We start from the raw sequence: 57,671 nt of genomic DNA, 5'->3' as shown, positions 1-57,671 counted from the left end.
GATGTCGCGCGGCGAGGTGCTGCGCTTCCTGTCCCGGGTCGCGGCCGTCGCCGACCCGGTGCCGCTGGTGCTCTACAACCCGCCGCACGCCAAGACCCAGGTGCCGGCCGAGCTGTACCCGGTGATCCGCCGCGAGGTACACACACTCATCGGGATCAAGGTCGCCGGCGGCGACGCCGAATGGTACGCCCGGATGCGGCGGCACGCGGCCGGGATCGCGATCTTCGTCGCCGGCCACGACCTGGCGACCGGACGCCGGCACGGCGCCGCCGGCTCGTACTCGAACATCGCCGCGCTCAGCCCGGTCGGGGCGATGGCGTGGCAGCGGACGATGGCCGAGCGACCGGACGCCGCGCTCGACGTGGAGCGCCGGATCCACGCGTTCTTCACCGAACACGTCCAGCCGCTCCAGCGCGGGGGGTACGCCAACTCCGCGCTCGACAAGTTCCTCGCCCACGTCGGCGACTGGGCCGACATCGGCACCCGGGTCCGCTGGCCGTACGCCTCGGTCGACCCCGCGCTCGCCGAGCGGCTGCGACCGCTGGCCCGGGAGCGGCTGCCCGAACTCTTCCCGGAGGCGTAGCCCGGCCCACCGTCGATGGCGGGCCGGCCTTTCCGCCACCGCGTCGGCCCGACCCGCCACCGAGGTCCAGAAGACCGCCCCTTCAGGACCGGAGTACCGCCACGCCGCGCGGCGCGACGGTCACCGTGTCGACCGTCCGGTCACGTTCGCCGAGCAGGTCTACCGCCGGGCGGGGCAGGGGTACCGTCACCGGCTCGGCGCCGTGGTTGAGCAGCAGCAGGTACGACCGGTCGTCGCCGTGCCGGACCACCGGCAACCCCTCCGGCAGGTCGGGCAATCCATGACCGAGGGATGTTAACTGGAGAGCGCTGCCTCCTGCGCCTCCCCCTCGACCAGCCGCGGCCCACCCGGCCGCCGTCAGACAGCCGTCGCGCCCGCCGAGGGGACACCGGCGAACTGGGGGGTTGACCTTGCCCCGGGGGCAGGGTTCGAGGATCGATGACATGAACGAGATCGCGTACATCAGCAAGCGGGCCGCCGATTTGTGCGAGGCGACCCAGGTCCCCGGATTCCTTGCCGGCATCTATCACGCCGGAGAGCAGGCCGTCGTCGCCCACGGTGTGGCGAACGTTGCCACCGGAGCGCCGATGAGCGAGAACACCAGTTTTCTGTTCGGGTCCATCACCAAGATCATGACAACCACGCTGGTGCTCCAGCAGGTCGAGCGGGACGCTCTCGACCTCGACGCGCCGGTCGTCGACTACTTGCCGGAGTTCCGGCTGGCTACGCCCGGGGCGGCCGAGAAGATCCGGGTCCGCCACCTCGTCACCCACACCAGCGGCATCGACGCCGACCTGTTCTTTCCGGAGGCGGTGGGCCGCGACGCCCTCAAGGTCTACCTGGAGCGGCTCGGCCGCGAGTGCGACGTTCTCTTCGAGCCGGGCGAGTACGTCAGCTACTCCAACGGCGGCATGATCGTCGCCGGCCGGCTGCTGGAGGTGGTGACCGGCCGGCCGTACCACGAACTACTCGAGCGTGACGTCTTCGCGGCGGCGGGGATGACCGGCGCCTGCACGCACGCGGGTGCTGTCGGCGAGGTCGGTCGCGCGTATGCGATCGGTCACGCACGACCTGGGTACGCCGAACACGTCGCCCGTCGGCCTCGGCTGGCTGGTGCGCTCACTCGGCGGCACGACGGTGCTGAGCATGTCCAGGGCCTCGCCTGGCGGAGTGGCGGTGCTGGTCGTCGTGCCGGAGCACGACCTGGTGTTCGCCGCCTACGGCAACGATTCGCGGGTGCTTGCCCTGCAGGACGAGCTGCTGCTCTGGCTCGCCGGGCTGTTCGGCACGGTGCCGACGCCTGCCTACGCACCGGAGACGATCGATCTCCAGCCGTACGCGGGGACGTACCGTGGCCGGCATGGCAGCCGGCGTTTCCTCTCCGGCCTGGGCCCGGATCGCCGAACTGGCGAGGGAAGCCCCTTGAATCCGGCGCAGTGATCTTCACCGCAACCTGATTCGGTGCGCCGGTGGCTACGGCAGGACCGAACAGCGGTGCGTGCCCGTGCTCCCCCATCGCCCGACTGTCCCGTCGGGTCGATCAGGTTCTCGCGGTTGGCCTGGAACCGACCACCGGGGTCGGTGGCCCGGCGGACACGCCGCAACGCTGCCCAGGTTTTCGAGGGCCGGGCGAACCCGGTGACCGGAGCCACCTGAACTGCGGGTGCAACGACCGAAGCCGTCCCGTCCGCGACGGAGGTTCCGACAGCAGTACCCCTGAATGCATGATCATGCGGGGCTGTGCATATACTATTGATCGTGTCCAAGGTACTCACCTCCCTGCCTGTCGGTGAACGTGTCGGGATCGCCTTCTCCGGAGGCCTCGACACCTCGGTAGCGGTCGCGTGGATGCGCGACCGGGGCGCCGTGCCCTGCACATACACCGCCGACGTCGGCCAGTACGACGAGCCCGACATCGAATCGGTGCCGGGGCGCGCGATGGCGTACGGCGCGGAGGTCGCCCGGCTGGTCGACTGCCGGGCGGCGCTGGTCGAGGAGGGGCTGGCCGCCCTGGCCTGCGGCGCCTTCCACATCCGGTCGGGTGGCCGTACCTACTTCAACACCACGCCCCTCGGCCGCGCCGTCACCGGTACCCTGCTGGTGCGCGCGATGCTCGAGGACGGCGTACAGATCTGGGGGGACGGCTCCACCTTCAAGGGCAACGACATCGAGCGGTTCTACCGGTACGGCCTGCTCGCCAACCCCTCGCTTCGGATCTACAAGCCGTGGCTGGACGCCGACTTCGTCGGTGAACTCGGCGGCCGCAAGGAGATGTCGGAGTGGCTGCTCACCCACGGCCTGCCCTACCGCGACAGCGTGGAGCGGGCGTACTCGACCGACGCCAACCTCTGGGGCGCGACGCACGAGGCCAAGACCCTGGAGCACCTCGACGCCGGCATCGAGATCGTCGATCCGATCATGGGCGTGCGGTTCTGGGACCCGGCGGTGGAGATCGTCCCCGAGGACGTCACCATCGGGTTCGCACAGGGTAGGCCGGTGACGATCAACGGCAAGGAGTTCGCCTCCGCCATCGACCTGGTGCTGGAGGCCAACGCCATCGGCGGCCGGCACGGGCTGGGCATGTCCGACCAGATCGAGAACCGGGTCATCGAGGCCAAGAGCCGGGGCATCTACGAGGCGCCGGGCATGGCGTTGCTGCACGCGACGTACGAACGGCTGGTCAACGCGATCCACAACGAGGACACCCTGGCCAGCTACCACACCGAGGGACGGAAGCTCGGCCGGCTGCTGTACGAGGGTCGCTGGCTCGACCCGCAGGCGTTGATGCTGCGCGAGTCGCTACAACGCTGGGTCGGTACGGCGGTCACCGGCGAGGTGACCCTGCGACTGCGACGCGGCGAGGACTACTCGGTCCTGGGCACCTCCGGCCCGGCGTTCAGCTACCACCCCGACAAACTGTCGATGGAGCGGACGGAGGACTCCGCCTTCGGCCCGGTCGACCGGATCGGCCAGCTCACCATGCGCAACCTCGATATCGCCGACTCGCGCGCCAAGCTTGAGCAGTACGCCCAGCTCGGCATGGTCGGGGGCAGTCCGCACCCGGCGCTGCTCGGTACGGCCCAGCCGATCTCGACCGGGCTGATCGGCGCGATGCCCGAGGGCGGCGCCGAGGCGATCGCCTCCCGTGGCGAGGTCTCCGACGTCGACAAGCTGCTCGACCACGCCGCGATGGAGGCCGGCACCGACTGACTGCCGGTCGGTTCCGAGGTACGGCAGGCGCGCGATCGGGCGTCGCCGTACCAGCGCATGCTCCGGGCGTCGTACGTAATTCCGAGTAGAAGACTGTTCCACCAGGAACGGACGCACCGGCCGAGGTTCCCCACCACACTCCCTGCATGAATCTGATCGCGCGGAACCGTCTCTTCTGGGTGGCGGCCCCGGCCATCCTGACAGCCATGGCGCTCCCGCCAGCGTCGAGCGCCGAGCCTTCGCGAACGCGCCAGCCGGACCGAGCCGTCCTCGCCAGGATCGCAGAGCCAGAGGCCAACATCACAGAGCCAGAGGTGCGGGTCGAGGCGGGCACACTGCGCGGCGAGGCCGGCACCGGAGCCGTCCGCTTCTCCGGGATTCCGTACGCCACTGCGCCGGTCGGCAACCGGCGCTGGACCGCAGCTAGGCCGGCACGACCGTGGCTCGGGGTGCGAGATGCGACAAGCCCCGGCCCCATCTGCCCGCAAGCCGGCCGTGACGAGCAGAACCAGCCGATCGTCCTGGGCGAGGAAGACTGCCTTTACCTCGATGTGGTTTCGCCGACGAGACCGACTCGGCCGGGTCGGCTGCCCGTGATCGTGTGGCTGCACGGGGGCAACTTCAACTCCGGTGCGGGCTCGCAGTTCGACGGCGCCCGCATCGCCACCGGCGGCGACGTCGTCGTGGTCACCGTCAACTATCGACTCGGCGCGCTCGGTTTCCTGTCCTCGGCTTCGCTCGACGCCGAAGGCACCATCTCGGGAAGCTACGGCCTGCTCGACCAGGCCGAGGCGCTGCGCTGGGTCCGCCGCAACATCACGGCGTTCGGTGGTGACCCGACCCGGGTGACCCTTGCGGGCCAGTCGGCTGGCGCACGCGCGATCTGTGCTCACCTCTCCTCGCCAACGTCGCGCGGACTGTTCCAGCGGGCGATCCTGCAGAGCGGCGCGTGCGCCAACCCGGTCATGACGAGGACCGACGCCGACCGCAAGGGCGTCGAGGCGATCCGCCAGGCTGGTTGTGACGACGCCACGGACATCGCCGGGTGTCTGCGGTCGGTCCCGGTTGGGGACCTGGTCCACGTCCTGGCCGATCCCAACCGGCCCGTGACCGGACAGCGCCGAGACGATCCCTGGGGACCGATCGCCGGCACACCCTTCCTGCCACGACAGCCGATCGACGCTATCCGGCACGGCGCGGCAGCCCGTGTTCCCTTGCTGATCGGCAGTACCCACGACGAGATGCGCGGATTCGTGCTCACCCTGCACCGTGACCTGACCGCCGAGGGCTATGCCGAGGTGATCCGTTCCGCCTTCGGCAATCGTGCCGAGGACGTGTTGCGGGAGTACCTGGCTGATGACTTCGCCAGTCCGGCGCTGGCGCTGGCGACCGTGCTGACCGACTGGGGCGGCGGCATCGGCGCCTGCCCGGTACTCGACACGGTCCGGACCGCAAGCCGGTACGCGCCCGTGTACGCCTACGAGTTTCTCGACGGCGCTCCGCCGTTCGGCGCGTACCACGGCTGGGACCTGCCGTTCCTCTGGGACACCTCCATCCCCCGGAGCCAGTATCCGGACTACGCGGAGATGACCCCCGAGCAACGGCGGCTGAGCCAGGCGATGATCGACTACTGGACGACATTCGCGCACCGCGGCGACCCGAACACCGCTGGCCGGACGCCATGGGCACGCGCCCACCGCGGAACAACCGCCGTACTCGGCCTCGCCGCGGAGACGATCGCATCGACTCCCTTCGCCACCGACCACAGGTGCCGATTCTGGGACGGCAGTTGATCCACCCTCGCCGTCGACGCCAACGGCTTGGCCAGAAACGCCGCTCGCTGGGCGGGAGCGCGGCGAGGTCTGCCTACTCCCTGTCCCGGGTGGTGGCAGCACCGTACCGCTCGTCGGCACGGCTGCGGTGGGAGTCGCGGGCGGCGGCACGGAGGAAGGCGTTGTAGCGGGCGAGGTCGTCCTCCTCTCCGGTGGCGTCGGCGCGGTCGGCGGCCCGGTCGAGCCGGGCCTGGGCACGCTGGTCGGCGCTGATCCACTGCCGGAGCAGGATGATCATGACGATGGCGGCCGGGAGTTCGCCGGAGGCCCAGGCGATACCGGCGCCGAGACGCTGGTCGGCCAGCAGGGAGGATGCCCAGTCGGGATGGACGGCGGCGTACCAGTCCGGGGCGATGACGGTGCTCGACTGCATCAGGACCAGGCCGAAGAAGCCGTGTGCCATCATGGCCGCGAAGTGGATGATCACCAGCAGGGGTGGGGCGAGTCGTGGCCGTCCCGGGTCGACGCCGATGAGTACCCAGAAGAGCAGGTATCCGGCGACGACGAAGTGGGTGAGCATGGCCAGGTGGCCGAGGTGGTAGCGCATCAGGGTGCCGAGCAGGTCGCTGAAGTACAGGCCGAAGAGGCTGGCCGAATAGATGCCGAGCGCGATCAGCGGATGGGTCAGCAGCCGGAGCGGTCGACTGTGGATCAGCAGTAGCAGCCATTCCCGGGCGCCCCGCATCTGCCGGTCGGTGGGCCGGCGCAGCGCCCGTAACGCCAGGGTGATCGGCGCGCCGCAGACGAGCAGGATCGGTACCGCCATCGACAGCACCATGTGCTGGACCATGTGCGCGCTGAACAGTACGTAGGCGTAGCGGGCGATGCCGAGGTTGGTGACGGCGGCGAGCAGCAGTATTCCGGCCAGCCAGCTCGCGGTGCGCGATGGCGGCCAGCGGTGTCCGGCTCGGTGCAACCGCCACACTCCGGCGAGGTATCCCGCGACCGCGAGTGCGCAGACGCTGAGGAAGAACATGTCCGGCAGCGGGTCGCTGAGCAGCCGGCCCGGGGTGGGCGGGGCGGGTGGGGTGAAGCCGAGCAGCTCGACGAGCGGGTCCGCGTCGACCGGGTCGGTCGGGATCGGGGTAGGGCTGCGCGACAGCGCCACCGCCAGGCCGAAGGTCGCGGCGAAGAGCACCAGTTCCCCGGCTGCGAGCCTGACGAACGCGGCGGGTTCTCCGGCGCGCAGCGCGGCGAGCGTACGGCAGCGGTGTGCCGCGCCGAGCCCGCCGAGCGCCAGCAGGGCGGCGAGTTTGCCGAGGATCAGCCAGCCGTAGCGGGACTGCCAGAGCTGGTCCCAGGCGCCGAGGCGTACCCAGGCGTTGGCCAGGCCGCTGACCGCGACGGCGACGCTGCAGGCCAGGGCCAGCCGGCTGTACCGGGCGGCGGCGTCGGCGAGCGGCCGGTGACGGCGCACCACCAGCAGCGCGGCCAGCCCTCCGACCCAGACGGTGGCGGCGAGGATGTGCAGGGCCAGGCTGGTCACCGCGACTTGGTGGTTGCCGGCGCCGGCGGCGTGCCCGGTGAACGCGGGCGGCAGTACCGCCACCAGGGCGAGTCCGGCGGTGATCGCGGCGGTCGCCCGGGACACGCCGGTCCAGGCCAGTACCGCGACCAGCCCGGCCAGCCCGGCTTGGAGCAGCAGGGCCTGTCCCTGGGAGATCGAGGTGGCGAAGCTGACCACGGTCGCGGCACCGAGTTGCGGTGGCGGGGCTCCGAGCAGGTCCGAGACGGTCAGCACGATCAGGACGAGGGCGGTCGCCGCCCAGCCGGCGGCCAGCGCGGTGACCCGGCGCAGCAGCAGGTATCCGGGGGCGGAGACGCTGGGGCCGTCGCCGGGCAGCAGGAACGCGGCGGTTACCGCCAGCCCGACGGTGAGGGTGGCCAGCGCGTCGCCCAGCAGCCGGACCATCGGCAGGGCGTAGCTGGTGACCGGGCCCGGGTCGGGCAGGCCGGTGATCGTGGCGGCGTTGAGACCGTCTCCGGCGGCGAGCGCGAGTAAGAGCACGCCGAGCCCGGCCAGCCCGGCACCGGCGGGCAGCCAGTAGGGTCTGCGGGCCGGGCGGGAGACCGGCGCAGCGGGAGTGGTCGTGCCCTGCCGCGATCCGGTACTCACCGCGCCGGGATCCGGCGCCGTCGGCGTACCAGGACGAACCCGGCGCCGACCAGCGCGACGCCGAGTCCGGCCGCACCGGCCCCCCACAGCCCGGCTCCGGCCCCGGTATCCGCAGTCGGCACTCCGGCGGCCGGCGACACGGACGGGCCGTCGGCGGTTGCCGGCGGGGTGGCCGGGGCGCCGGTCGGCTCCAGTGCCGGGGCCAGCGCGACAGTGAACCGGAACTGTCCCTGGATCGGGTGCCCGTCGGCGGAGACCACCCGGTACGCGACCCGGTAACTTCCGGACCGTACCGGCTCGACGGGCAGGTGTACCCGCTTGTCGGCCGCCCGTGGCTGGCCGGCGCCGTGCCGGCCCCCGTCCGGACCGGTCACCACCACGGTGCTGAAGTTGCCCCGGACCAGCTCGTTGAAGGTGAGCGTGATCTCGTCGAGTTGTGTGGTCACGATCGAGTCGGCCCGGGGGTCGCTGCCCAGCAGTTGGGCGTGCGCAGCCGCCGGGCGGGCTCCCAGCAGCCCGCCCGCGACGGCCCCGGTGACCGCGAGTACGGCCAGCGCCACCAGCCTTCGTCCGACGCCTCGCATCGGCCGTCCTTCCTCGTCGTTGCTCGGCATCTCGCCGGTCACCCCAGCACCTGTTCGCCGATCCAGCCCCCGGGCTCACAGCCAGGGGGGATCGCGAAGACCGCGGAGCCGATCGGGGTGATCCAGTCGTTGAGCAGGTCCCGCTCGGCGAGCCGGCGCTGGATCGGCAGGTACTGCCGCTCGATGTCGGCCTGGTAGGCGGCGAAGATCAGGCCGCTGTCCGCCCGTCCGGCGGCGTCCGGCACCCCGTCGTAGTTGTACGGCCGGCGCAGGATCTTGAGTCGGTCGTCCATCACCCGGGCCCGGGTCACGTGCGCGAAGTCCGGCATGACCGGCAGCCCTGCCTCGTTCAGGGCGGAGAAGTCGGGCTCGTCCTGCTCATGCCGGCCGCTCAGCGGCGCCCCGGTGTCCAGGCGCCGGCCGGCCGCGAGTTCCTTGTCGGGCCGGCCGAGCTTGTCCCAGGTCTCCAACTCGGCCCGGATCCGTCGCAGCACCAGGGTGCTGCCGTCACGCAGCCAGTCCGGGCCGTCGCCGACCCAGACCGACTGCTCGAACGCGGTGCTGCCGGGACGGGGATTGGCGGTCCCGTCGAGCTGACCCATGACGTTGCGCTGGGTGTGCCCGTCCGCCTGCGCACCGCGACTGCGCCGGAAGCCGCGCTGCACCCAGCGGACGGCGGTGAACGGCCGGGCGTCCTTGACCAGCATCCGCTGCGCGTGCGTGACCGTCAGCGGGTCGTCGGAGCAGATCTGCAGCAGCAGGTCACCACCGGACCAGGCCGGTTGCAGCCGGTCAATCTCGAAGACGGGCAGTTCGGCGACGGACGGCGGCCGACGGTCTTCCCGGCCGGCCGCCGCGTACAGGCCGGGGCCGAACCCGAAGGTGATGGTGAGCCGGGCCGGCAGTACGGCGAGTTCCGGTTCGGTGTCGGCCAGCGGCGCCCGGCCCTGGGTCAGCCGGGCGGCGTCGTCGCTGAGCAGCCGCATCAGCCGGCCCAGCGCCGCCCGGTCGACTCCCCGGTGCAGGCTGAAGGCGACGAAGGACGCGTGCGCCTGCGGGTCGGTGGCGATACCGGCCTGCCGGGCGCCGTGGAACGGCTCGACATCCGTACCGACGGCGGTGGCGGCGCCCGGGTCGAGCGGTACCGGTGCCGGTGGCTGCCGGCCGGCGGCGGTCGCGGCGACGCCCGCCGCCGCCCCGGCGACCGCGCCACCGACTCCCAGGGCACCGCCGGTGAGCAGGCGCCGCCGGCTCACCGTGCGGGGCTGCGCGGGCTCGGTCACGGCGTCGGGCTCATCGTCATCTGCTGGCCGGGGGTTATCGGCATGCCCGAACTCGGGTCGTAGCTCTCCTCGGCGCCGGTGAACGGCTTCGCCACCGCGGTGAACCCGGTGGTCTGCCCGTCGGCGAAGGTGAGCGTGAAGGTCAGCTCGTCACCGGCCCGGACCGGCTTGCTCAGGTCCATCAGCATCAGATGGTCGCCGCCGGGCTCCAGCACGTGACTGCCGCCGGCCTTGATCGTGATCCCGCCGGTCTTCGGCTGCATCACCATCTTGCCGTCTTTCATCGTCATCTCGTGCAGTTCCATCGGGGAGACACCGGTGCTCACACCGGTGATGGTGACACCGCTGGGGGTGTTGTTGACCAGGGTCCCGAAGGCCGCCGTCATACCGTTGTCGGCCGCCTTGACCCACGGGTCCCGCACCATGAACACGGCGCTGTCGGTGGTCGCCGACGGGGCCGGGCTGGGCGCGGCCGCTGGTGTGTCGGCGGTTCCGCCGCAGCCCGTCGCGGCGAGCACCGCCACCACGGTGACAGCGAACCTGACCGCCCCGCGGCGTACGCCGGGTGATACCGACCTGCGCATCTGCATTTCCTCCGGTTCTCGCTTCTCGTTCTACTACTGGTCGTCGTGGATCGGTGGTTGGTTCCAGCCCGTTGATCCGCTTCGGCGGCCCGGTCAGGGCCCGGGTCGAGAAACCCGGCGGGGGTCGGCGGTGCGGACCCTGCCGTCCGTCTCCCGGGTGGCGGGTAGGGCGACCGGCGCGAGAGCGGTGAGAGGGAAACCGGACCGCCACCGGTGGTGGCGGGCCACCTTCGACCCCAAGCCACCACCGGTGCCACGCCTGCGGCTGATCTCCGGCCACACCGGCCGACGGGAACCGCACATGCCCGGGCCGACGGATGCCGGGCCGCCGCACCTCAGCTGGAACGAAGCCTGCGGGCCGGCTCGGCCATCGCGGCGATCAGATCCTCCCGCGCCCGGGCGACCCGGGACCGGATCGTGCCCACCGGGCAGTCACACACCCGCGCGGCCTCCTCGTACGAGAGCCCGAGAACCTGGGTGGCCACGAATGCCTCCCGCCGCTCCACCGACAGACCATCCAGCAGGTGGCGCAACACCACGCCTTCCTCGAACCGCCCAGCCCCACCAGCCCGGCCGGTATCGGCGGCCTTCTGCCAGTCCCCGCCCGCGACCAGCCGGGGCCGGGCCGCCGCGGCGCGGACCTGGTCGACCACGACCCGGCGGGCGATCGTGAACAGCCAGGTGGCGGCCGACGAGCGGCCGGCGAACGTCGGCAGGCTGCGCAGCGCCCGCAGGTAGGTCTCCTGGGTCAGGTCGTCAGCCTCGACGGGGCTGGCCAGGTGGGCCAGGAACCGCCACACATCCCGTTGGGTCGCGGCCACGAACGCCGCAGCCGCCTCCCGGTCGCCTCGCCCCGCGGCCAGCGCCAACTCCGTGACGGTCGCATCGCCGTTCATGCCGGTCATCGTGCCGCGACCCTCACATCCCGCGCATGCACACCGGCGCCGCCGCACCCAATGGATCGAAACTGCCACCTGTTCCCCACTCCCGCGGCCACGACACCCGGTCTGCGTCGTCGTCCTGCGCCGGTGGAACGCCGCGTAGGGCCCGGGCACCGGGACCCTCTGGAACTCCGCATCGGCCGCCCTGCTGTAGGGGCGGTACCGCGACAGATCCGGCCAGTACCTCGGGTGACGAGTCGGGCCGGCACCAGGTGATCGACCAGATCCAGCCAGCCCGCCTCGATCCGCTCCGCCGGGACGCCGGCAGATCGATGCCGGCCGGCCGGCCATCAGCTCCGGACGGGTGCGGGCGATGTCGGTATCACCCGCCGTGCCCGCCGGCGTTGGACCACGCCGAGCACCAGGTCGATGACGAGGAACGCGCCGAGGGTGACACCGAGCGCCGGCAACGCCCAGCCGACCGCGACCGCGATCAGAAGCACGACGATCATCACCAGCGGATGCGTCTGCCGCCACGCGCCACGACCGGGCGGGGCGCCCAGGGGCGCACGCCGGTCGGCACGGGTGGGGCGGCGCTGCCACCACATCCGGTATCCCCACACGGTCACGCACAGCAGCCCGACGGCAAGCGCGGCGAGCAGGATCTGGTTGACGATCCCGAACAGGAAACCCATGTGGAACGCGACGCCCAGCTTGGACAACTGCGCCAGCAGCGGCCAGTCGGCAAAATCGGAGCGCGCCACGACGCTGCCGGCGGCCGGGTCGACGGCAACGCGGTCCCAGCCGTACGGCCAGGAAGGGTCGTCCTGCGCCACCACCCACGCCGTACCCGGCCCGGCGGGCGGCGAGATGATCACCTTCCCGTCCACGCCGGCCTCGCGGGCGATCAACGCGGCCCTGTCGACATCGGTCGGGTCGAAACCCCCGGTCGTCGTGCCGCCTCCGTGGTGCCCGCCGCTGTCGACGCCATGGGCCGGGGCGGCGCCGGGCAGAGCGGTCTCCAGGGTGGGGCTGTGCGCGTCGAGCCCGTTCTGGACGATGTCGAAATTCCCGCCGGCATAGCGTGACCAGGTCAACCCGGTCGCGGACAGCGCAAGCAGCCCGATCGCGAGCCATACCCCGGTGGCCGCGTGCCAGCTTCGGGTACGGCGCACGCCCACGTTCGCGGCGAGGTCGGGCAGGACGGTGCGGCGCAGCCCGCGTCGGCCGGTCCCCTGGCGGCGCAGCCACAGGAAGAGACCGCCGAGCACGACGACCCACAGCCAGCTCGCCGCCAGCTCGGAGTAGTGCCGGCCGACGACGCCCAGGTGCAGGTTGCGGTGCAGGTCGTCCAGCCAGGTCATCAGCGGTGTCTCCCCGAACCAGGTGGTCAGGGTGCCGCGCACTTCGTTCGTGTACGGGTCCACGTACACCGTGTGCTGCTTCTCCCGGAGGTGTGGCAGGTTGAAGACCACCTTCGTGGTGTCGGTCGCCGCCACCGGCGGGAGCACCGACGCCAGGTCACCGTCTGGATGGGCGGCGCGGGCGGCGACTACCTGCTCGGCCAGCGGACGAGCGGGTGCGCCGCCGGCGTCGACGCGCAGCTCGTGGGCGTAGACCAGGCTGTCCAGCTGCGGTGTGAACACGAACGCCAGGCCGGTCAGCGCGGCCACGACCAGGAACGGCGCGATCAGGACTCCGGCATAGAAGTGCAGCCGCAGCACCAGCGGTCCGATCGACCGCCGCCGCGCGGCCGGTGCACCCGGCGGCGCGGCGGCGGCGGGCGGTGCGATCGGGGTTTCCGGCTCCGATGACGGTGCCGCGGTAGTCGACACGAGGGCCTCCAAGGGGGTTGGCGGTCAGGGGGTCCAGACGGTGCCGCGGGCTTCGTACTCCAGTACGCCTTCGGCGCGGGTGGCCACGTCGGCGCTCACCTCTCGCCGCACGAGGTGCAGGGCAAGCTCCAGGCCGGACGTGATGCCCGCGGCCGTGACCAGGTCGCCGTCGTCGACAACCCGAGCGTTCTTCACCAGCCCGCCGCGCGCGGCCAGCTCGGCCTTCGCGCCGCCGTGGGTCGTGCACGGCCGACCGGCGGTGAGGCCCGCGGCGGCCAGGATGATCGCGCCGGTGCACAGCGACGCGATCGTCAGCCCCGGACGGCGGGCCGCGGCCAGCCTGCGCGGCAGGTCACCCTTGTTGATCTCGGGCCAGATACCCGGTTCCTCCGGCCGGCCGAAACCACCGCCGGGCACCACGATCAGGTCAGCCGCCCCGGGGGACCAGCCCCGCTCCACCGCCACCCTCGTGCCGAACGCCGCCGTCACGGTGCGCGGCCGCCCGCCGGTCACGTAGCAGACCCGGATCCCGCCACCGGACAGGCGACCGGCCAGCGAGAAGACCTCGTACGGTCCGGCGAAGTCCTGCTCCTCCACGCCGTCGAACATCACGATCTGCACCCGCAACGGCCCCGACGCCCGGGCCACCCCTGGGCCGGCGGCCATCCCCGCGCCAGCCGCCACCGCGCCGACCCCGACCATGAAACGTCTGCGTTCCACCTGCCCACCCTCTCCAGCCGTCACGATGCGCCAGGGAGATAGTCGGCGGAAACACCAGTCTGGTTCCCCACGTCCCATTGAAGATTGTCAACGTGAAGCGAGGTGGCCATCTGGACGTCGGTCGTGCGGACGGCGGGCGCGTCCGGAGCGTCCCGGGCCCGTGACTCAGGCTCCGTCCCGATGAGCGGGTGGGGTCCCGCATTCCGGTAGCCGACACGACGAGCAGGAAGGCCGGCGGTCGCCGTAGGAACACGTCCGTCCTGGTACCGCTTCGGGCCGTCCGCTCCCGATCGACACGTCCTACCGGAAGCCTCGGCTCAGGTCCACGCCGCCCTCCCGCCTCGGGCCAACACTGCTGTCACGAGACCGACGCATACCCGCAGACGGATCGCCACATCGGAAACATAGTTTGGCCGGTACGACGAGGCCGGCCGATCCCCCACCCGCACTGCCACCGCGGTCCCCCGCCCACTACTGTGGCGCGTCGAGCGGAAACCTACCCGGCGTGATCCCCATCGGGGCGTACGGACTCCCGATCTGTACGGAGGAACGATGACGCTCATCATCGCAACCCAGCGCCTGCCCAATGCCGCGATCGCCATCCGGCCCGACGGCGCCATCACCTCGGAAAACGCGTTCAAACTGCAGGACCGGGTCACCGCAGTGCTGGCCGCCACGAAGCCCGACAGGATCTTCGTCGACCTCCGTGCCGTGCCGGCGATCGACGACGCGGGGGTGGACGCCTTGATGTCAGGCGGCAGCACCGCCGCCGCGTGCAACTGCAGACTCCTGGTGGTCGACCCCCAACCCGGTGTCTACGAACAGCTTCACACCCGCGGCCTCACCGATATGTTGGCCCGGCCGACACAGCAGCAGGCCAACGGCGGCGTCTGACTCGGTCCCCTGGGCACACGGCGCGATTCGTCGGCCCCGGCCACGTTCGCCCACCGGCACGGTTCTGACGGGCCGTGCGTCCCTGCGGTTTCTGCCGCTGCCCGGCGGCGGTCCGAACAGTGCACCGCTGCCGGCGCCGGGCCGCCGGTCGTCCGGCCACTCAGTCGGAAATCACTCGTAGGACCGGCACGCCCCGGTCCGGGTCCGAGCCGATCCGCTCGTCCGCCGCGTCAGACCCGTCGACACACTGGCCGATCGTCCGCATCAGCAGTGCCGCGCCGCGCGGATGCCGGCGGGCGTAGTCGCGCAGGTACCGACCGGACTCGTTCGCGGGTAGGGGGCACACTCGCCCGGTTTGCCGTCGCCACCCCACCTACCGGCTGTCGCGGGTACGACCTTCATGTTCGCCCCGCGCACCCGTCCGCTCCGATCCGTCGCGCCCGGCAGCGCCCTGGTCGGGGCCGGGACGCTCCGCATCCTCGGCATGGGGCCCGGGTTCCAGATCCCCGTGCGTGGCGGAGCCGGTTCGAACCGATACCGGCCCCGCCACGCGTCCCCGGGGGGAAGGGGATGGGAAAAGGTCTGGTGCAGCCGGCACAGCGGTGGTGCTCCGCTCGCCTGCCGGGGCGGCCGACCCCTCGACCGGCTCCGGGGGTTCCATTCGGAGGACGTTGTGCAGCCGGGCGATCCGCAGGATGCGCCGCACCCGCGTGCTGGGTTGGCGGAGCGTCACCTGCCCGCCGGAGCGCATCAGGCGGCGGTGCGCGTCCAGCAGCAGCGAGATCCCGGCGGCGTCGACATGCCGGCAGGCGGCGAGGTCGATCACCACGTGGGCCGGGCGCTGGTCGATGACCGCGTCGAGGACGGCACCGAGCCGGGGCACCCTGGCGATGTCCAGTTCCCCGTCGACGAACACCTCGACCGGCTCGGACGGGCCGCCGGACGCTCCTGGCACCTGTGCCGTCGCTCGGACCAGTTGCCCCATGTCACGCCTCCGGCTCGTTCCGTCGGTATGCGGCACAGCCTGCCTATCGGGCATGGCGGATTGTCCCCAGGTTCATGACGATCACATGACAAAGCCGGTGCCACCCGCCAGTGCCGCCGGGGGGGTGATGACGTTCACTGATGCCCTGACGGCCCGACAGCGGCCCGGACATCGCGCTCGACCTGGCGCACTCGCGATGGCGCTGCGTGACAGGTTGCTGGGTCTCGCCGTCGACGGTGTCGACTCGGTGCGCCACGGTGACGTACCGGCCGGTGCGAAGCCTGTGGACGCGTTCGCCATGGGCTCGCTGCTGGTCGTCCTGGCTCCGACGGCACTACCTGCCATCATCGGGCTGACGCAGGAGTGGCTTTCCAACCGACCGGTGCCCTCCGTCCGGATGGTGATTGACGATGATGTGCTGGAGGTGGGCAGGGCGTCACGCAACCAGCAACGCCGAACGGACGCGTTCCTACGGCGGCTGAGGGGGCGCAGCGCAGCTAACGCGACGTCCGCTCGTCGGTAGGACGAGACAGCAGAAGATGATCTCCCGCTGTGACGGTGCGTGGCGCTCGGCTGGCGGCATGTTGCGTGGTCTGGCCTTGGGACCGAAGGTCGGTATCGAACGGTCAACTGTCGTTCGCATAACATCTGGCGAACACGCACCCGGCCAGGAGGAACCCTTCGTGATGCACTCGGCGACGTACCTGCTCGAGTGCCTCTTCCGGGCCGGGATGCGCGATGTCGTCACAGTGGAGCCGGCGACGGGTGGGGTCGCGGCGCTCGCGGGCGTAGCCACCCGCCGGGAAGCGCCCTCGGTGTTCGTCAAGGCCTTCGCCGACGCGCCTGCCGACGACGTCTTCGTCGCGGAGGCCGAAGGGCTGGCCGCCCTACGCGAGCTCGGCGGCGTGGCGACCCCCGAGGTGATCCTGGCGGACCGAGAGCTGCTTGTGTTGTCGGTACTGCGGCCGAGGCCGCGCAGTGAGACCTTCTGGGAGCAGTTCGCGCACACGCTCGCCCGCCTGCACCTGAGCACGACCCATCCTCGCTTCGGATGGCACCGCGACAACTGGCTGGGCCGCTACCGGCAGATCAACACTTGGGATGAGGACGGCTTCGCATTCTTCGCACAGCATCGGCTGCTTCGGTGGCTCGGGCAGCCCCGCGTCGAGGCGGCACTCGACCCCGGAGACCGGACGGCACTGGAACGGCTGTGTCACCGGCTGCCCGACCTGCTGCCGGACCGGCCGGCATGCCTGACGCACGGCGATCTGTGGACGCAGAACCTGCTGGCCACCCCGGACGGCCGGCCCGCGCTGATCGACCCGGCCGTGTCCTACATGTGGGCCGAGGTCGACCTCGCCCATCTGTGGTCCACCTCGCCCCCGCCCGAGGCGCAACGGTTCTTCGAGGTCTATGCCGAGCTGACCTCCCTTGACGGCGACTGGCGGGCCCGCATGCCGATTGTCCAGCTACGCCAGCACCTCGCCGTGCTGGCCCAGTTCGACGACGACTGGGGCGCGGGCGATCAGATCCGTGCCACCCTCGGCCCGTTCCGGCCGCGAACCTGACCAGCGGTCCGACGTCGGTCGCGGCCGCGGCCTTCAGCCGAGCTGTTCGGCCAGTCCGACGATGATGCCCTCGGGGCCGCGGACGTAGCAGAGCCGATAGCTGTCCTCGTACTGTGCCAGCTCGCCGACGAGTTCGGCGCCGTGGGTGCGCAGGCGGGCAACCACGCCCTCGACGTCATCGACGGCGAACATGATACGGCGAATGCCCAGCGTGTTCGCCGGTGCATCCTTCGGCTCGGCGGTGATCGCCTTCGGCGTGTGGAACATCGCCAGCTCGATTCGGCCGTCACCGTCCGGGGTCCGCAGCATCGCGACGTCCTGTCGGACGTCGTCGATCCCGATGACACGCTCCACCCACCGTCCCTCGACCGGCCCCTTGCCCTCCAACTCCATGCCAAGTTCGACGAAGAACGAGACAACGGCGTCAAGGTCGTCGACAACGATGAGAACGTTGTCCATCCGCTGAATCGTCATGCCGGGTCTCCTCGGGGTTGTGCGGCCACGGTGACCGCATCCGCGCCTGAGACGGAGCTGCCAGGCCGTTCTCGACATTCCTCCAACACCTTCTTCGGGAACCGCTGACGAGGGACTCCGGTCACGATCCTGCGCGCCCGGCTGCGTCCGCTGCCCACGATCGCCGTCCGACGGCGCGTCAGGGAATGAATTGCACCTCCGGGAAGGCCGGGTTGGGGCCTTCGAGCAGTCGCTGCCGCCGGTGGCGTAGGTGCCGACACCAGTGCCGCCCAGCCGCGGGCAGCGCCGGGCGGCACGGCGACCCCGGTGGCGAGCGCGGCGGTGAGCAGGTGTCGGCGGGTCAGTACGGTATTCATCGGTCCTCCGGAGGGTCTGTGGTCTCGACACGGGCGACGAGCAGCTTGAGCCGCGCGATCTCGTCGGCGAGCGCCGTGTCGCCGGCGGCGGTGAGGGTGATCCAGGTGCGGCCACGCTTGCCGGCGTACCCCTTCTCGACTTCGATCAGCCCGGCCGCCTCCAGCACGCCCAGGTGCTTGGAGAGGTTCCCGGCGGTCAGGCCCAACTGGGTACGCAGGTAACCGAACTCCGCCCGGCGCGCCTCGTGCACGATGGTGGATGCCGAGGCGGACCCGCTGGCGCACCACCTCGTCCAGCCCGGTGACCGGGTGGGCGGGCCGAGGCGGGTCCGGGGCGGGTGGGTCGGGAGGTACAGGCGCGCCGCCACCCACGCGGCGGTGAACAGGAGGGTCAGCGCGCCACCGGTGAGCGCGTACGGCAGCACCCGCGCGCCCAGCCCTCGTGCCCGGGCGACCCGCAGGTAGCAGACGGCGATCGCCATGTACGCCAGCAGCAGCGCCGGCGGCCAGTAGATCAGCACCTGCGACGCCAGAACTGGCACACGCCGTCGCTGACGCAGTGGGAGACGAGGAAGTACCGGTCGAACGGGATCCCCACGAACGTCGCCCCGGCCGGCACCAGCAGCGCGAACCAGGTCACCCGCTGGTCGACCCGCACCGGTGGGCGGTGCGCACGTCGGACAGTAGCCGGCGGGGATCCCCGCCGGCTATGCCGGATCACTGGTCATGCCAATAGGTTTCCATCAGAGACCAGTTCCGCTAGTAGGAGTTTTGCTGGCTGCCGCCCACCGGAGCATGTCGTCCTACGGCGACGGCCCGACACGATCTTCAAAAGCCCAGACCACGACCATCAAACGAGTTGTGGCACGGCACCCGGGACCATAGATAGACCAGCTTCTATGGATGGAGTCGCGTCAGTTGCCGGATGTCCGCCGTCGTGCGGCCGGGGACGCTGCGGATATGGCGATGGACGTCAACCGCAACGCCCCGGTGGTCGTCGAACTCGACGATGTCCCCACCCACGCCGCGCTCGGCACGGTGCGGAACCTGCAGACCAATGTCGACCGCTGGTCGGACTGGAACCCGTACATCGAACGGGCGGACCTGCGCGGAGCGACCTTCGACCGGCTCGCCGCGGGCTTGGAGGTCACGTCCGCGATCGGTGAGCCCGTGCCGCCGTGGCGCATCGCCCGGGGCAGCCGGACACGCGGTATCGACGGCCTGCACCAAGGAGGATCCGCATGACCTCCTCGGGTCGGCACAGGCCGGCGTCCGCCCTTCTGCTGTTCTCGGGCTTCGGGGCGTCCGTACCCGGCCTGGTCCGGCAACTGCAGCACCTCTATCGGCGCCCCGGCGACCGGCAGCTCCTCGAGGTCGCCGCAGAGGCCGTCGACCGGGCGGTCTACCGCTTCGGCCCGGACCGCGCCCGGCACCTGCCGCCGGACGGAATCCCGCTACGCGGTTGGCTTCGTGGTCAGGTGCCGATCACCCCGGCGGCACTGCGGTCCTCGGTGGTCGAAGGGCTGCTCACCCACCTCATGCACCTGTGCCTGCTCCGGCCGGATGCCCGGGCAGCCTGGTCCGGCCCGGTGATCGGCCTCGGCCACAGCCTCGGCCTGATCTCCGCGGTGATCGCGTCGCTGAAGCCGGACGGCGGCCAGCAGCAGTTCCTCCGGGACGCTCACGAGTCGATGGCCATGACGACGCTGACCCTGCTGCGCTGCCAGCAGACGGCCGGTAACCCGCACGGCGAACCGGGACTCGTGCGCCGATATGCCCAGCTCAGCGGCGCCAAGGGGCGTCCCGGGCCGATGGTCGCCGTGTCCGGGCTAAAGGTGGACCGGCTCCGCGACCTGCTGGCCGAGCACCTGGCGGAAGGCGGGCGCCCAGTCGAACTGGGCCTGGTGAACGGCCCCTGCGACGCCGTCCTCTGCGGCAGCACCAACGGGCTGCTCGAGCTGTGGTTGCGGCATCGGGCGGCATTCGCCGGGGCGGGCGCCGGCTACGCCTTCCTGCGCAGCACGGTGCCGTTCCACAACAGCCGGTTGGCACCGGTGCTCGACCACCTCGGCGCGGACCGGGCCTGGGCCGGCACGTCGATCACCAGCGCCCGGCTCGCCGCGCCGGTGTACGCCACCGATTTTCCGCGGGACCTGCAGCGGGCCGGAGACCTTTACGCCGACTGCCTGTCACAGGTTATCTGCCGGCCACTGGACTGGTCGGCCACGGTGCGATCGGTGATGGCCGAGCACCGCCCGTCGCGGGCGTTCGACTTCGGCCCGGGAGTCGCGGTGCGGATGTTCACCCGCAAATGCCTGGAACCCCAGGGCGACGTCCTGGAGTACATCCCGGTGCGGCCGGCCTCGGCGGCCTGAACCGGGCCGCCGGTGACCGACCCGGAAGAGAACCTCGAGAAGGGCACACGTATGTATGGACTGGTATTCCCCGGACAGGGCACCCAGCGCCCGCGAATGGGCGCCGAACTGTTCCGGCGCTATCCCGAGATCGTCGCCGCCGCCGAGGACGTCCTCGGCTGGTCGCCGCGCGAGATGTCCGAGCGGGGCGACGTCGCACAGCTGACCGACACCCGGTACGCCCAGCCGACCATCTTCCTGGTGAACGCGCTTCGGGCGCTGGCCCACGCCGAGGACGACGACCCCCGCGAGTACGCCGTCTTCGCCGGTCACAGCCTGGGCGAATTCAACGCGCTGGTGGCCGCCGGAATCCTGGATCTGATGAGCGGGCTGCGCCTGGTGCGGGAACGCGCGCTGGCGATGGCGGAGGTCCGCGACGGCGGAATGGTGGCGGTGCTCGGACTGCCGGCCGACGAGGTCGAGCGGGTGATTCGCCGCAGCAACCTGAACCAGGTGTTCCTGGCCAACCGGAACAGCGACCGTCACGTGACCCTCGGCGGGCAGTCCGCCCAACTCGGGCTGGTGTCGCGGCTGCTGCGGTCCGCCGGGGCGAGCAACGTGCTACCGCTGCGGGTCAGCGGGCCTTTCCACACCCCGCTGATGGCTCCGGCCCGGGTCCGCTTCGCCCGGGCCCTGCGCGAGGCGTCGTTCGGCCCCGGGCACACCCTGGTCGTCTCGAGCGTCACCGGTGCGGACTTCGACCCCACGTTCGCGGCCGAGCTGCTGACCCGCCAGCTGGTCAGTCCGGTGGAGTGGGTGGCGGTGGTGCACCGGCTGCGCCGGCTCGGGGTGACCCAGGTGGACGAGTTGGAGGGCAGCACCCTCACCGCCATGATCGGAGCGGTCCGTTGAGCGCGGCGGCAGGCGCGGCGGTGTCCGTCACGACCGAGGTGGTGACGACCCCGGTCGGCCCGGTCCGCCAACTGACTGCCACCGGGCGCCTGGTCAACGCCGACCCCACCATGTACCTGGAGTGCCGGCAACGGCAGGCCCTGTCCTACCTGCGGGCAGTGACGCCAATGGCTGACCTGCTCACCTACGGCGCGCTCGGCAGGACCACCGACTACTACCGGCACTGTGCGATCCAGCAGCAGCCACGCTGGACGATGCGGCAGGACCTGTGCGACATCGAGGACATCGCGGCCCTGGGGTACGAGGTGCAGTGGATGGGGCACGCCGACCTCGACCTGCTGCCGCGGCTACCCCGCCTCGTGGCGGCCGGTCAGCCGGTGACCTTCTACGCCCCGGCCGCGGACGTCGGCTACTGGGCCGACCTGATGCGCCGCCGTGGGCGCCCCGACGGCGGCGGGCGCGGCGGGCACGGCGTGATGGTGTGCGGGGTGTCCGAGGACGGCAAGTGGCTGGTGACCCCGGACACCACCGACGAGGGACCCGAGTTCCGCCCCGAGTACCTCGCCGTTGCCGAGGTGACGGCCGCCGCCAGCGCCGACCCGGAGCACTGGTTCGTGGACTGCCTGAGCCTGCGCAGGACCGGGGCACCGCAACCGGAGATGTTCGCCGAGCGTTACCGGCAGACCATCACCGGGTTGCAGGACGGATTCGAGGCGTACGAGAGCCTGCCCCAGCTGCTGCTCACCGACCGGGCCCGCCGCCCCGACCTGGACCAGCAGGTGGCCAGCGCCGACCTGCTGCGGATGCTCGCCGGTTCCCGGAACCTTTTCCACCGGTTCCTCCGGTACACCTCGCACAGCCCGAAGGTGGTGACCACGTACCGCCGGCTGGCGGCGCTGCTGTCCCAGTCGCTGGGCCGGGCCATGGGGTACCTGTCCGGCCAGGGCCCGGACGACCCCGGCCCGTGGCGCCGTGAGCTGCAAACCCTCCGGACGGCCGAGGTGACCTGCCTACGCCAGCTCAAGGCCGAGCTGGCCGCCGGAGCCGTAACGATCACCCTTCCCGGTTGAGCGGCACCGGCCGCCCCACCACGACTGAAGTCGAAGGTGCCGAACATGGACATCGCAATCATCGGCCAGGCCGTCGAGATCCCGGGGGCCTCCGATCCGCAAGGCTTGTGGGAGCTGGTGGCGGCCGGTCGCAGTCTCACCCGTCCGTTTCCGGCCCGGCGCCGGCGCGACGTCGAGGAGTTCGTCCGCCACCAGGACCGGACCGCCCTCGGTCAGCGGCCGGATCTGGCCGGTCCCGAGTACCACCGGGCCAGCTACCTGGACCGGATCGACCTGTTCGACCACGAGTTCTTCGGGATGACCCAGGCCCAGGCGGCGCTCACCGACCCGCACCAGCGGCTCATACTGCGGACGACCTACCGCGCCCTGGAGGACGCGGGCTACCTGGGCGACCGGATCCGGGGAAGCCGGACCGGGGTGTACGTCGGCTTCGCCGCCAATCCCGGCGGTGACTACGCCGAGTACTGGTCGACGATCGACTCCTCGGTGAACCAGCTCGGCATCACCGGCAACATCCCGACGATGCTCGCCAACCGGCTGTCGTACCTGCTCGATCTGCGGGGTCCCAGCATGGTGGTGGACAGCGCCTGCTCGGCATCGCTGGTCGCGGTACACCTGGCCCGGACGGCACTGCTCGCCGACGACTGCGAGATGGCCGTGGTGGCTGGCGCCCGGGTGATGCTGCTGCCGGTCAAGCGCGCCTCCCACCGGATCGGGATCGAGTCGTCCGACGGCACGACCCGGACGTTCGACGACTCCGCCGACGGCACCGGAATGGGCGAGGGGTCCGGTGCCCTGGTGCTCAAGCGCCTGGACCGGGCACTCGCCGACCGCGACCAGGTCCTCGCGGTGGTCAAGGGCAGTGCGGTGAACCACGACGGCAATTCCGAGTCGATGACCGGGCCGGACGCGCAGTCGCAGGCCCGGCTGCTGGCGTCGGCCTGGCAGCGGGCCGGGATCGACCCACGCACCCTGGGCTACCTGGAGGTGCACGGGACCGCGACCCGGATCGGCGACCCGGTGGAGATCGACGGCTTGACCCGGGCGTTCCGCAGGGTGACCGACGAGCGCGGCTTCTGCGCGGTCGGCACGGTCAAGACCACCGTCGGGCACCTCTTTGAGGGGTCCGGAGTCCTCGGGATGATCAAGGCGGTGCAGGGTTTGCGGAACCGGCAGATCGCCCCGCTGTCCTACCTGCGGCAGCCCAACCCCGACATCGACTTCGACGCCTCCCCGGTCCGGTTGCCGACCGAACTCGAACCGTGGCCGGAGCGCGACGGGGTCCGCCGGTGCGGGGTGAGCGCTTTCGGTCTCGGCGGCACGAACGCGCACGTGGTCCTCGAGGAGTACGCCGATCCGGCGGCCGACGGGCCGGTGCCCGAGCCCGACGCCCGGGTCGGATACCTGTGCACGCTCAGCGCCCGGACCGACCGGTCGCTGCGGCTGATCCTGCACGCGCTGCGGGACCGGCTGGCCCGCGGCGACCTCGACCGGCGGCTCGCGGACGTCTGCTACACCGCGAACGTCTCGCGCAGCCACCACGAGCGCCGGGTCGGTCTGGTGGTCCGGGACATGGGCGAACTGCGGGACGGGCTGACCGCGATCCTTGCCGGTGACCCGCGCCCGGAACCTGCCGCGCATACCCACGCCGGTGACCCGCGCCCGGAGCCTCGCGCGCCTGCCGACCGGGACAAGCGTGACCGCCTGCTGGAAAGGCTGCGCGTCGGCTGGCAGCAGGGCGGCGACGTCGACCTACTGCGACAGTTCACCGACGGGCATCCGGGCCCCGCTCCGCGGACGGTCAGCCTCGTGCCGTACCGGTTCGACGAGACCCGGGCCTGGGTACCGTTCCCGGACGACTGGGAGGGACTCCTGGTCGGGGGCAACGGGCCGATCGAGCAATCCGGCGCCTACCAGGTAACCTTCGTGCCGGTCGACGGCGCGGCGAAAGCCACCGCCCCGGTGTCGGTGGTCGCACTCGTCGACCAGGACGCGCCGGACACCGGGTCCCGGCTGACCGCGGCGTTACCCGGCGTACGGCTGGTCAGCCCGCCGCCCCCGGACCCGGACGCGCCGGACCGATTCTCCGCGACCACCGACCGACTCGTCGCCGAGGCGCCGACGCACCTGGTGTTCGCCCTGGGCTTCGAACCGCGACCGGCCGCCGATCTGACGGAGTTCGACCGGCGGGTCGAGAAGAACGTGATCGGGCTCTTCCTGTTGGCCAAGGAACTGATGCAGCGGGCGGCCCAGCTGACGTTGGTGGTGCTGACCCGCAACGCCCTGGCGGTCGAACCGGGCGGCGGGGCGGTCGCCGAGAACGCCGCCCTGGCCGGACTGGCCAAGACGCTGATCCAGGAGTACCCGACGCTGAACGTCCGCCTGGTGGACACCGACGACGCCACCGCCGACGAGGTGCTGGGCCGGGAACTACTTGCCGACCCCCCCGGCGTCTACGCGCTGCGCGACGGTGTACCGCACGCCGAACTGTTCAGCGAGATCCCCGAGCTGACACCCCGGGCCGATCTCGACACCGAGCTGCTCCGGCCCGGGGGCGCCTACCTGATCAGCGGCGGTACCGGCGGCCTCGGCCTGGCCATCGGGCACCGCTTCGCGCAGCAGGCGCCCGGCGTACACCTGTACCTGACCGGCCGGACTGCGCTGCCGCCCCGCACGGAGTGGGAGCGGCTGGCACACACTCCGGACGGCGGGCCGCTCGCCGATCGGGCGCGCGCCCTGCTGGACCTCGTCGAACTCGGGGCCGACGTCCGGGTGGAGGCCGGCGACGCCGGGGACGAGGAGCACCTCACCGACCTGGTGTCCCGGATCCGGCACAAGCACGGGCGCCTCGACGGAGTGGTGCACGCGGCGGGCATCCCGGGCGAGAACCTGATCATGTTCCGGACGGTCGAGGAGTTCCGGCGAGTGCTCCGGCCGAAGATGCGCGGCGGCTACCTGCTGGATGCCCTGACCCGGCACGATCCACCGGACTTCGTCGTACACATGGCCTCGGCCGCGGCGGTGTTCCCGTCGCTCGGCCAGGCCGACTACGCGGCGGCGAACTACTACCTGGACACGGTGGCCGTGGCGGCGCCCACGGTCGGCGACGCCTGCGGAGCCGACCCCGGCCAGCGGTCCACCGTCGGCGACGCCTGCGGAGCCGACCCCGGCCAGCGGTCCACCGCGGCGCCCCGGGTGCTGGCGATCGACTGGGTGGCCTGGCGGGACACCGGCATGGCGGTGACCACGGGCACCAACGAGGACGGGGTGTTCCGGGCCCTGCGTACCCAGGAAGGGCTGGACCTGCTGATGGCCGGGCTGCGCTCGGACCAGCGGCGCTTCCTGGCCGGCCGGATCGACTACACCAGCGAGCTGGTGGCGATGCTGCCGGCGCAGCGGATGGCGCTGTCGGACGAGATCGCCGAGCGGGTCGACGCGGCGGCGATCGACGCGGCGGACCGACTGGAGCAGCTCGCTGCCCGGAACCGGGCCGCGATCCAGGCGGTCGCCGTCGATCTGGTGGGCCGGCCCGGCGGGGAGTACTCCGACGTGGAGCTGACCGTGGCCCGGTGTCTCGCGCACGCGACCGGCGCCCGTACCGTGCCGATCGACGCGGACCTGCGGACGCTGGGTGTCGACTCCCTCGGCGTGGTGGCGGTGACGAGCAACCTGAGCAGCGCCCTGGGGCGGAGCATCGACCCGGTCGACCTGCTCGGCGCCGCCTCGGTGCAGGCCATCGCCGAGACGATCGAGTCCGGCTACGGAACCGAGTGGGCGGAAAGCTCCGAATGAACGTCTTTCCGCCTGAACCGCGCGGTGCCGGTGCACCGACTTCCATCGGCGGCCACGACGGACCGCAGGGGAAAGCCGAGAAGGCTTCAATGGTGACCGGAGCGGTGCGGCTGCGGCCCGGCCCCGGCGCGTCCGCCGTACCCATGGCCGGCCTGGCCGTACGGCGGCCGGAACTGGTGGTCGCCGCCGGGTTGTTCGGGCTGCTGATCGCGACCGCCGGGCGGTACGGCTGGTTCATCGACGAGCTGTACTTCATCCGGGCCGGCGCGGAACCGGCCTGGGGGTATCCGGACCAGCCGGTCTTCAACCCGGTCGCGGTGCACGCCCTCTTCACGCTCGGCGACGGGCGGCTGGAAGTGGTCCGGGCGGTGGCGGCGCTGGCCAGTTGCGCGGCCGTCGTCGTCGCCGGGTCCCTGGCCAGCCTCCTCGGCGGCGGCCCGGTCGCCCGCCTGCTCGCGGCGGGCCTGTGGGCCGCCTCGGGCACCGCGCTGACGACCGGGCATCTCTTCGTCACCGGGACGTTCGACGTGCTGGCCACCGCCGTGCTGTGCTGGTGCCTGGTCCGGGCCGGCACCTCCGCCGACCCGCGCTGGATGGTCCCGGCGGGGATGGCCCTGGGACTGGGGCTGACCAACAAGATGCTCGTCGGCGTCGCCGCCGGATGCCTCGCCGTCGCCGTGCTGCTGGTCGGTCCGCGCTGGCTGCTGCGGTCGTGGTGGACCGTGCTCGGGGCGGTGCCGGCCGTCCTGGCCGCCGCGCCGTACGTCTACTGGCAGGCGACCCATGGCTGGCCGCAGGCCGAGGTGGCCGACTCGATCGCGGCGCTGGCGGAGAGCCGACCGCTGGGCCAACTGTGGGGCCAGGCAACCATGCTGGCCGCCCCGGCCCTACCGCTGTTTCTCGGCGGATTGTGGTACGTCTTCCGCGCCGAGCGACTGCGTCCGGCGCGCACACTCGGCGTGGGTTACCTGCTGATGCTGGCCCTGGTGATGGCCATGCGCGGCCGGGGCTACTACACCTGCGGCATGGGCCCGGCGCTGGCCGCCCTGGGTGGGCTGGCAGGCGAACGGTGGCTGGCACGCGGCCGCCGGGCCACCGCCGCGCTCCGGCCCGGCTCCGACGGCACGGCTGCACTCCGGCCCGGCTCCGACGCCACGGCTGCGCTCCGGCCCGGCTCCGACGCCACGGCTGCGCTCCGGCCCGGCTCCGACGCCACGGCCGGCAGCGGGGGCGGCCGGCGGTCGCTTCCGTGGCGTCCGGCGGCGCTGGCCACCATGCTGACGGTGGCGTTCGTGGTCGACGTGCTGTGCTGCCTGCCGGTGATCCCGGTCCGGCACCTACAGGCGAGCGGGGTGGGTCGGTTGAACCCGATGATCGTCGAGGAGGTGGGCTGGCCCGAGCTGGCAGGTACCGTCTCGCGGGTCTGGCAGCAGATCCCGCCAGCCGACCGGGACCAGGCGGTGGTCTTCACGACCAACTACTCCAATGCCGGGGCCCTGGACGTGTACGGAGCCGCGCTGGGGCTGCCGCGTGCCTTCAGCGGGCACACCGGCTACGCCCAGTGGGGACCGCCCGCCGGCACCGGGCCGGTCGTACTGGTGGGGTTCGAGAGTCCGGCCATGGTGTCCACGGCCTTCCGGGACTGCCGCCAGGCGGCGGTGGTCGACAACGGCGTCGGGCTGTCGAACAACGCACAGGGCCAGCCGGTGCTCCTCTGCGCCGGCACCACCCGGCCCTGGCCGGAGTTGTGGCCGGCGCTGATCCACTACGACCTCGGGTACGGGCGGACGCTGCCGGGCGTCCGGGGCCGGTGACCGTCGAGCGGGCCGTACCGGTGCCGCACCGGCCCGGGACGGCCAGCGAAGAACGGCACCGGGCCGACCGCACCGACCTGACCCGCGGTCCGGTGCTGCGCCGGACGGTGTCCTACGCGCTGCCGGTCGCCGGGTCCAGCCTGCTGCAACAGTCGTACCTGCTGGTGGACGGCGCGGTCGTGGGGCACTACCTGGGCAGTTCGGGACTGGCCGCGGTGGGCGCCGCCCAGGGGTTGGTGTACCTGTTGTCCACCGGATCGTACGGGCTCGCCGGGGCCTTCTCGATCCGGATCGGACAGCTCACGGGCGCCGGGCAGGATCCCCGTGCCGCCCAGCGCGCCCTGGCCGCAGGCACGGTGCTCTGGTCGCTGGTCGGCTTCGGCCTCACGCTGGTGCTCGCCGGACCAGCCTTCGCCGCCATGGGCGTCGGCGCCCAGGTGGCACAGGACGCCCGGCTGTTCCTCACGACGTACTCTGCCGGACTGCTCGCCGTCTTCGGGCTCACCGCGGTCGCCGCGGTCTACGGCGGCCGCGGTGACTCCCGCGCCTCGATGCTGCTGCTCGGCCTGGGCAACCTGCTCAACGCCGGGCTGGTGTGGTGGTTCGTCGGGCCCCTGGAGCTGGGACTGGCCGGGGCGGCGTGCGCGACGGTCGGCGCGAGCGCGATCGCCGCCGGCGTGGGCCTGGGCGGGCTGGCCCGGCAGCGCGGCGGGAGGCCCGGAAAAGCGCCGACGGGGGCCGCCGTACGCCGCGAATTGCCCAGCGGGCTCCGGCTCGGCCTGCCGATCACGGCGCAGCACCTGGTGATCGGGCTCGGCGCCACCGTGCTGCTCGGGATCGTCGCGGGCCTGGGGACGTCGGTCCTGGCCGGCGTCACCGTCATCGTCCGGTTGGAGCTGTTCGCCTCGCTGGCCTTCCTCGCCCTCGCGTCCGCGCTGTCGGTGACGGTCGCCCAGAACACCGGGGCCGGTCAGCCCGACCGGATCCGGGCGGCACTCGCCGGGTGCGTACGGCTGACCGTCGCGTTGAGTGTGCCGGTCGCGGTCGGCCTGGTCGCCGCCCGCGACGTGGTCGCCGGGCTGTTCGTGTCCGACCCCGCGGTGACCGGGGTGATCGGACGGTACATCGCCATCACGTACCCGTTCTTCGTCTGTTACGCGCTGATGGTCGTCATCCACGGCTACGTCACCGGCCTCGGCCGTACGACCATCCCGCTGGTCTGCACCCTGCTCTCCTTCGCTGCCGTCCGTCTGCCGCTGTCGGCACTGCTCGGCGACCGGTTCGGCGTGGACGGGCTGATCTGGGCGGTCGTCGTCGGCTGGGTCGTCGGCCTGGTCTACACGGTGCTCGCCGTGACCGGCGGGCGCCGGGTGGCGGTCACCCCGGCGAGGTGGCCATGACCGGTACCCGGCACACCGCTCGCATCCGGGCCGCCCTGCCGCTGGCGGCCTGCCTGTCCGTCGTGGCCGTCCTCTACGGGACCAACCTCGGTGGCTACCCGGAATTCGGCAACGACGACGAGGGCACCTACTACGCCCAGGCCTGGGCCGTGATCACCGAGGGGCGGCTCGCGCACTACACCTACTGGTACGACCATCCGCCGCTGGGCTGGATCCAGTTGGCCGCGTTGCTGCGCCCGGCGCAGTGGCTGTTCGGCGGTCAGCCGGCCCTGGTCGGCGGGCGAGCCGTACTGGGGATGGTCATGGTGGTCTCCGCCGCCCTGCTCTACCGCGTCGCGCGCAACCTCGGCATGCCCCGGACCGGGGCGTCGGCGGTCATCGGGATCTGGTGCCTGTCACCGCTGGTGGTCTGCTACGGCCGGCAGATCCTGCTGGACAACATCGCGCTGATGTGGCTGCTGGCCTCGCTCGCGACGGCGACCGGCTCGCCGCGCTGGCGCCGCCCGGTGCTGTCCGGGGTGTGCTTCGGCGTCGCGATCCTCAGCAAGGAGACCGCCGCCCTGGCCGGGCTGGGCATCCTGGTCGCGCTGCTCACCTCCGGCGAGGGCCGCCCCCGTTCGTCCTGCGCCGGCCGCTGGCTCGCTGCGGCCGGTCTGGTCGTGGGCGGCTGGCTGGTGTGTGTCGTGATCGCCGACGACGTGCTGCCGTTGCTCGGGGCGATCGAGTGGCAACTGTACGGTCGCGGCGGCTCCGGGTCCGTACTCGATCCCGGCTCCACGGCCCGTCGGATCGTCGCGTCGTGGTGGTCGCTCGACCCGTACCTGCTGTCGCTCGGGGTGATCGCCGCCCCGCTGGGCCTCGCCTGGCGGACCACCCGCGGTGTCGCGTTGATCCCGGTCGTGCTCGCCCTGGCCGGGTTGCGGCCCGGCGGCTACCTGCCGGCCATGCACGTGATCACGATGCTGCCGTTCCTGACGCTGCTGATCGGGTACGCGGTGTGGCAGGGCTGGCGCGCCGCGACCCGCCTGCCCGGCCGTCGGTCGGCCGGGGCCCGCGTCGCGGTGGTGGTGCTGGCCGCAACGGCCGTCCTGGCCGCCGCCCCGTCGTGGGCGGTGGGCGCCCGGACGGCGCTGACCGTGGACGCGAACGCTCCCTACCGGCAGGCGCTGTCGTTCGTCGCGACCAGCCTGCCCCGGGACACGGTGGTGCTCACCGACGACGACACCTGGAACGATCTGGTCCGCCTCGGCTGGAGTGGGAACGGGTGGGACGGTGCCGTCTGGCACTACAAACTGGACCGCGATCCGGAGGCCGTCAGCGAACTGCCGAACGGGTGGCGCGACGTCGACTACCTTCTTGCCGGCCGGGCGATGGAGTCGCTGCTCGGCACGCCAGCGATCAGTTGGGAGCAGGCGCCCGAGGTGGTGAGCGCCTGGCGGAACAGTTCGGTGGTCGCTTCCTGGGGCCCGCCGGACTCGCCGGTCGTGCTGCGCCGGGTCGACCCGGCCGGCAGCCTGGGCTGCCGGCGGCGGGACTGTCCGGCGCGGGAGCCCGCCTGGGCGACCGGCGAAACCGGGCGGCACCGGCCTGGCCGGACTGGCTGCTCACCCGGATGACGGCCCGCCCGCCGTTGCTCACCGGACACGCCTGAGCCCGCACCGTTTCGGCGCGGGCTCGTGCAATGAACCTCTTTCCACCTCCCCGTGCGGTCCGGCGAGGTCGGAGGCGGTGCGTGAGCGCCGCGCGGTTCAGGTCGAACAGGGTGCAACGTCAGCCGGCGTTGTCCCACGGCCAATCGTCAGTCGGGTCGTCGGGGTCCTGGGCGACGACCGTGATGGTCCCCTTCTCGACGAGACGGGAAGCGGGTGCCTCGCAGCCTTCGGTGGCCTGCACGGAGGCGGCGACGGTGAGCGGCAGCAGGGCGCCTGTCACCAGTACCGGAACAAGCAGTCGGGGCCTGAGTCGCATGGGGGTGATCCTCTCTTGAAGGGGTCGCAGTTCGCGGGCGTCGAAGGTTGCCTTCTGGCGCCCATCACGAGGCGGCCAGCCGGCTCGGCGTTGGTAGAGGCATCCAGGGGTCATCGACCGGCATTCACCGGCCACCATGTCGCGTCAGGCTGGGGCAGCCGCTGCGGTGGCAGCGGAGGCGTCCACGCTGGCGGCCACGCCGGCGAACAGTACGGCGGCGAGGACGGGGCGCAGCGCCTTGGTGAGCTGTGGCATCAGAGGTAACCCTTCGGGAGATGTCCCCGACGTGACTTGGACTTGACTTCAGTTAACTACTTGATGACTACGGTATGCAAGACCGTCACGTCGAGGCAAGGCCCTGTCACGAACTTTCGCACCACCGGAACCTCGATCGGCTGCAACAAATCGCTCCCGATCCATATGGTTGACTGGAGTCAGGGAGCCGTTACAGTAGTAACGTAACTGCAGTTGATGAGGTGGGTGCGAGGGTGGATCGACGGACGGAGTTCGGGCAGCGGCTGCGGGCGCTGCGGGAGTCGAAGGGCCTCACGCAGCGCGAACTGGCCGGCGACTTCGTCACGCCGGGCTACGTCTCCCGGCTCGAGGCGGGACGGCGCCGAGCCACTCCGGATGTGCTCCGCAACCTGGCCGCCGCGCTCGACATGAGCGTCAGCGATCTGCTCGGCGAACCGCCGACCGACGCCGGAACTCCGTTCCCGGACACGTCCCTTCTCGAGGAGGTGCTGAGCCCGCACCCGGAGGACGCCGAGGACTACGCGGCCGCTTCGGCGGCTCTCGCCGTCACCTGGCGAGCGGCCCGGGCGGCCGGCGACTTCCACCTCGCCGCCGCGTCCGGGATGCGCCGACAGCGCATCCTCGCCGCGCTGGACGACGGGACGGCCCGAATCGAGTTGCTGGACGAGCTGGCCGCCCTGCCCCAGATCGACCGGCACCCGTGGCTGCACACCATGGTCGAGGCGGACCGGGCGGCCGAACTGCTCGCCTGCGGCGATCTCGGTCGCGCGCGCGAGCTGGCCACCGCCGCCGCAGAGCGGGTCGGTGGCACGATGCTGGCGCACACCGCCACTCACGTCGAGGTGCTCGCCGTCCTCATCGCCATCCTCGTCGAACAGCTGGAGACCGAACCCGCGCGAACGGCGATCGACAGGTTGCTCCGGGTCGCCCAAGCCACCGGCCGCTCCGCGATGATCGGCCGAGCCCACGAGGCCGCCGCGCTGGCACTCGCCCGGATGGGTTCCCCGGAGCAGGCCCGCGACCACCTGGACCGCGCCCACCGCACGCCGATGCCGCCCACGCTCCCGCTGCACGAGTGGGTACGGCTGTGTCGGACCTCCACCTCGGTCCTGCTCGACACCGGCGGCGATCTCGCCGACGTCGGCAACTGGCTACAGAACGCCGAGACCGCCGCACGCCTGCTCGCTCTGCCCGCGGAGCGGCGTCGGGTGCTCCTGCTACGGGCCCGGTACGAACTGGCGGCCGGGCTCAGCGCGCGCTGCCTGCGCACCACCGACCTCATCCTGAGCGACCCCGGCGGACTGGCGCATCTGGACAAGGTGCGCACCCGCGTCACCCGGGCCCGGGCGCTCGCCATGGCCGGACAGCGCGCCGAGGCCGTCCGGGACCTGCGCGAACTCGCGCTCCTCGCCGAGGACCTGCACTCCTACCGGATGGCGGTGCAGATCTGGCGGGACATCGATCACTTGCGCGCGCCGGACTAGCCGGCCCGCCCGACCGGAGGGAGAACCCTGATGACCGTACGCACGATCAGCCACGTGGAGCTGATGACCGAGGACGCGGACGCCGCGCTCGGCTACTTCGTCTCGGCCTTCGGGTTCACTCCGGTGGCCCGGGCCGAGCGGCCGGACCGGACCTCGACCCTGCTGCGCGGCGGGCTGAACGTCGTGGTCACGGCGCCGCGCGCCGCCGGTCCGGTCCGCGACTACCTGGACGGGCACGGTGACGGCATCGCCGACATCGCCTTCACCTGTGACGACCCCGCCGATGTCATGCGGCGCGCGATCGCCGCCGGAGCGCGGGCATTCCCGGCCGGCACGTTGGGCGCGCCGGCGGTCGAGGGCTTCGGCGCGGTCCGCCACACCCTGCTGCCCACCTCCGTCACCGAGCCCGGCTGGCTGCCGGGCGCCGGATGGCACCGGCTCGGCCCGGTCCCGCCGGTCGGCGCCGACCTGGGTCTGGACCACGTCGCCGTGTGCCTGACCGCCGGCACCCTGCGCGACACCGTCGCGCACTACGAACGCGCGTTCGGGTTCGAGTGGTTCTCCGGCGAGTACATCGAGGTCGGCGCGCAGGCGATGGACTCGATCGTCGTCCGTACCGGCGACGGCGCGACGTTCACCATGATCGAGCCTGACCCCACCCACGAGCCCGGCCAGATCGACGACTTCCTGCGTGCCAACAACGGGCCGGGCGTGCAGCACCTCGCCTTCACGGTGTCGGACATCGTCGCGGCGGTGCGCGAGCTGTCGTCCCGCGGAGTGGGCTTCGCGCGGACGCCGGGTTCCTACTACGACACCCTGCAGGCCCGCGTCGGGCACCTCGACGAGCAGCTCGGCGACCTGCGCGAGACCAGCGTGCTGGCCGACCGCGACGAGTGGGGATACCTGCTGCAGATCTTCACCCGCTCACCGCACTCGCGGCCGACGCTGTTCTACGAGCTGATCCAGCGGCACGACGCCCGCGGCTTCGGCTCGAACAACATCCGAGCGCTGTACGAGGCGGTCGAGCGGCTACGCGCCGAGTCGCTCACCGGATCGGGCCGGGCCTGACATGACGTACCTGGGAATGGCCGCCCTGGCCACCCGGGCGCAGCCGCTGTTCGACCCGTCGGCCTGGGACTTCGTCGCCGGCGGATCGGGTGACGAACGCACCCTGGCGGCGAACCGCACGGCGTTCGAGGCGATCCGGCTGCGTCCCCGGATGCTGCGGGGGATCGCCGCCGCCGACCCGGCGGTCCTGGTGTTCGGCCGGCGCTGGTCCGCGCCGGTCGGGGTCGCGCCGATGGCCTACCACGGTCTGGCTCATCCGGGCGGCGAGCCGGCGACGGTGGCCGGGGCCGGGGCGGCCGGGCTGCCGGTGATCGCCCCGATGCTCTCGGGGCACCCGCTCGAGGACCTGGCCGCAGCGGCCCTGAGTCCACTGTGGCTTCAGCTCTATCCGCTGCGGGACCGGTCCGTCACCGCCGACCTGCTGGCGCGCGCAGAAACGGCCGGCGTCGAGGCGATCGTGCTCACCGTGGACGCGCCGCGGCTGGGCGACCGCCGCCGGGACCGACGGTCCGGCTTCCGGCTGCCGCCCGGCCTGGCCCCGGCCAACCTGGCCCCGTACGGGATGGCGGCCGACCCGTCCGACCCGGCGGCGCACACCGCGGCGGCCTTCGAGCCGGCGATCGGCCCGGAGTACGTGACCTGGCTGGTGTCGCACACCCGGCTGCCGGTCGTGGTGAAGGGCGTGCTGCGCGGCGACGACGCGACTCGGGCGGTGGCGGCCGGTGCGGCCGGTGTCCTGGTGTCCAACCACGGCGGGCGGCAACTGGACGGGGCGGTCGCGGCGGTGGACGCCGTCGCCGACGTCGCGGCGGTGGTGGACGTACCCGTCTTCGTCGACGGCGGCGTCCGCGGTGGCGCCGACGTCCTGGCCGCGCTGGCCCGGGGCGCGACCGCGACCTTCGTCGGCCGGCCGGTCCTGCACGCGCTCGCCGTGGGCGGCGCGTCCGGGGTGGAGCAGGCACTGGCCGGGCTCACCCAGGAGTACGCCGACGCCCTGCTGCTCGCCGGCTGCCGCAACAGCGACGATGTCGACGGGTCCCTGCTCGCCGACGGATCCGGCGGCGCGGCGGCGGGCCGGGCGGTGACCGAGGGACGCGTCGCCCGCCACCGCAGCGGCCCGGACGACCTGGATGCCGGCCTCCTGCACGGCAGCGTCACCGACCCGCTGCTCGACACGATGACCTTCCTCAACGAGGTGACCGAACGGTTCCCGGACGCGGTCTCGTTCGCGCCCGGGCGCCCGTACGATGCCGAGTTCTCCCTCGACGACGTACTGGCCGACGTCCGCGCGTACGTCGCTCACCGGGCCGCCGGCGACGATCCGGGTGCGGCGGAGCGGAGTCTGCTGCAGTACGGCCCGACCGGCGGGCTCGTCGGCGACCTGATCGCCCGGCTGCTGGCGTCGTCCGAGGACGTCCACGTGCCGCCGGAGTCCATCGTGGTCAGCGTCGGCGCGCAGGAGGCGCTGCTGCTCGCGCTGCGGACGCTGTTCGCCTCGCGGGACGACGTGCTGGTGGTACCAGGCTCCTGCTACGTCGGCGTCTCCGGGGCGGCGCGGCTGCTCGACCTGACCGTCCGGCCGGTTCGCGAGACCGCGGACGGGATCGACCTCGGCGAGCTCGACCGGGTGGTCCACGCCGAGCGGACGGCCGGACGTCGGGTACGGGCCTGCTACGTCGTCCCGGACGCCGCCAATCCGTCCGGCGCCACGCTGAGCCGGGCGGACCGGGTCGCCCTGCTGTCCGCGGCCCGACGGCACGACTTCCTGATCCTTGAGGACAGTCCGTACCGGGTGTTCACCGGGCCGGACCCGATGCCGTCGCTGAAGTCGCTCGACACCGGCCGACGCGTGGTGCAGATCGGCTCGTTCGCCAAGACCGCCTATCCCGGGCTGCGGGTCGGTTATCTGGTCGCCGACCAGACCGTGCGCCACCCGGACGGGCGCCGTACGATGCTCGCCACCGAGATCGCCAAGGTCCGCAGCATGGTCACCTGCAACGCCCCGGGCCTGACCCAGGCGGCGCTCGGCGGGTTCCTGCTGCGGCACGACTTCCGCCTCGACAAGGCGACCGCGACCGCCGCCGCGCATTACCGGCAGACGCTGGACGAGGTGCTCCGGACGCTGGACGAGTGCTTCCCGGCCGGCGAGCGCGAGCGGCTCGGCGTCGGGTGGAACGTCCCCGACGGGGGTTTCTTCCTGCGGCTGCGGGTCCCGTTCCGGGCGGACGAGGCGGCGCTGCAACGCAGTGCCACGGAGTACGGGGTGATCTGGACCCCGATGGCGTTCTTCGCCCTGGACGGCGGCGGCCGCGACGAGATCCGGCTGTCGTGTTCCGCGCTGGACCCGGCCCGGGCCCGCGACGGGATCCAGCGGCTCGCCCGGATGGTCCGGGACCATCTCCAGAGCTGACACGGCCGCCGCCGCCCCGGGTCACGGAACGGCGGCGGGCCACGGCGTCAGGACTCGACCAGACCCGCCGCGCGCTAGCGAACGGCAGCGGGCCACAGCGTCAGGACTCGACCAGACCCGCCGCGCGCTACGGAACGGCAGCGGGCCACAGCGTCAGGACTTGACCAGACCCGCCGCGCGCTCCGGGTCGGTCTCGCCGACGCCGTACGACGGGCACAGCGCGGCCAGCGGGCAGGCGCCGCAGGCGGGCTTGCGGGAATGGCAGATCCGCCGGCCGTGCGCGGTCGCCCGGTCGGCCAGCGGCGCCCAGTCCCGGCGCGGGAACAGCGGGGCGACCTCCGCCTCCACGTCGGCCGGATCCCAGGCGTCGGTCCATCCCCAGCGCGCCGACAGCCGGCCCACGTGGGTGTCCACGGCGAGCGCGGGCCGCCCGTACGCGTTGGCCAGCACCATGTTCGCCGTCTTGCGGCCCACCCACGGGATGGCGACCAGGGCGTCCATGGTTCGGGGCACCCGGCCCCGGTGCTCGGACACCAGCCGCCGGGCGACCTTCTGGACGGCCTCGGTCTTGAGCCGGTAGTAGCCGACCGGACGCAGCATCTCCTCGAGGCCGGCCGGGTCGGCTTCGGCCAGCGCCGCCGCGTCCGGGTACGCCGCGAACAGTTCCGGCGTCACCGAGTTGACCCGTTCGTCCGTGGTCTGCGCGGCCAGCACCCCGGCCACCAGTAGCTGGAACGGGTCGTCCCAGCGAAGCTGCAGGCGGGCGTCGGGGTGCCGCTCGGCGAGGATCCGGTGGATCTGCCGGGCCCGCCGGACCAGACCCAGGCGGGTCTCCCCCGGCCGCGCGGTGAAGTGCTTCGACGGCCCGCCCTCACGTTCCGGCCGGACCAGTACGCCGCTGGTCATGCCTCCTCCTCGCTCCACTCGTCGGCGTCATGACCTCTGCGCCTGGGCTGGCTGATGCCCTCGCTCCGCTCGGTCATGCCGGCACCTCCACAGCGCTGCGCCGCGTGGCCACCTCGGCCTGCCAGGCGGACAGGGAACGGCGCAGTGCGGCCGGATCCGGACCGTGTCGCAGTACCCCGGTGGTGACCGTCAGCATGACCCGTCCCGGTCGGAGCAACCCGCACGGCCCGACGACCTCGTCCGGATCGCGGTCGGCTCGCCCGAGCCCGGGCACCTCGGCCACCGCAGCGCGCAGCCGTCCCAGCAGGTCGGTGGACTCGGGGGCGCGGGCGCCGACCACCGCCGCGGCCGGGCCGGCGTCGCCGTACCCGTCGTTGGCCGCGGCCACCGCGTCGGCCAGATGCTGGGCGACGGTCCGCCCGTCCGGCAACACCGCGGTCTGCGCCTCGGTCGCGCCGTGGTTGGAGGTGCGTACCAGGACGAACACCGCCGTGCCGGTGCAATGCGCGTGGCGCAGCAGCGGCGCCAGGGTGCCGAACCCCATGAACGCGGCAGCGCTCACCGCATCCGCCCGCAGCACGCTGTCCGGTCCCAGAAAGGTCGCGGCCAGGTCCGCCATGGTGTCGTCGGCGTCGCCGCGCTTGGCGTCGGCCAGGACGAGCATGCCGCGGTCGTGAGCGGCGTCGGTGAACTCGCGCAGCAGCTCCAGACCGGCGGGACCGAGTCGCTCGAAGAACGGGGTCTGTACCTTCACGGCGCCGATCCGGTCGCCCGCCGCGTCGAGCACGATCCGGCAGTAGGCGCGGGCGCCGGTCAGGTCCGGGGACAGATCCCAGGCTCGCAGCCACTTGTGTGACGGAGCCACACCGAGGCAGAGCGGGCCGCGGTGGGCGGCGAGGCGGGCCCAGCGATGGGCGAACGGCGTTGTCACGGGCAGGCTCCTTCCGGGGCGGGTACGAACAGCGGGACGAGTTCGGCCAGGCCGGTCACCACCGGCGGGCCCGGTTCGGCGCCGGTGGCCGCCCGGTCCAGCCAGTAGCCGGTCAGCCCGGCGGCGGTGGCCGCCCGGGCGTCGTGGTCGAGGTGGTCGCCGACGTACGCGGCCTCGGCGGGCGCCACGCCCAGCGCCGCGCAGCCGGTCCGGAAGATGCCCGGATCGGGCTTGCCGACGCCACCCGCGTCGTCCACGCACACCATCGCCTGGAGCCGGCCGCGCAGGCCGACGAGGCGCAGCCGGCGGTCCTGGTTGGCGTGGCCGCTGTTGCTGACCGCGCCGACCCGGATACCGCCGGCGCGCAGGGCGTCGAGCGCCGGTCCGGCATCCGGGAAGGCACGCAACGCCCGCTCGCAGTGCCGCAGGTACCCGGCGAACCAGGTGTCGGCCGCGTCCGGTCCGGCGGCGAGCGGAAGACCCAGGTCGGCGCAGACCGCGCGGGCGCGGCGGCGGCGCTGCTCCGGGAAGGTCAGGTCGCCTGCGGTGAACCGGGCGAAGAAGTGTGCGCCCCAGAACCGCCAGCGTTCCCGCGCCACGGCGGTTTCCGCCGGGCCGAGATCGGGCCGCAGGTCGGCGAGATGACGGTCGAAGCCCTCCGAGTCCGCGCCGCGGAAGTCGAGGAGGGTGTCGTCCACGTCGAACAGGACCGCGCGCATCTACGGCTCCCTGCCCGCCGCCACGGCCCGGATCAGCCGGGCGGTGAGTTCGGCGCCCGGGCCGGACACGACGTCGTAGTGGTCGGCGCCCACCCGGGAGACGTGCAGGGATCCGGAGAGCGCGCGCCACCGGTCCAGGTCGGGCCGGTGGTCACCGGCCACCACCAGGTGCACGGGGCCGGGGTGCGGACGCGGCCGAAAGGCGCGCAGGGCGCGGTCGTTGCCGGCGAAGGTCGTCCACCGCTCGGCGAGCACGTCCGCGGTCAGCCCGCTGTCCGGCAGGTCGCGCAGCACCCCCGCCAGCACCTCGTCGACCGGCCGGTCGTCCACGTCCGGCGGCAGCACCGGCGGTTCGGCGCCGAGCAGGCGGGCGAGGTCGTACACGAAGGACTGCAGGGTCGAGTACGGGCCGTCCGGTGTGCCCAGCTCGTCCGGCAGGCCGGAGTCGATCGCGACCACCGGCAGCGTGGTCCCGGTGCGCTCGCGCATCCGGCGGGCCAGTTCCAGCGCGACCACACCGCCCATCGACCAGCCGGCGAGCACGCCGGGCGCGTCCGGGCCGAAGGCGATCAGCTCGGCGAGGTACCGGTCGGCCATCCCGCCGACGTCCGGCACCGGGCCGGGCGCGCTGGCCAGGGCGTGCACCGGATGCCCGGCGAGCTGCGTGGTGAGTTCGCGATAGCCGAAGACCGAGCCACCGACCGGGTGCACCAGCACGATCGGCACACCCGTACCCTCGCGCCGCAGGGTCACCAGGCTGGTGCGGCTCGCGGACCGGTCCGAGCCGGGTCGGAGCCGGGCGGCCAGCTCGGCCACGGTGGGATTCTCGAACAGCGCGGCGGGCGGCAGGTCGTAGCCGATCTCGCGGGCCCCGGTGGTCACCCGGATCGCCAACAGCGAGTTGCCGCCGAGGTCGAAGAAGTCGTCGTGCACTCCCACGGTCTCCCGGCCGAGCGCGGCCGCCCAGATCCGGGCCAGTGTCTCCTCGGTGGCGTCGCGCGGCGGCCGGCTCGCCACGACCGCTCGCTCGGGCGCGGAGGCGGCCCGGCGGCGCAGGGTCGCCCGGTCGACCTTGCCGTTCCCGGTAACCGGGAACGCCGGCACCCGGATCAGCCGGTCCGGGATCATCGGACCGGGCAGCCGGCCCCGGCAGTGCGCGCGGACGTCGTCCGGGTCGGCGTCGCCGAGCAGGAAGCCGGCCAGGTGGTGGGTGCCGCCGCGGGGCACGGCGACGACCGCCGCACCGGTAACGCCGGGGCAGCCGGCCAGAACCGCCTCCACCTCCCCCGGCTCGACCCGGTACCCGCGAATCTTGATCTGGTCGTCGGCGCGGCCGAGGTACTCCACCGTGCCGTCGTCGTGTTGCCGGCCCAGGTCGCCGGTGCGGTACAGCCGGGCGCCGGCCGGGCCGTACGGGTCCGGGACGAACCGGTCCGCGGTCAAGCCGGGCCGGCGGTGATAGCCGCGGGCAAGCTGCACGCCGCCGAGATACAGCTCGCCCGCCGCGCCGGGCGGGACCGGGCGCATTCGAGCATCCAGCACGTACATGGTGGTGTTGGCGATCGGCCGCCCGATGCGGACGGTGCTGGCGTCCGTCGGGATCGGGTGGCACGTCACCGCGATCGCCGCCTCGGACGGCCCGTACGAGTTGAGCAGCGGCACGCCGAGTCGGCTGTGGCAGCGCCGGACGAGTTCTCTCGGCAGCGCCTCGGCGCCGACCACCACGGTCCGCAGCGCCGCGCAGCCGCTGAGGTCGGCCTGGTCGAGCAGTGCGCGCAGCACCGACGGCACGATGTCCGCCACGGTCACCCGGTGCGTGGCCATGGTGTCCAGGAGCCCGCTCGGATCGGCGCCGTCCGGGGCCGGGACGACGGTGGCGCCGGTGGTCAGCGCGAGGAAGACCTCCTCCAGCGCGAGGTCGAACCCGCCGGCCGCCTGATGCAGGATCCGGTCGCCGGGACCCAGCCGGATCAGGCCGGCCGCGGTGCGGATCTCGTTGCTGAACCCGGCGTGGGTGTTGACCACGGCCTTGGGGACGCCGGTCGAGCCGGAGGTCGAGATGAGGTACGCCGCCGACTGCGGATGCAGCGCGACGTCGAGCGGGGTGTCCGGGACGTCCGGGCCGGTCTCGGTGTCCGCTGCCGTGGTCAGCGTGAGCACGGCGCCGGCATCGGCGATCTGCCCGGCCCTGCGCTCCGCCGGGGCGAACGGGTCGAGGACGAGCACCGCCGCACCGGATTTGAGCACGGCGAGCAGCGCCACGACGCGTTCCGGGCCGCGGGGCAGGGCGACCCCGACGCAGGCGCCGGGTCCGGCGCCTCGGGAGGCGAGGGCGTGGGCCAGTCGGTTGGCCCGGCGGTCCAGGTCGCCATACGTCAGGGCGCCGCCCGTCCAGCGCACGGCGACCGCGTCCGGGTCGGCGGCGGCCCGTGCCTCGACCAGGGCGTGTACCCGGAACTCCGGCTCATGGCCGGCCGCCGTGTCGTTCCAGGCGTACAGGGCCCGCTCCCGCTCGGCCGGGTCGAGCAGGTCGGCGTCCGCCACCGGACGGTCCGGGTCGGCCAGGGCGGCGAGGGCGCGCCGGTACGCCGCCGCGAACCGGGCCACCGCGTCCCGCCCGAACCGGGTGCCGTCCCAGCTCCAGATCGCGGTGCAGGTGCCGCCCTGGTCGACGATGTTGAGGGCCAGGTCGAACGGCTCGTGTGCGACGTCGACGTCCACGGTGGACGCGGGGTGGCCGGCGAACGTCTCCTGGGCCGGCTCGGTGCGGAACGTGCTGAACGAGGCGTGGAACGGCAGCCGGCCGGCCGGGCGCCCGTCGCGCAGCGCGTCGGTCAGGTGGTCGAACGGGAGGTCCTGGTGGCCGAGTGCGGTCAACGACTCGCGCCGGGCGGCGAGCACGAGTTCGCGCACGGTGGCGCCGGGGTCGACGCGCAGCCGGGCGATCACGTTGTTGCTGAAGAAGCCGATCAGCCCGGCCACGGTGGGGTCGGTGCGGCCCGCTGTCGGCATCCCGACCAGCAGGTCGTCGCTGCCGCTGAAACGGTGCAGGACCAGGGCGTACGCGGCGAGCATCGGGGCGAGCAGGGTGCTGCGGGTCTCGGCGGCGAGCGCCCGGGCCGGCCCGACGAGCGCGGCGGGCAGGGGGCCGTCGAGGAGGATGTCGCCCGGGCCGCGACCGTTCGCGCGTGGCCGCCCGGTGGGCAGGTCCAGCCGGGCGGGGGCGTCGCGCAACGCGTCGGCCCGGTCGTTGGCCACCGCGCGCAGCCGCTCCGGCGGCCACGCCCGGCGCTCGGCCACGGCGACGTCGCGGTACTGCCGGCCCGGCGGCGGCGGGTCGTAGGGGCGTCCGGCCGCGAGCGCGGCGTAGCAGTCGCTGAGTTCGGTCCGGGCGATCTCGAACGACCACGCGTCGGCGGCGACGTGGTGGGTGGCGAAGGACAGCACGGTACGGTCGCCGGGCAGCCGGATCAGCCGCCCCCGGGTCATCGGGCCGCTGCTCAGGTCGTACCCGCGGCTGAAGTCGTCGCGCAGCACCTCCTGGACGCGCGCCTCGGCCTCGGCCTCCGGCACGTCGCGCAGGTCGTCGACGCGCAGCGGCGGGTCCTCGTCGGTGACGATCTGCCGGACGGTTCCGTCGCGCTCGGCGAAGCGGGTGCGCAGCACCTCGTGCCGGGCGCGCAGCCGGCGCATCGCCTCGGCCACGAGGTCCGGGTCGAGCGGCGCCTCGACCCGGAGCGCAATCCCGGTGGCGTACAGGACAGCGTCGGGATACAGCCGGTCGTGTACCCACAGACGTTCCTGGGCGAACGACAGCGGGGCCTCGGCCGGGGTGGGTGTGAGCGCGGCCGGGCCGGGGCGCGGGGCGACGGCGGGGGAACCGCCGCCCCGCAGCCGCCGGGTGAGCAACGCCTGCTGGACCGGGGTGAGCCGGGCCGGGCTGCCGGCGACCGTCATGACAACCTCCGTAGCTGCTCGTCGGCCTCGTCGTCGCCGAGCGCCAGGATCTGGGCCACCAGCAGCTCCTCGACCAGGGCGGCCTGCTCGGTGACGGTCTGCCGCTCGAACAGGCCGTTGAAGGCCACCTCGACGCCGAATTCGGACCCCAGCGCGAACGCGAGCCGGGCCAGGGTCAGCGAGTGGCCGCCCAGGTCGAAGAAGTTCGCTGTCGCCGGCACCGGGTCCAGGCCGAGCAGCTCGCCCCAGATCCGGGCGACGACCTCCTCGGTGGGGCCTTGCGGCCGGTCCGCCGGGTCGCCGGTCACCGGGCCGGGTTCGGGCAGGGCGGCCCGGTCGACCTTGCCGGTCGGGGTGAGCGGGAACGCGTCGAGCGTCACGAACAGCGACGGGACCATGTAGTCGGGCAGTCGTTCACGCAGCGTCGCGCGCAGCGCGGCGGGGGCGGGCACGTCGCCGGTCAGGTGCCCGATCAGCCGGGCGTCGCCGCTGGCGTCCCGGCCCGCGGTGACCACCGCACCGGTGACGCCCGGACACCCGGTCAGGGCCGCCTCCACCTCCGCGGCCTCGATCCGGAAGCCGCGGACCTTGATCTGGTGGTCGTCGCGGCCGAGGAACCGCAGCCGCCCGTCCGGTCCGACCCGGACGATGTCGCCGGTGCGGTACATCCGGCTGCCCGGCGGTCCGTACGGGTCGGGCACGAACTGGGCCGCGGTCCGGGCCGGCAGCCGCGGATAGCCGTGCGCGAGCGCGGGGCCGCCGACCACCAGCTCCCCCGGCGCGCCGGGCGGCACCGGCCGGAGCCGGGCGTCCAGCACGTACATGGTGTGGCTGGTCAGCGGCCAGCCGATCGGGGTGTTCGCGGCGTCCCCGCCGAGCCGGTGCAACGACGCGAAGATGGTCGCCTCGGTCGGGCCGTACGAGTTGTACGCCTCGGCGACGTGCTCGCTCAGCCAGGCCGCGACGGTGGCCGGCATCGCCTCGCCGCCGCAGAGCACCTGGATGCCGGGGTCGGGCCGCCAGTCGAGCTGCGCCAGCAGGCGCCACAGCGACGGCGTGGCGTGCACGGTGCTGGGCCGCCACGCGTCGATCAGGGCGGCGAGCGCGCCGGGCTCGGTCGCCTGCACGGCGTCGGCGACGTAGACGTGACCGCCCGCGGTGAGCGGCAGCAGCAGTTCGAGCTGTGCGACGTCGAACGCGACGGTGCTGACCGCCACGAACCGGGTGTGCCGCCCCAACCGCAGCTCCTCGCGGAGCGCGCGGAACACCCGGGACAGGGCGGCGTGCGGTACCGCGACACCCTTGGGCCGACCGGTCGACCCGGACGTGTAGATCAGGTACGCGGGCCGCTCGGGTGAGCGCGGCACCGGATCCGGGACCGCGTCCGGGCGTTCCGCGTCCACCTCGACCACCGGGATCCCGTCCGCCAGCCCGGCCGGCGCGCCGTCGGTGACCAGCGCCCGGGCGCCGCAGTCGTCCAGCACGTAGCGCAGCCGGTCTACCGGATGCGCGGGGTCGAGCGGCACCCAGGCGGCGCCGGTACGGGCCACGGCGAGCAGCACCGCGGGCAACTCGGCCCGCCGGCCGACCAGCACGCCGACCCGGTCGCCGGACCGCACGCCGAGGCTCTGCAGGTGGGCGGCGAGGCGGTCGGCGTACCCGGTGAGCCACGCGTGGTCGCGCTCACCGAACGCATCGGACACCGCCGGGCCGGGTCCGGCAGACCACACCGCCGTGCACAGGTCGGCGCCGGCGTCTTCGCCGCAGACGCCGGCCCGGCCGTGGCGCAGCAGGTCGTCGTGCTCGACCGGGGTCAGCACGGGCAGGTCGGCGACCAGGCCGGCCGGAGCGGCCACCGCGGCGGCGACCAGGCCGGAGAAGCGCCCGGCCAGCGCGGCCACCGTACCGGCGTCGAAGAGTTCGTCGTCGTAGGCCCACACCGCGGCGATCCCTCCGTCGGCTGTACCGGTCAGGTCCAGGGCGAGGTCGTACAGCGCGACGCCGCCGGGCAGGTCGTACGGGGTGACGGCAGCCCGACCCAGCGAGCCCAGGGCGGGCTCGGCGGGCCGGTACGAGAAGGTGGTCTGGAACAGCGGTGTCACGCCGGTACCGCGCGCCGGCGCGACCGCTTCGACGAGGCGCTCGAACGGCACCTCGGCCTCGAAGGCGGCGAGTACCCGACGGTGCTCGGCGGCGATCAGCTCGGACACCGTCCCGGCGGCGCCGGTGTCGCCGCGCACCACCAGCATGTTGAGGAAGCACCCGATCAGCCGGTCGATCTCGGGCCGGCCGCGCCCGGCGGCCGGGATGCCGATCACCACGTCGCCGGTCCCGGCGTGCCGGCCGAGCAGCACCCGGTACAGGGCGAGCAGCAGGGTGAACGGGCTGACCTTCGCGGCCCGGGCGGCGGCGTGCACCCGCGCGGCCAGGCCGGGCGGCAGTGTGCTGCGGTGGAAGGCGCCCAGGCCGGTGCGGGTGGCCGGGCGGGGCCGGTCGTGCGGCAGTTCCAGGCTGTCCGGAGCGCCCTCCAGCGCCCGCCGGGCCGCTTCGACCCGCGCCGGCAGGCGGTCGCCGCGCGCCTGGGCGTGCTGCCACAGGGCGTAGTCGGCGTACTGGACCGGCAGCTCGGGCAGGTCGGCCGGGCGGTTCGCCAGCCCGGCCGCGTACGCCTCGCGGACCTCGTCGAAGAGCAGGCCGACCGACCACGAGTCGGAGGCGATGTGGTGGACGGTGAGCACCAGCACGGCGTCGTGCGGGCCGTGCGGGATGAGGCGCACCCGCAGGGGCAGGTCGGTCTCCAGGTCGTAGCGGTACTCGGCGGCCGTTGCCGGGTCCAGGTCCGGGTCCACCGCGAAGTCCACGGCCGCGCTGGCCGCCACGATCTGCACCGGCCCGTCGGCGCCCGGCCGGTACCGCGTCCGGAGCACCTCGTGCCGGTCGACGACGGACTGGAAGGCGTCCCGGAGCCGGTCCGCGTCGACCGGGCCGCTCAGCCGCACGGCCAGCGGGACGCAGAACTGCTCCGGCCGGGTGGCCATCCGGTCGGCCAGCCAGAGACGCTGCTGCGCGAAGGACAACGGCGCCGGGGCCGCCGGGTCGCGGCGCGGTACCGGGCGGGCCTGCCGGGCGAGCAGGCGTTCGGCGAGGATCCGGCGTCGGTCGCCGGTCAGCGTCGGTGCGGACATGGGGTCTCCTGCGTTCGGTGGGTTCAGGCGTCGGCCCAGACGGTGCGGGCGGTGCCGCCGAGGGCGCGGGCGAGGGACTCGGCGCGGGCGCCAAAGGCTTTGCGGGTACGGGCCGGGACCGTGCCGAAGCCCTGCAGCGACAGGGTCACTGCGGCACGGCTCTGCTCGTGCCTCCAGACTCCGCAGATGCGCCCACGGTCGAGCAGCACCGCGGAGATCCAGCCCTGCGGCCGGTAGATCTCCTCCTTGCGCTCCGGCGGCAGCAGCGCCTCGTGGTTGCGGGGGCAGGCGGCCACCACGTACGGGTCGAAGCCGGGGAGCAGCCGGGCGTGCGGTCCGCGGGGCAGCGCGGCGGTCACCAGCTCCGCCAGGTCGGCGGCGCGGACGAAGCCGCGATGCCCCGCCACGTCGACCGGGGTGAGTTCGTCGCCGAGCGCGGCCATCGCCCGTCCGGCCTCGGCCGGCTGACAGCCCCACCAGCGGGCGAAGTCCTCCCGGGCCACCGGCCCGTACGCGGCCACGAACCGGCGGACCACCTCCGCCAGAGCGGCGTCGGGGGCGATCGAGTCCCACTCGGCGTCCACCCAGTCCCGGGGGTTGACGAAGGTGACGTTGCGCCCGCGTCCGCTGCCGAAGCACAGGTCGCCGCGGTACGCGGACGGCTTGAACAGGTCACCCCATCCGGAGCGCAGCCGCTCGGCCATCTCGGGTCGGCCGATCCGGTCGGACACCGCGACGGCCAGTTCCTCGCGGGTCAGCTCGGTGCCGGACAGCGCCTCCGGGATCGCCGCCTGGATCGCGTCCAGCTCGTCCCGGGTGATGCCCTGGTAGCGCAGCCACGACGGGGTCAGGTGCCCGCGGCGCATCCGGCCGGCCGCGGTCCACAGTGGCATTTCCGCGGCCGGCAGCAGGTGCAGCGTGCCGCGCATGGCCCAGGTCTTCACCAGCGCGCGGTCGGTCACCGCGGCGGCCACGTCAGCCGGTCCGAGCTTGTCCGACCGGACCGTGACCGCGAGTTCGGCGCAGGAGGCGATCTGCGCGTGCAGGCCGCACAGCCGGGACGCGACGCCGGTGACGGTGTGTCCCGCATCGCCGGGGTCCCCGGCGAGCAGGTGCCGCCCTAGGCGGAAGGCGAGCACCTGCTCCCAGGTGACCGAGGCGGCGGGTTCGGCCCCGGTCATGCCGCCCGGTTGGCGGTCATGAACCGGCGAAGGCTGGCCGGCCGCAGATCGGTCCACACCCGATCGATGTGGTCCAGGCATTCCTGGCGGGTGCCGGTGAAGCCGGCGTCGAGCCATCCGGCCGGTAGCGTCCGGTCGCTCCACCAGACGGAGTACTGCTCCTCCTCGTTGCGGACGACGGTGAACTGCTCGTCGTTCTCCGGGGGCGTCATGTCGTCTCCTTCCGTCGCTCCTAGATGTTAACTAGAGTTATTTCTTACGGCTCCATTGTCAACCCCAGTAAGCATAACTACAGTCAACTCCCAGGCGGCCGCCGTCTCGTGTGGCCCGCACCCCCGGAGGGAGAGCCGTGACCCACTCTTTTCCGCCACACATCGTGGATCTCGTCGTCCGCCAGGTTCAGGCCCGGCCGGACGCCACCGCGGTCAGCGCCGGCGACCACTCACTCACCTACCGCGACCTGGACCGGGCGTCCGACGCCGTCGCGTCCCGACTGATCGCGGCCGGCACCCGGGCCGACGACGTCGTCGCGGTGCTCGCCGACCGCTCCCCTGATTTGATCGCCGCACTGCTCGGCGTCCTCAAGGCCGGCGCGGGATATCTCGTGGCCGACCCGTCCGCGCCCGCCGAGCGACTGGCCTGGATCCTCGGCGACGCCGCACCGGCCGCGATCCTGACCGGATCCGGGCATATCCCGCCCGGCGACCCGGCGGTGCCGGTGCTGCCCCTGACCGGCCCCGCCGCCGGGCCCGCCGTCCCGGTGCCGGTCTCGCCCGGCACGCTGGCGTACGTCAGCTACACCTCCGGATCCACCGGCCGCCCCAAGGGTGTCGCCGTGCCACACGACGCGGTCGTCCGGCTGGTGCACGACACCCGCTGGGCGAGCTTCGGACCGGACGACGTGTTCCTGCAGGCGTCCCCGGTCGCGTTCGACGCGTCCACCCTGGAGATCTGGGCACCGCTGACCACCGGCGGGCGGCTCGCCCTGCACCCGCCCGGCCCGGTCACCCCGCCGAGCATCGCCGCGACGGTCGCGGACGAGGGTGTCACGGTGCTGTGGCTCACCGCCGGGATCTTCCATCAGCTCGCCCGCACCTCCCCCGACGCCCTGCGCGGCGTCCGGCACCTGCTGGCCGGCGGAGACGTGGTCGCGCCACGGCAGATCGCCCAGGTCCTGGAGGCGGTGCCCGGGCTCACCTTCACCAACGGGTACGGCCCGACCGAGAACACCACCTTCACCACCTGCTGGACCAGCACGACCGCCCCGGCCGCCGGGAGCACCCCGATCGGGCGCCCGATCGACGGGACCGGCGTTCGGGTCCTGGACGACGAGCTGCGCCCGGTGCGGCAGGGCACCGAGGGGCGGCTGTGGGCCACCGGCCGCGGCCTGGCCCGCGGGTACCTGGGCCACCCCGGGCTCACCGCCGAGAAGTTCCGGCCCGACCCGTGGGGCGCCCCCGGTGACCGGATGTACGACACCGGCGACCGGGTCCGCGTCGGCCCCGATGGCGCGATCGAGTACCTCGGCCGGGACGACCAGCAGGTCAAGGTCCGCGGCTTCCGGGTCGAGCCGGGCGAGATCGAGCAGACCCTGCGCCGCCGCCCGGAGGTGGCCGACGCGGCCGTGGTCGCGCAGACCGACCCGGTGACCGGGACCCGGCTGGTCGGGTACGTCGTGCTGGCCGGCGCCGACGGGCCGGAGACCGCCGCCGCGCTCCGTCGCAGCCTGCGCGCCGAGCTGCCCGAGTACATGATCCCGGCCGCCGTGCTGCCGCTGGACCGGATGCCGCTCACCACCAACGGCAAGGTGGACCGCTCCCGGCTGCCCGCCGCGGTTCGCGCGCCCCGTACCGCGGAGGGTGACTACCACCCGCCGTCCACGGCCACCGAGGCCGAGCTCGTCGATCTGTGGGGCCACGCCCTCCAGGTCGAGCCGATCGGCGTGGACGACGACTTCTTCGAGCTCGGCGGGCACTCGCTGCTCGCCGCCGAACTGGTCGGCGAACTGCACCGCCGGTTCGCGGTCCGGATCCCGGCCCGCACGCTCTACCGCGACGCGACCATCCGCCGGCTCGCGGCGGTCGTCGACGAGCTCCGGGACACCCTGGCGGTGGCGGCATGACCGCAACCGCCGTACCCGCCACCGGCCGCTGCCCGTTCGGCTTCGGCGCCGCCGCGACCCTCGATTTGATCGACCCCGGCCTGTACGCCCACGGGGACCCGCACCCGATCTGGCAGGGCCTACGCGAGCACGACCCGGTCCACTGGCAGCAGGTCGGCCCGGATCTCGGCTTCTGGTCGGTGACCCGGTACGCCGACGTCGACCACGTGCTGCGCCGGCACGATCTGTTCACCTCCGAGGAGGGATCGCTGCTGACCGTGCTCGGACGCGGCGATCCGGCCGGCGGTCGGCAGATCGCGGTCACCGACCCGCCCCGGCACTCGCAGATGCGCGACCGGCTGCAGCGCGCGATGACCAAGCGGTCGCTGGAGACCCACGACGGCATGATCCGGGCGGAGATCCGGCAGTTGCTCGCCGCGATCACCGACAACACCCCGGTCGACGTGGCCGCCCTGCTCACCGACCTGCCAATGGCCGTGACCGGCACGCTGATGGCCGTGCCACGCGCCGACTGGCCGCGGCTGACCCGGCTCACCAACATGGCCATCGCGCCGGACGATCCCGAGTACGCGCTGCCCGGCGGACCCGGTGAGACCCTACGGGAGGCGCACCGCGAGCTGTTCGCGTACTTCCAGGACCTGCTGGACGATCGCCGCCGGGCCCCGGGCGAGGACCTGATCAGCCGGCTCGTCGCCACCGAGGTGGACGGCCGGCCGCTCGGGTCGAGCGAGATCGTGTCCAACTGCTACAGCCTGATCGTCGGCGCCAACACCACCACCCCGCACGTCCCGGTCGGCGCGCTCGCCGAGCTCGACCGCAGTGGCGGCTACCGGGACTGGGCCAGCCGCCCGGAGCTGCTCGCCTCCGGCATCGAGGAGGCGCTGCGCTGGGTGTCCCCGGCCAACCACTTGATGCGTCACGCCATTGTGGACAGCGAGATCGCCGAGGTACGGATCCGGGCCGGCGACCCGGTGGTGGCCTGGCTCGGATCGGCCAACCGGGACGAGCGCGTCTTCGACCGGCCGCACCGGTTCGACGTACGCCGCAAACCCAACCGGCACATCACCTTCGGCGCCGGGCCGCACTACTGCATCGGGCACGCCGTTGCCCGGGCCACCCTGCGACCGCTCTTCGCCGAGCTGTTCGACCGGATCGAGTCGTACGAGGTGACGGGCGAGCCGCAGCGGATGGTCTCCAACTTCATCGCCGGGTACAAGCACCTCACCATCACCGCCCGGCTGCGGGAGGTGACGTTGTGACCGGCAAGTGGCTCACCCGCGCGCCCCTGGCCGAGTCCGCGGCGCTGCTGTTCTGCCTGCCCTACAGCGGGTGCGGCGCCAGCATGTACCGGTCCTGGCCGCGCTTCGTCGGCGGGATCGAGCTGTGCCCGGTGCAGCTACCCGGCCGGGAGAACCGGATGCGGGAGCCCGTTCCGGACACGTACGAGGAGCTGGCCGCCGCGGTGGCCGCCGCGCTACGGCCGGAGCTGGACCGCCCGTACGGGTTCTTCGGGCATTGCGGGTCGGCGCTGCTCGCATACCAGACCGCGGTGGAGCTGCAGCGCACCGGCGCGCACCGCCCCGCCCACGTCTTCGTGTCGTCCCAGGTGGCGCCTGACGAGGGCCCGTGCGGGCGGTTCCTCGGCATGGGCCGGGACGCGCTACGGACCGAGGTCGCCGAGCTGATGCGGCGCACCGGTTCCACCCCGGTGCCCGACCTGGTCGAGCTCTGCCTGGACGTGCTCACCACCGACCTGGCGGTGAACCGGCGCTACCGGCCGGAGACCCGGACCGTGCTGGACGGTCCGCTGACCGCGATCGCCTGGACCGACGACGCCGAGGTCGAGCCGTGGCGCACGGAGGGCTGGGAGCGCTACGGCACCCCGAGCCGCCGGATCGTGCTCGACGGCGGCCACCACACCTTTCTCGACGCCCCGGCGCGGCTGCTCGACCTGTTCGTCACCGGTCTCGTCGCCGGCTCGGAGTTGGAGAACGCCGGCCTCGCCGGCTCGGAGATGGAGACCATCGGATGACCACCACCCAACTCCCCCGGCCCGCCCTGACCATCCCGGAGCCCGCCGAGGCGCCCGCCGACGGCACCACCCTGGTGCACCGCCTCATCGAGGCGCGGGCCAAGCGCACCCCGCACGCGCTGGCCGCCACCGCCGGCCGCGAGCGGCTGACCTACCGCGACCTCAACGCCCGGGCCAACCGGCTGGCCCGCACCCTGCGCGCCGCCGGTGTGCGTACGGAGCAGCCGGTCGCCCTGCTGATGGAGCGCTCGCTGGAGATGCTGGTCGGCTTCCTCGCCGTACTGAAGTCCGGCGGCGCCGCAGTGCTGCTCGACCCCGGACATCCCGACCAGCGGCTTCGTACCGTGGCCGCCGCGACCCGGCCGCGGCTGGTGCTCACCCTGGAGTACCTGCGCCGCCGGCTGCCCGAGTTGCCCGCCGTGCTGCTCGACACCGACCGGCCGGAGATCGACCGGCAGGGGCCCGACGACCTCAACGTGCCGGTACACCTGGACAACCTCGCGTACCTGGTGCACACCTCGGGGTCGACCGGCGAGCCCAAGCGGGTGGGCGTGCTGCACCGCTCGGTCGCGCACAGCATCGCCACCCATCAGGCCGGGCACCGGATCACCGCCGACGACCGGGCCGCGTGGATCTCTCCGCCCGGCTCGTCGGCCGTGGTCGGCGAGATCTGGCCGTACCTGGCGGCCGGCGCCAGCGTGCACGCCGCGCCCGCCGGCATCGTCGCCGACGTCGAGGACCTGCGCGACTGGCTGCTGCGGTACGCCGTCACCAAGGCCTTCCTGCCGATGCCGCTGGCCGAGCTGATGGTCAACCTGGACTGGCCGGCCGACACCGATCTACGGCTGGTCACCATCGGCAGTGACACCGTGCGCCGCTGGGCGTCCGCCTCGCTGCCGTTCGAGGTGGCCGTCTCGTGCGGCTCGGCCGAGGCGAACGGGGTCACCAGCAGCCTGGTCCCGTGGGACGGCCGGCTCACCAACCGCACCGCCACCGCCGCCGACCGGGCCGGGCTGCCCCCGGTCGGGCGGCCCTGGCCGGACGTGCGCCTGCACCTGCTGGACGCCGCGCTGCGCGCCGTGCCGCCCGGGGCGATCGGCGAGATCTGCGTCGACAGCCCGGAGCTGGCCCGCGGCTACCTCGGCGCGGCCGGCCTGACCGCGGACCGGTTCGTGCCCAACCCGTACGGGCGGCCCGGCACCCGGCTGTACCGCACCGGCGACCTCGGCCGGATTCGCTCCGACGGGCATCTGGAGCACCACGGCCGCACCGACCGGGACATCAAGATCCGCGGGTTCCGGGTGTCGCCGGCCGAGATCGAGGCCGAGCTGCTGAAGCTGCCCGGGATCCGGGACGCCGCGGTGGTCGCGGTCGAGGGCGGGACCGAGGGCGCTGACCGGCGGCTCGTCGGGTACGTCGTCGCGGATCCCCGCCCGGACGCGGCCCGGATCGTCGCGTACCTCGCCGAGCGACTCCCCGCCTACCTGGTCCCGGCGGCCGTGACCTTCCTGGACCGGATGCCGCTGACCCCGAACGGCAAGGTGGACCGCGCCGCCCTGCCCTCGCCCGACTGGGTGTCGATGGCCCGCTGTGGGGAGCACCGGGAACCGCGGGACGAGCTCGAGGCCGGGATCGCGGACGCCTTCGGCGAGGTGCTCGGCCGCACCGGCGTGGGCGCCGAGGACAACTTCTTCCACCTCGGCGGGGACTCGCTGACCGGAGCGCGGCTGGCCCAGCGCCTGCGGGCACTGCTCGGCAAGCGGGTGCCGCTGCGCGTGATCTTCCAGAATCCCACCCCGGCCACCCTGGCCGGGCGGCTGCGCGCCTGACACCATGCTCTACGAGATGATGCCCGGAACGCCGGGCGCCGTGATCGACCGGCTGGTCGGCCGGCTCCGGGCCTGCCCGGACGTCGCCGCCTGGGCCGTCGGCCTGGCCGGCCGCACCTTCGTCGTGGTCAGCGGCGACGAGTCGCGGGTGCCCCCGCTCGACGCGGCCACCGCCGAGGTGGTGCTCGCCGAGCACAGCACCACCGACCGCGGGTACTGGCTCGTCGGCCGGGAGAGCCGGGTGGCGCCCGACCAGGTGCGGATCGGCCGGGCCGTGGTCGGCGGCGGCGACGTGTGGTGCGCCGCCGGACCGTGCGCCCTGGAGTCGGTGCCGGACACCCTGGAGACGGCGCACGTGCTGCGCGCCCAGGGCGCCCGGGCGCTGCGGATGGGACTGTTCAAACCGCGCTCGAGCCCGTACCACTTCCAGGGCAAGGGGCGCGGCGGGCTGGCTGACCTGGCGGCGATCCGGGCCGAGGTGGGCCTGCCGGTGGTGACCGAGGTGCTGGATCCGCGGGACGTGCAGGTCGTCGCCGAGGTGGCCGACTGCCTGCAGGTGGACACCCGCAACATGTCCAACCGGGCGCTGCTGGCCGAACTGGGCACGATCGACCGGCCGGTGCTGCTCATGCGCGGGCTGCGCTCGTCGGTGTCGGACTGGCTGCGCGCCGCCGAGTTCGTGTTCAGCCGCGGCAACCGGGCGATCGTGCTGTGTGCCCGCGGGGTGGCGACCTTCGACGACTCGCTGGCCTTCCAGCCCGACTTCGGCGCCATCCTGGCCGTCCGGCAGCGGTGCGACCTGCCGGTCGTCTTCGACCCCAGCCACAGCACCGGACGCCGGCACGCGATCGCGCCGGCCGCACTGGCCGCCTTCGCGTTCGGCGCCGACGGCATCCTGCTGGAATCGTTCCTGCGCCCGGAGCGGCTCTACCGCCCGGGCGACGGCGACCAGATGTACCCGCCGGGCCGGGTGGCCGAGCTGCTGGAGGCGTGCCGCCAGGTGCGGGCGGTCTTCGACCGGGTCGACGTCTGACGCAAAAAAAGGGGGCGGTCATCCACTGTGGATGACCGCCCCAGTCCTGTGCGGTGTCAGCCAAGCTCTGATACCGCGGTGGCCGGCGCAGCGGCCGCGCCGACGACGATCCGCTCCAGCGTGGCGAGCTGAGCATCGATCGACTCGGCGTACCAGAGCGCGCTGTTGTACTCAGCGCCCAGCTCCAGCTCGTCCCCGCGCTGCATGGCGGTGTACGAGATGTCGTACCGGGACGCGCCGCTGGAGACGTACCGCCAGGTCGACGCGCAGCCCGGCAGGTCCAGGTTGATGTCGTCGCCGTGCTGCCAGGCCACGGTGACCTGAACCAGCGGCAGCCGGTTCGCCTCGCGCCGCACGCCGAGCAGCCGGGCCACGTCCGGCAACGGCAGGCCCTGGTTGTCGTACGCGTCGATGGTCACCTCCCGGACCCCGGCGACGACCTCCGCGAACGTGGCCCCGGACGGCACCCGGACCCGCAGCGCCAGCACGTTGACCGAGCACCCGACGAGTTCGCGCGCGTCGGCGCGCTGCCGGTTCTCGGCCGGCGCCCCGACCACGAACTCCTGCTGCCCGGACAGCCGCGACAGCAGCACCGCGCACGCCGCCGCGAACACCACGAACGGCGTGGCCGACAGCTCCGTACCCAGCATCCGGACCGCGCTCATCAGCGGCACCGACGGCACCCGGTCGTAGTGGGCACCGGCGAAGCTCAGCCCCTCCGGCGCCACCAGGTCGGTGCGCAGTCGCAGCTCCGGCACGCCGCGCAGCGCAGCGGCCCAGTAGTCGCGCTGGCGGTCCCCGGCCGGGCCGGCCAGCCAGTCGCGCTCCCACCGGGCGTACTCGGTCCAGGTCAGCGCGGGCGCCGGCAGCGCCGCCGGCCGGCCGTCCCGGGCCGCCCGGTACGCGGCCACCAGATCCCGCCGGAACGTGTACAGGCCGACCTCGTCCACGGCGATGTGGTGGAACACCACCAGCAGCCGGGCCCGGGCCGGCCCGGCCAGCACCAACTGGGCCCGGACCGGGAACTCGGTGCGCAGGTCGAACCCGGACGCCGCCTGCTCGCGGGCCAGCCGGTCGGCGGCCGCCAGGGCCCGCTGCTCGCCGAGGCCGGTGAGGTCGTGGACCTCCAGCTCCGGTCCGGCGCCGGGCACGACCTGCTGCACGGGGCCGTCAGCGGTCCACTCGTACCGGCACCGCAGCGCGTCGTGCCGGACGGTCACCGCGGCGAACCCCGCCGCGAGCGCATCCGGATCGAGCGCGCCGGTCAGGTCGAACTCCAGCGGGATGTTGTACGTCGGCCCGCCGGGGGCGAGCTGCTCCATCACCCAGATCTGCCGCTGCGCCCCGGTCAGCGGGGCCGGACCGGGATCGGCGGCGGCCGGTTCGGCGGCGGCCGGCAGCAGGGCGTCCAACTCGTCGCGGCTGAGCCCGGCCAGCAGTTGCAGGGCCTGCACGGCGTCCGGCTGCCCCTGGCAGATCACCCGGGCCAGACCGTCCACCGTGGGGTGTTCGAAGATCGCCCGGATCGGCGCTTCGATGCCCAGTTCGTCACGGGCCAGCAGGGCCAGCCGGGCCACCATCATCGAGTGGCCGCCGTGCTCGAACACGTCGTCGTGCGGGCCGTACCCGGGGTCGCCGAGCTCCCGGCGCCACAGTGCGAGCAGCGCCGGCCGGACCGTGTCGAGGCCGGGCGGGTCGTCGAGGTCCGGCTCGGCACCCGGCTGCCGGGCGGCGGAGGCGTACCGCGGGACGGCGTCCGGCGGCAGCGCGGCGACCTCGTCCAGCGGCACGGTGATGCCGCCGATGACCGGGAACCGGTCCGCCGGGCCCAGGTCGACCACGACGCCACCCGGCCGCCGGTACCCGACCCGGCCGGTGTCCGGGCCCGGCGGGACGAGCACGTCGTCGATGCGCCCGCCCGCTCCGGCGCGGTGCAGCCGACCGAGCGCGAAGTCGGGGGCCACGCAGTCGCCGATCAGCACCTCCCGATCCGAGCAGGACCGCTCCTCCGCACCCAGCATCGGCAACCGGCCCAACTCGAGTTCCGGGTCCGCGCACCCGGCGCGCAGCACCGCTTCCAGGTGCCGGATCAGGGTACGCACGTACGCCGCCTCGAACAGCGCGTCGTCGTACTCCACCCACAGGGTCACGTCGCCCGGGCCGACCTCGGCCTCGATCAGCAGGTCGAAGCGGGCACGGCCGCGCGGAATCTGCTCCTCGGTGGCCCGGACCGGGCCGAACGGCACGCCGTCGGCCACCTTCGGCGACTGGGTGACCATCACCTGCACCAGCGGCGGGATGCTCGGGTCCCGGCCGGTGAGGCCCTCGACCATGCTGGTGAACGGCACCTCCTCGAACTCCAGTGCGTCCAGCACCGCGTCCGTGGTCTCGGCGAGCAGGCCGCGGAAGGACGAGTCCGGGTGCGGACGCAGTCGCAGCGGCAGGGTGTTGGCGAAGAACCCGACCACGTCGTCGAAGCCGCCTGGGCTCCGTCCCGCGCAGGCGGTGCCGATGATCACGTCGTCGTCCCCGGTATGCCGGTGCGCCACCGCCGCGAACGCCGCGATCAGCACGCAGGCCGGGGTGCTGCTCTCCCGCATCGCGAAGTCGAGCAGACTGCGGGCGGACGCCGGATCCAGGTCGAACCGCTCGCGCTCGCCGTGCTCGGACTTCACCGCCGGCCGGAGCCGTCCCTTGTGCAGGTCGAGCAGTGCGGGGGCGCCGGAGAGCCGATCCCGCCAGTACGCCTGCCCCTCGCTGCGCTCCCCGCCGGCCAGTGCCGCCCGCTGCCGCGCCACGTGGTCGGCGAACCGGGCGGCCGGCGGTGGCAGCACCGGCGGTCGGCCGGTCAGCTCGGCCGTCATCAGCTCGTCCAGCTCGGTCCGGATGAGCGTCAACGACTCCCCGTCGGCGACCAGGTGGTGACACCCGATGAGGAGCAGGTGCTCGCGCGGGCCGAGGCGCAGCAGCATGCTACGGGTCAGCGGCCCGGCGGCGATGTCGTACGGGCGGTCGGCGAACTCGCGGGCGATCCGCTCGGCCGCCGGGCGGCGCTCGTCCGCCGGCAGGTGCCCCAGGTCGTGTGCCGGGCCGGTGGTCAGTGACAGGGATGCCAGGTACCGGCACACCGGCGTACCGTTCTCGGTCGGGAACGTGGCACGCAGCGACTCGTGCCGCTCCGCCACCGCGTCCAGCGCCCGGCCGAGCAGGCCGACGTCGAGGTCGCCGTCCAGCCGCAGCTGCCACAGCTCGTTGTACAGCCGCGCCGCCGGGGACAGGTTCTCGATGAACCAGAGCTGCTCCTGGGCGTACGAGAGGGGCACCGGCCCGGCGGCAACCGTCGG

Annotated in this window: 45 protein-coding genes and 1 pseudogene (2 of these 46 cut by a window edge); 24 read left to right on the top strand and 22 right to left on the bottom strand. The window is 73.2% G+C overall.

Annotated features, from left to right (window positions below):
* Positions 1–583, top strand: partial view of a dihydrodipicolinate synthase family protein gene (locus R6Y94_RS00475; RefSeq protein WP_318393706.1) — the 3' portion only. It extends 350 nt beyond the left edge of the window; the window shows 583 of its 933 coding nt (coding positions 351–933); its start codon lies off the left edge, out of view; the stop codon is at positions 581–583.
* A gap of 82 nt (positions 584–665) precedes the next feature.
* On the opposite strand, the gene R6Y94_RS00470 is transcribed toward R6Y94_RS00475, so the two are convergent.
* Entirely contained in the window at positions 666–860 is a 195-nt protein-coding gene (locus tag R6Y94_RS00470; protein ID WP_318393705.1) for a Beta-galactosidase C-terminal domain, read from the bottom strand.
* A 166-nt stretch (positions 861–1,026) separates the two neighbouring features.
* On the opposite strand from R6Y94_RS00470, the gene R6Y94_RS00465 reads away from it, so the two are divergent.
* The 3 genes from R6Y94_RS00465 to R6Y94_RS00455 all read left to right on the top strand — a co-directional run bounded on the left by R6Y94_RS00465 (position 1,027) and on the right by R6Y94_RS00455 (position 5,586).
* Positions 1,027–2,040, top strand: a complete 1,014-nt coding sequence (locus R6Y94_RS00465; RefSeq protein ID WP_318393704.1) for a serine hydrolase domain-containing protein — start codon at positions 1,027–1,029, stop codon at positions 2,038–2,040.
* A 301-nt stretch (positions 2,041–2,341) separates the two neighbouring features.
* The gene (gene argG / locus R6Y94_RS00460) at positions 2,342–3,793 is read left to right on the top strand and encodes an argininosuccinate synthase (RefSeq protein ID WP_318393703.1); all 1,452 of its coding nucleotides are present in this window, start codon (positions 2,342–2,344) and stop codon (positions 3,791–3,793) included.
* A 146-nt stretch (positions 3,794–3,939) separates the two neighbouring features.
* Entirely contained in the window at positions 3,940–5,586 is a 1,647-nt protein-coding gene (locus tag R6Y94_RS00455) for a carboxylesterase/lipase family protein (RefSeq protein ID WP_318393702.1), read from the top strand.
* 73 nt (positions 5,587–5,659) lie between these two features.
* On the opposite strand, the gene R6Y94_RS00450 is transcribed toward R6Y94_RS00455, so the two are convergent.
* The 7 genes from R6Y94_RS00450 to R6Y94_RS00420 all read right to left on the bottom strand — a co-directional run bounded on the left by R6Y94_RS00450 (position 5,660) and on the right by R6Y94_RS00420 (position 13,628).
* Positions 5,660–7,741, bottom strand: a complete 2,082-nt coding sequence (locus R6Y94_RS00450; RefSeq protein WP_318393701.1) for a cytochrome c oxidase assembly protein — start codon at positions 7,739–7,741, stop codon at positions 5,660–5,662.
* On the bottom strand, positions 7,738–8,367 hold the full coding sequence (locus R6Y94_RS00445) for a copper resistance protein CopC (RefSeq protein WP_318393700.1): 630 nt from the start codon (positions 8,365–8,367) through the stop codon (positions 7,738–7,740). Before R6Y94_RS00445 ends, R6Y94_RS00450 begins: the two co-directional genes overlap by 4 nt.
* Positions 8,364–9,581 carry a Dyp-type peroxidase gene (locus R6Y94_RS00440; RefSeq protein WP_318393755.1) on the bottom strand — a complete coding sequence of 406 codons (1,218 nt, stop codon included), beginning with the start codon at positions 9,579–9,581 and terminating at the stop codon, positions 8,364–8,366. The genes R6Y94_RS00445 and R6Y94_RS00440 overlap by 4 nt, the downstream gene beginning before the upstream one ends.
* A 23-nt stretch (positions 9,582–9,604) precedes the next feature.
* Positions 9,605–10,192: a copper chaperone PCu(A)C gene (locus R6Y94_RS00435; RefSeq protein ID WP_318393699.1), complete on the bottom strand. Its 588-nt coding sequence runs from the start codon at positions 10,190–10,192 to the stop codon at positions 9,605–9,607.
* A gap of 335 nt (positions 10,193–10,527) precedes the next feature.
* A complete protein-coding gene (locus R6Y94_RS00430; protein ID WP_318393698.1) occupies positions 10,528–11,088 on the bottom strand; it encodes a sigma-70 family RNA polymerase sigma factor in 561 nt (186 codons plus the stop codon).
* Positions 11,089–11,423: 335 nt separating this feature from the next.
* Positions 11,424–12,908 carry a PepSY domain-containing protein gene (locus R6Y94_RS00425; RefSeq protein ID WP_318393697.1) on the bottom strand — a complete coding sequence of 495 codons (1,485 nt, stop codon included), beginning with the start codon at positions 12,906–12,908 and terminating at the stop codon, positions 11,424–11,426.
* A 24-nt stretch (positions 12,909–12,932) separates the two neighbouring features.
* Entirely contained in the window at positions 12,933–13,628 is a 696-nt protein-coding gene (locus R6Y94_RS00420) for a DJ-1/PfpI family protein (protein WP_318393696.1), read from the bottom strand.
* A gap of 552 nt (positions 13,629–14,180) precedes the next feature.
* Between R6Y94_RS00420 and R6Y94_RS00415 the strand changes: the two genes are divergently transcribed.
* Positions 14,181–14,522, top strand: coding sequence for an STAS domain-containing protein (locus R6Y94_RS00415; RefSeq protein ID WP_318393695.1), 342 nt, complete (start codon positions 14,181–14,183; stop codon positions 14,520–14,522).
* A gap of 160 nt (positions 14,523–14,682) precedes the next feature.
* On the opposite strand, the gene R6Y94_RS00410 is transcribed toward R6Y94_RS00415, so the two are convergent.
* Positions 14,683–14,868 carry a hypothetical protein gene (locus R6Y94_RS00410; protein WP_318393694.1) on the bottom strand — a complete coding sequence of 62 codons (186 nt, stop codon included), beginning with the start codon at positions 14,866–14,868 and terminating at the stop codon, positions 14,683–14,685.
* 27 nt (positions 14,869–14,895) lie between these two features.
* Positions 14,896–15,507 (bottom strand): STAS domain-containing protein, encoded by a 612-nt coding sequence (locus R6Y94_RS00405; RefSeq protein WP_318393693.1) that lies wholly within the window; start codon positions 15,505–15,507, stop codon positions 14,896–14,898.
* A 196-nt stretch (positions 15,508–15,703) separates the two neighbouring features.
* Here R6Y94_RS00405 and R6Y94_RS00400 point away from each other — a divergent pair, with 196 nt between their 5' ends.
* Positions 15,704–16,030 carry a hypothetical protein gene (locus R6Y94_RS00400; RefSeq protein WP_318393692.1) on the top strand — a complete coding sequence of 109 codons (327 nt, stop codon included), beginning with the start codon at positions 15,704–15,706 and terminating at the stop codon, positions 16,028–16,030.
* A gap of 163 nt (positions 16,031–16,193) precedes the next feature.
* Positions 16,194–17,075: a fructosamine kinase family protein gene (locus R6Y94_RS00395; protein WP_318393754.1), complete on the top strand. Its 882-nt coding sequence runs from the start codon at positions 16,194–16,196 to the stop codon at positions 17,073–17,075.
* Positions 17,076–17,108: 33 nt separating this feature from the next.
* Here R6Y94_RS00395 and R6Y94_RS00390 read toward each other — a convergent pair whose 3' ends face one another.
* The 3 genes from R6Y94_RS00390 to R6Y94_RS00380 all read right to left on the bottom strand — a co-directional run bounded on the left by R6Y94_RS00390 (position 17,109) and on the right by R6Y94_RS00380 (position 18,563).
* On the bottom strand, positions 17,109–17,549 hold the full coding sequence (locus R6Y94_RS00390; protein ID WP_318393691.1) for a VOC family protein: 441 nt from the start codon (positions 17,547–17,549) through the stop codon (positions 17,109–17,111).
* A gap of 352 nt (positions 17,550–17,901) precedes the next feature.
* Positions 17,902–18,447: a transcriptional regulator gene (locus R6Y94_RS44960; RefSeq protein ID WP_412102661.1), complete on the bottom strand. Its 546-nt coding sequence runs from the start codon at positions 18,445–18,447 to the stop codon at positions 17,902–17,904.
* Positions 18,420–18,563, bottom strand: a complete 144-nt coding sequence (locus R6Y94_RS00380) for a hypothetical protein (protein WP_318393690.1) — start codon at positions 18,561–18,563, stop codon at positions 18,420–18,422. Before R6Y94_RS00380 ends, R6Y94_RS44960 begins: the two co-directional genes overlap by 28 nt.
* Before the next feature lie 302 nt (positions 18,564–18,865).
* Here R6Y94_RS00380 and R6Y94_RS00375 point away from each other — a divergent pair, with 302 nt between their 5' ends.
* From R6Y94_RS00375 to R6Y94_RS00340, 8 genes are all read left to right on the top strand, one after another.
* A complete protein-coding gene (locus tag R6Y94_RS00375) occupies positions 18,866–19,150 on the top strand; it encodes a hypothetical protein (protein ID WP_318393689.1) in 285 nt (94 codons plus the stop codon).
* Positions 19,147–20,280, top strand: coding sequence for a hypothetical protein (locus R6Y94_RS00370; protein ID WP_318393688.1), 1,134 nt, complete (start codon positions 19,147–19,149; stop codon positions 20,278–20,280). The genes R6Y94_RS00375 and R6Y94_RS00370 overlap by 4 nt, the downstream gene beginning before the upstream one ends.
* Before the next feature lie 51 nt (positions 20,281–20,331).
* Entirely contained in the window at positions 20,332–21,171 is an 840-nt protein-coding gene (locus R6Y94_RS00365) for an ACP S-malonyltransferase (RefSeq protein ID WP_318393687.1), read from the top strand.
* A gap of 20 nt (positions 21,172–21,191) precedes the next feature.
* Positions 21,192–22,241 carry a hypothetical protein gene (locus tag R6Y94_RS00360; RefSeq protein WP_318393686.1) on the top strand — a complete coding sequence of 350 codons (1,050 nt, stop codon included), beginning with the start codon at positions 21,192–21,194 and terminating at the stop codon, positions 22,239–22,241.
* Between the two features lie 45 nt (positions 22,242–22,286).
* A complete protein-coding gene (locus R6Y94_RS00355; protein WP_318393685.1) occupies positions 22,287–26,033 on the top strand; it encodes a beta-ketoacyl synthase N-terminal-like domain-containing protein in 3,747 nt (1,248 codons plus the stop codon).
* A gap of 89 nt (positions 26,034–26,122) precedes the next feature.
* Positions 26,123–27,847, top strand: coding sequence for a glycosyltransferase family 39 protein (locus R6Y94_RS00350; RefSeq protein ID WP_318393684.1), 1,725 nt, complete (start codon positions 26,123–26,125; stop codon positions 27,845–27,847).
* Positions 27,844–29,247, top strand: coding sequence for an MATE family efflux transporter (locus R6Y94_RS00345; protein WP_318393683.1), 1,404 nt, complete (start codon positions 27,844–27,846; stop codon positions 29,245–29,247). Before R6Y94_RS00350 ends, R6Y94_RS00345 begins: the two co-directional genes overlap by 4 nt.
* Entirely contained in the window at positions 29,244–30,863 is a 1,620-nt protein-coding gene (locus tag R6Y94_RS00340; RefSeq protein ID WP_318393682.1) for an ArnT family glycosyltransferase, read from the top strand. The genes R6Y94_RS00345 and R6Y94_RS00340 overlap by 4 nt, the downstream gene beginning before the upstream one ends.
* 154 nt (positions 30,864–31,017) lie before the next feature.
* Here R6Y94_RS00340 and R6Y94_RS00335 read toward each other — a convergent pair whose 3' ends face one another.
* Positions 31,018–31,215, bottom strand: coding sequence for a hypothetical protein (locus R6Y94_RS00335; protein ID WP_318393681.1), 198 nt, complete (start codon positions 31,213–31,215; stop codon positions 31,018–31,020).
* A gap of 488 nt (positions 31,216–31,703) precedes the next feature.
* Between R6Y94_RS00335 and R6Y94_RS00330 the strand changes: the two genes are divergently transcribed.
* The 4 genes and pseudogenes from R6Y94_RS00330 (at position 31,704) to R6Y94_RS44950 (ending at position 36,432) form a co-directional block, all read left to right on the top strand.
* On the top strand, positions 31,704–32,954 hold the full coding sequence (locus tag R6Y94_RS00330) for a helix-turn-helix transcriptional regulator (protein ID WP_318393680.1): 1,251 nt from the start codon (positions 31,704–31,706) through the stop codon (positions 32,952–32,954).
* 30 nt (positions 32,955–32,984) lie between these two features.
* Positions 32,985–34,022 (top strand): 4-hydroxyphenylpyruvate dioxygenase, encoded by a 1,038-nt coding sequence (gene hppD, locus R6Y94_RS00325; RefSeq protein ID WP_318393679.1) that lies wholly within the window; start codon positions 32,985–32,987, stop codon positions 34,020–34,022.
* Between the two features lies 1 nt (position 34,023).
* Positions 34,024–35,043: pseudogene (locus R6Y94_RS44955) on the top strand (alpha-hydroxy acid oxidase); the annotation flags it as partial.
* 156 nt (positions 35,044–35,199) lie between these two features.
* A complete protein-coding gene (locus R6Y94_RS44950) occupies positions 35,200–36,432 on the top strand; it encodes a PLP-dependent aminotransferase family protein (protein WP_412102663.1) in 1,233 nt (410 codons plus the stop codon).
* Between the two features lie 153 nt (positions 36,433–36,585).
* On the opposite strand, the gene nth is transcribed toward R6Y94_RS44950, so the two are convergent.
* The 7 genes from nth to R6Y94_RS00285 form a co-directional block, all read right to left on the bottom strand.
* Positions 36,586–37,338 (bottom strand): endonuclease III, encoded by a 753-nt coding sequence (gene nth, locus R6Y94_RS00315; RefSeq protein WP_318393677.1) that lies wholly within the window; start codon positions 37,336–37,338, stop codon positions 36,586–36,588.
* A 73-nt stretch (positions 37,339–37,411) separates the two neighbouring features.
* Positions 37,412–38,269: an orotidine-5'-phosphate decarboxylase gene (gene pyrF / locus R6Y94_RS00310; RefSeq protein WP_318393676.1), complete on the bottom strand. Its 858-nt coding sequence runs from the start codon at positions 38,267–38,269 to the stop codon at positions 37,412–37,414.
* Positions 38,266–38,988, bottom strand: a complete 723-nt coding sequence (locus R6Y94_RS00305; protein WP_318393675.1) for an HAD family hydrolase — start codon at positions 38,986–38,988, stop codon at positions 38,266–38,268. Before R6Y94_RS00305 ends, pyrF begins: the two co-directional genes overlap by 4 nt.
* Positions 38,989–42,945: an amino acid adenylation domain-containing protein gene (locus tag R6Y94_RS00300; RefSeq protein WP_318393674.1), complete on the bottom strand. Its 3,957-nt coding sequence runs from the start codon at positions 42,943–42,945 to the stop codon at positions 38,989–38,991.
* Entirely contained in the window at positions 42,942–46,130 is a 3,189-nt protein-coding gene (locus R6Y94_RS00295; protein WP_318393673.1) for an amino acid adenylation domain-containing protein, read from the bottom strand. Before R6Y94_RS00295 ends, R6Y94_RS00300 begins: the two co-directional genes overlap by 4 nt.
* A gap of 23 nt (positions 46,131–46,153) precedes the next feature.
* Positions 46,154–47,311 carry a winged helix DNA-binding domain-containing protein gene (locus R6Y94_RS00290; RefSeq protein WP_318393672.1) on the bottom strand — a complete coding sequence of 386 codons (1,158 nt, stop codon included), beginning with the start codon at positions 47,309–47,311 and terminating at the stop codon, positions 46,154–46,156.
* The gene (locus R6Y94_RS00285) at positions 47,308–47,523 is read right to left on the bottom strand and encodes an MbtH family protein (protein ID WP_318393671.1); all 216 of its coding nucleotides are present in this window, start codon (positions 47,521–47,523) and stop codon (positions 47,308–47,310) included. The genes R6Y94_RS00290 and R6Y94_RS00285 overlap by 4 nt, the downstream gene beginning before the upstream one ends.
* Positions 47,524–47,660: 137 nt before the next feature.
* On the opposite strand from R6Y94_RS00285, the gene R6Y94_RS00280 reads away from it, so the two are divergent.
* The 5 genes from R6Y94_RS00280 to R6Y94_RS00260 are packed head-to-tail and all read left to right on the top strand — an operon-like array spanning position 47,661 to position 54,327.
* Positions 47,661–49,433, top strand: a complete 1,773-nt coding sequence (locus R6Y94_RS00280) for a non-ribosomal peptide synthetase (RefSeq protein WP_318393670.1) — start codon at positions 47,661–47,663, stop codon at positions 49,431–49,433.
* Positions 49,430–50,692 (top strand): cytochrome P450, encoded by a 1,263-nt coding sequence (locus tag R6Y94_RS00275; protein ID WP_318393669.1) that lies wholly within the window; start codon positions 49,430–49,432, stop codon positions 50,690–50,692. Before R6Y94_RS00280 ends, R6Y94_RS00275 begins: the two co-directional genes overlap by 4 nt.
* Positions 50,689–51,465, top strand: a complete 777-nt coding sequence (locus tag R6Y94_RS00270) for a thioesterase II family protein (RefSeq protein WP_318393668.1) — start codon at positions 50,689–50,691, stop codon at positions 51,463–51,465. The genes R6Y94_RS00275 and R6Y94_RS00270 overlap by 4 nt, the downstream gene beginning before the upstream one ends.
* Positions 51,462–53,294 (top strand): non-ribosomal peptide synthetase, encoded by a 1,833-nt coding sequence (locus R6Y94_RS00265; protein WP_318393667.1) that lies wholly within the window; start codon positions 51,462–51,464, stop codon positions 53,292–53,294. Before R6Y94_RS00270 ends, R6Y94_RS00265 begins: the two co-directional genes overlap by 4 nt.
* A 16-nt stretch (positions 53,295–53,310) precedes the next feature.
* Positions 53,311–54,327: a hypothetical protein gene (locus R6Y94_RS00260; RefSeq protein ID WP_318393666.1), complete on the top strand. Its 1,017-nt coding sequence runs from the start codon at positions 53,311–53,313 to the stop codon at positions 54,325–54,327.
* Positions 54,328–54,383: 56 nt separating this feature from the next.
* Here the strand turns inward: R6Y94_RS00260 and R6Y94_RS00255 are convergent, their stop codons facing one another.
* Positions 54,384–57,671 carry the 3' portion of a condensation domain-containing protein gene (locus tag R6Y94_RS00255; RefSeq protein ID WP_318393665.1) on the bottom strand. The gene runs 12 nt beyond the window's last position, so only the last 3,288 of its 3,300 coding nucleotides appear in the window; its start codon lies beyond the right edge, outside the window; it ends in the stop codon at positions 54,384–54,386.

Source organism: Plantactinospora sp. KLBMP9567 (assembly GCF_033446045.1).
In the GTDB taxonomy this organism is placed as follows: Bacteria; Actinomycetota; Actinomycetes; order Mycobacteriales; family Micromonosporaceae; genus Plantactinospora.
The sequence above is the reverse complement of the archived record's forward strand: the minus strand, read 5'-3'. Positions and strand labels throughout refer to the sequence as shown.

Coding starts and splice junctions, on each gene's coding strand:
- R6Y94_RS00355 (WP_318393685.1), top strand. CDS start 22,287: ATGGACATCGCAATCATCGGCCAGGCCGTCGAGATCCCGGGGGCCTCC.
- R6Y94_RS44950 (WP_412102663.1), top strand. CDS start 35,200: ATGACCTTCCTCAACGAGGTGACCGAACGGTTCCCGGACGCGGTCTCG.
- R6Y94_RS00400 (WP_318393692.1), top strand. CDS start 15,704: ATGGCGCTGCGTGACAGGTTGCTGGGTCTCGCCGTCGACGGTGTCGAC.
- R6Y94_RS00295 (WP_318393673.1), bottom strand. CDS start 46,130: ATGTCCGCACCGACGCTGACCGGCGACCGACGCCGGATCCTCGCCGAA.
- R6Y94_RS00300 (WP_318393674.1), bottom strand. CDS start 42,945: ATGACGGTCGCCGGCAGCCCGGCCCGGCTCACCCCGGTCCAGCAGGCG.
- R6Y94_RS00335 (WP_318393681.1), bottom strand. CDS start 31,215: ATGCGACTCAGGCCCCGACTGCTTGTTCCGGTACTGGTGACAGGCGCC.
- R6Y94_RS00375 (WP_318393689.1), top strand. CDS start 18,866: ATGGCGATGGACGTCAACCGCAACGCCCCGGTGGTCGTCGAACTCGAC.
- R6Y94_RS00465 (WP_318393704.1), top strand. CDS start 1,027: ATGAACGAGATCGCGTACATCAGCAAGCGGGCCGCCGATTTGTGCGAG.
- R6Y94_RS00405 (WP_318393693.1), bottom strand. CDS start 15,507: ATGGGGCAACTGGTCCGAGCGACGGCACAGGTGCCAGGAGCGTCCGGC.
- R6Y94_RS00455 (WP_318393702.1), top strand. CDS start 3,940: ATGAATCTGATCGCGCGGAACCGTCTCTTCTGGGTGGCGGCCCCGGCC.
- R6Y94_RS00275 (WP_318393669.1), top strand. CDS start 49,430: ATGACCGCAACCGCCGTACCCGCCACCGGCCGCTGCCCGTTCGGCTTC.
- R6Y94_RS00290 (WP_318393672.1), bottom strand. CDS start 47,311: ATGACCGGGGCCGAACCCGCCGCCTCGGTCACCTGGGAGCAGGTGCTC.
- hppD (WP_318393679.1), top strand. CDS start 32,985: ATGACCGTACGCACGATCAGCCACGTGGAGCTGATGACCGAGGACGCG.
- R6Y94_RS00390 (WP_318393691.1), bottom strand. CDS start 17,549: ATGACGATTCAGCGGATGGACAACGTTCTCATCGTTGTCGACGACCTT.
- R6Y94_RS00340 (WP_318393682.1), top strand. CDS start 29,244: ATGACCGGTACCCGGCACACCGCTCGCATCCGGGCCGCCCTGCCGCTG.
- R6Y94_RS00285 (WP_318393671.1), bottom strand. CDS start 47,523: ATGACGCCCCCGGAGAACGACGAGCAGTTCACCGTCGTCCGCAACGAG.
- nth (WP_318393677.1), bottom strand. CDS start 37,338: ATGACCAGCGGCGTACTGGTCCGGCCGGAACGTGAGGGCGGGCCGTCG.
- R6Y94_RS00350 (WP_318393684.1), top strand. CDS start 26,123: ATGGTGACCGGAGCGGTGCGGCTGCGGCCCGGCCCCGGCGCGTCCGCC.
- R6Y94_RS00430 (WP_318393698.1), bottom strand. CDS start 11,088: ATGAACGGCGATGCGACCGTCACGGAGTTGGCGCTGGCCGCGGGGCGA.
- R6Y94_RS00435 (WP_318393699.1), bottom strand. CDS start 10,192: ATGCGCAGGTCGGTATCACCCGGCGTACGCCGCGGGGCGGTCAGGTTC.
- R6Y94_RS00365 (WP_318393687.1), top strand. CDS start 20,332: ATGTATGGACTGGTATTCCCCGGACAGGGCACCCAGCGCCCGCGAATG.
- R6Y94_RS00305 (WP_318393675.1), bottom strand. CDS start 38,988: ATGCGCGCGGTCCTGTTCGACGTGGACGACACCCTCCTCGACTTCCGC.
- R6Y94_RS00260 (WP_318393666.1), top strand. CDS start 53,311: ATGATGCCCGGAACGCCGGGCGCCGTGATCGACCGGCTGGTCGGCCGG.
- R6Y94_RS00265 (WP_318393667.1), top strand. CDS start 51,462: ATGACCACCACCCAACTCCCCCGGCCCGCCCTGACCATCCCGGAGCCC.
- R6Y94_RS00395 (WP_318393754.1), top strand. CDS start 16,194: ATGCACTCGGCGACGTACCTGCTCGAGTGCCTCTTCCGGGCCGGGATG.
- R6Y94_RS00415 (WP_318393695.1), top strand. CDS start 14,181: ATGACGCTCATCATCGCAACCCAGCGCCTGCCCAATGCCGCGATCGCC.
- R6Y94_RS00370 (WP_318393688.1), top strand. CDS start 19,147: ATGACCTCCTCGGGTCGGCACAGGCCGGCGTCCGCCCTTCTGCTGTTC.